Consider the following 56958-nt stretch of genomic DNA (forward strand, 5'->3'; position numbering starts at 1 on the left):
CATAGGCGCCGATGCGCAGCATCGCTCCGGCGCGTGTGTAGGCCGCCAGAGCCGCGACGGCGGGATCGGACGAGCGCGGCGCCATCAGCGCGATGCGGTCGGCGGTGATGGTCGCGAGGTCGTCGTAACCCGTCTTGTGGGTCACGGAGTTGGCGACGTACAGAAGCGTGACGACGACGTCAGTGAGCCGCGCGGCCTCGTCCTTGCTGCTGGTGGAGTGCCAGGCGGCGAGCGTCTCAAGGAAGAGCGCCGGGACCTGGGTAGCGGCCTGGGCGTTCCGGTCCGTATTCCGGAGGATCGCGACACTGTGCGCCTCGCGCTCAAGGATCTCGACGGGCCGCGGTGCGGCGTCGAGGTCCGGGACCGTATCCCAGTACGCCAGCGCGCGTCGCAGTGGCGGCATGAGGGCGTGGATCCGGTCGGGCTGGTGGCCGTCGCGGTCGTACGGCTGGCCGGTCAGGGTCGCGATGTCGACGGTCAAAGCCTTGGCGACGGCCGCCACCAGGACGGGTGTCGCGTCACGCGAGCCCTGCTCGACCTTGCGCAGCAGCGACGCGGAGACGCGAGCCCGGTCCGCTAGCGCGACTTGGGTCAGGCCCTTGGTCTTACGCGCGATAGCGATGCGATCGCCGATCGACTCGTCATGCATGGTCATCCCCCGTCCGTCCGGCACTGCCAGGCTGTCCGGTGTCGAGACTACGCGGCCGGGTACCCGGCCCGGGAGCCCGATTTTCGAGAGCACTCACCTGGCGGCCGCAATCCTGATTGCTGGCTGTCGGACGTGCCCGGCTCGTGGGTGCCGGCTACACCCCGCCAGAGTTTCCAGCACCTCACACCCAACCGGACAGGTTCGTCGCACCGCCTGCTTCAAGCGCCGTCAGCATGGTGAGGACTTCCGAAACCGCATTCTCCTGATCCTCTCGCAGATCCGGCAATGGCTCGGAGGCGCTCGATCCTGAACGGAGCGTCACGCCACCGGAGGCGTCCTGTTCGGCGAAGGTCGGCCGCGGTGTTGCACCAGTGGCGTGCGAGACCGAGAGAACGGCCGGGTCGACGGAGGAAATTCCGAGGGACTCGAGCGAAGACGCCAGTGCTGGCCAACGGCCCCGTGGATCAGATGCAAATTCGTCGTAGCGGAACACACACGTGCTCTCAGCTGGCAGCCGGGCGATGTTGCGGTAGAAGCGAAGCCATAATTCGACACGCTCTGAAATGTCACTCCCAGCCCATTTGAAGCCTTGGTCATACGATCTTTTCAAGCTCGCGGATACTCCAGATATACCTCGAAAACATAGAAGAAATTGCGCCTCCGGGAGGGCTTCTCGAATCTCTTCGACTACGAGGAGGTTTAACGGGGAAGAATCACAACTGAATAGGGCATCATGTGCTGTTCTGTAGTAATTCCCGGTAGCTTGAGCAAGAAAATGTTGGTAATCCCTCTTGTGTGACGCGAGCGCGCGGCCCCAACGCAAATCTCTCCATACCAGGTAGAAGCCGGCTAGTTCGTCGAGGTGGTGAACTTCAGGCGAGCTCCCGAGCACGGCGCCCATCATCGAAGTGCCAGATCGCGGGCTTCCTAGGACGAATATCGGTTTCGACGGCCGCATTGCGCTCCTCCTGGATAGGCCTACCGGGAAATTGCAGAAATTGGCAGCATCTGTGTCAGGAGAATCGGCCGCGACTCTCACGCAGCACCTCTGCGATCAGATCGTGCCCAAGCTGCTCGTACTCCTCATGCTGGATCTGAAATCCCCAGGCCGCCGGGCCGATCGCCTCACGGACGCGGGCGCTGAACCAACCTGCTTCCTGCCGCGGGTCGGAGCCGTATCCGTCGAGAAAGGCTTCTTCGAGCCGTCGGTCACGGCTGAAGTACTTGGTGTGGAGGAACCAGAAGTCGGTCCAGGCTGGGCGGAGCATGGCTCGTCCGAAGTCGATCCCGGCGACCCGGCCCTCCCGAAGGATCCAGTTGCGCGGCTGCCAGTCGCCGTGGGTCGGGACGACCGTCACTGGTGGGGTCTCCAAGGCCTCCAGGAGCTCGCGGAGGCGGTCGACGACGTCAGGCGCGATCCGGTGGGGGTGATCGAGGCGCTCGGCGACCAGCGCGTTCTCCGTGGCTTCCCAGCCTGGATCGACGGAGGCGTACTGAGCGTGAAGCTCGCGGAGCATCGCGCCGGCCTGCTGGTGTATCGCCGGATCGTCCTCGTGGGGTGTGTCGAGGATCGATTCACCGTCGAGGTATCGGGTGACCAGGAGTTTCGCTCCGGCGTCGGCATGCTTGAGCTGTGGCGCGAGGCCCTTGGCCGTCCACGGTGAGGTCCACTCCTGGTGGGCGCGGATCTCGCGACGGACGCTGCGGTCGGCGTCGTTCCCGGCCTTGACCACGAAGGCGCCTTCTTCAGTCACGGCTTCGTAGACGACCGAGGCCTTCAGACCCTCGCTGCGGTCGTGCGTGACGATCGCTCCGGGCAGCCACTGGTCGAGCAACTCCCGTTGATCGACGCTGAGGCCAGCGGCGGTTCGGAGCGCAGCGTCAGATGGGCGCACGAGATCCATCGGCTTCCCCTCGATCGGTGCGGGCGACGATGTGTTCGTCGCCGCTCACACAAGACCGTATGGACCGGGGATCCGTTGCACGACGTCCTGGCTCCGAACCGGGACCGAACCTGTCCCGAACTTCGACGGTTTGGTACCCGAGCGGTGGTGGCTCCCGACGGCGCCTACTCGTCGTAGGCGACGGAGAGCACCTCGATGGACGAGTCGGCGAGCAGCGTGCGGAAACCGTCGATCGCCGCGTCGATACGTGCCGTGACGTCTTCGAGGTTGGCGCCGCGCGTCGAGATCGTTGCCTGCATTCGCACGTCAGGTCCGAAGCGCTTGGCGCGGGACTTGAGATAGACGTCAAGACCCGAGTGTGCGGCGTCGAACGCGGCCAGGGTCGAGGAGAGCTCGGACTCGTCATTCGTCGAGGTCACTATCGTCGCCGAGCGGAAGTAACCAGTTCCCAGCACGCGCTGAAGGTGCTCGCCCGCGGCGTTCGTCACGATCCACTTCAGCTCCGAGGGCACACCGGGGAGGTTCAGCACGGAGAGGCCGGCGCCGTCAGGCAGGGTGTGGTCGAGCCAGACGCCGGGTGCCGCGCCCACCTGGTTGTCCAGGGCATGCGCTCCGACGGGCAGCCGTGCCATCTTCGCGCGGGCCTCTTGTGCTGCGGGGCTGGTCGTGTCCGAGACACGGCCCTGCGCGGCCAAGGTCGCGTACCGGTCGGCCACGATCGCAGCGCCGGCCGCGTTCTCCTCGATCGGCAGCCCGAGCTGGGCGGCGACGGCCTCGACGGTCAGGTCGTCACGGGTCGGCCCGAGCCCGCCGAGCGTCACGACGAGTCGCGGCCGGGCGGCGAGGAGGAAGTCGAGACCGGCGGCGATCTCCGCGCGGTCGTCGGGGACGACGGCGGTGCGGACAACCCGGGAACCGCGGCCCTGGATCTGACGGGCAACCCACCCGCTGTTGGTGTCGGTGGTGGAGCCGTCGAGGATCTCGTTGCCGACGACGAGCAGGGCGACATTCACGTGTCATCTCTCCTGACGAGAAGGTAGGTGGAGGGCTGGTCGGTGTCCTCGCGCAACGCGTTCTGCGCGCCGAGTAGGAGTGCGTCCAAGCCGCTGGTGGCGACGATCGCCTCACGTAGCATCCGGACCTGGACCCACTCGTTGGGGCGAGCCGTAGTCATGCGGGTCCGAGCGGCTCGGAGGAAGCGCCACCCGTAGGCGTCAGTGATGCCGGGGTCGCGCCCCTCCTCGATGGCTTCCTGGATGTGACGGGCATAGCACCACATGATCTGCAGGGAAACCTCGAGCTCAACGAAACTCCCGACGGTCAGGCTTCGGGCAGGGTCCAGAGGGTGGTAAGCCACTCCCGACCACGACGAGCATCCCGTCGCGATGCCCGCCATGCCGATCGAGATCGCGCCGTGACGTTCGAACCCGGATGCCAACATGTCGTACTCGACCTCGGGACTCACCGGTCGGATCTCGGTTCCCGTCCGGTCGAGCAGCATCGAGAGATGCGCGGTGAGCCGAACTCCCGTGTCCCGGTGGCGCTCCTCCCAGGGGACCTGGTGCAACCAGTAGCCGGAGAAGACGTAGCCAGGGCGCAGGTTGGCCGGGTCGGACTCGCCAAGGAGCTCCGAGAGGGTACCCGCGACCCAGTCGGGATCGTTGCGGTGCGAACGGTGCCGCCAGTGCGCCAGCTCGCCAAGGGAAGAGACTTCGGGCGTCTGGACGAGGTGGACCAGGGCGACACCGCATGCCGACAGGTAGAGCGAGCACGCATCGGCGTTCTCGTGCCAGACCGGGGCGACCGACAGGTCCAGCCATGAGTCGGTCGCCGGCGCGCCGACCAGGTCGGCGAGGCGAGCAACTCGTTCGGCTCCGAGGAACACGGGCAGGAACTTGTGCGACTCCACCTCGAGACCGGGCGTCGGCTCCGGCGCTGTGCCATCCGCCGGGCGCTCGGTCCCGAGCGCTGCGACGAAGCGGGCTCGGGCATCGTCGTCGGCCCGCGCCAGCGCCGTGTCGAGCAGCCCCTGGGTCAGCGGCCGTTGCTCGTACTCGCGCCCACCGCGCTCCCACTTGGCTATGGCGCGCTCGCTGACGTCCAGCAGCTCTGCGAACTGCCGTTGCGTCAGTCGCATCGCTGTTCGGAGCAGCCGTGCCTCGTGGCCTGTCCACCGTTGGACGGTATCGCCCACCGTTCCCCCTGCCTGCGATGTCGGGTCGATCCGAGTCCGGAGTTCAGCACCAGTTCGGTGCGAGTACGGCGATCGTTCCGCATGCCGTGCCTCCAAGACGGGAGCGACACGAACGGTCCGAGATTCGCCATCTGTTCAGTCCTCGCGGGGTGCGGATGAAGTGCGGTCCCGGTTCGTCGTCAGGACATTCCGCGAAGCGGCTGCCGACGAGACGGTTGAGGGCATCAGTACGGTCCGCCTCGACACCAAGGAGAAGCCCGTGACCGCAGACCTCGATCTCCGCCCGCCCGACGCCGGTTCCGTGCCGGCACTGGACGTTGACGGCGATCTCCGCTCGGTGCTCAACGCGATCGCCGTCGGACGTCCCGTGGAGCCTGCCACGGTCGCGGCTTCTTTCCGCGCGGTCTTCACCATGCCCTCCCCCGCGCGGGACGTCGCGCTGGGCACCCTCATGGCCGAGGCGATGGCCACCGGCCCCACGGTGGAAGTCGCAGCCGAAGCGATCGCCGTCGCTCTCGACCTGGATGGCCGACGTCCGCCTGCGCCGGTCACCGCAGAGGGCACTCGCGTCGTCCTGCTCGCTGGGAGCGGCAAGAAGGGCGTGCGAACCCTCAACATCTCGACGCCGGCGGCCCTGGTCGCCGCGGCGGCCGGTGCGACGATCGTCAAGATCGGGTCGAGGGCGACAACGTCGGCCCTGGGCTCACGCGACCTCGCGCAGGCTCTCGGACTGCGCGAGCGCACCACGGTGGACGAGGTGCGCGAAGACGTCGCCGCCCGCGGCTTCTCCTTCCTCGCCGTCGAGTCGCACATCCCGACCCTCGACCGGCTCTACGGCGGACGTTTTCACGCCCCCAACCTCTTCTCGTTCGGCCTGGCGGCTCTTGCCAGCCCAGTCCGCGGCGACGTCACGCTCTTCGGCCTCGCACACCCGCGGGTCGACGTCGCCGCTCGTGTCCTCGCGAGGCTCGGCGAGAGCTTCGTCGAGGTCATCGGGACCCGACTCCCCGGCGGCCTCTACCTCGACGAGATCGGGCTGGATGGCGACCTCCTACGTGCCCGCGCGGAACCAGGGACCGATGGGAGTGTCGAGTCGATTCCGCTCGCGCCGACACCGGACATGTCCCTGCCGGTGCCCACCGGTGCCAACGAGGCGGTCCAGCGGACCCTTGACCTCCTGGCTGGCGCCGGTTTGCCCTCGCACCGCGCCCTCGTCGTGCGCAACGCCGCTCACCTACTCCTGACCAGCGGGGTCACGCCGTCGCGCCGCCGCGCGACGGTCCTCGCCGAAGAAGTCCTCAGCAGCGGCGCAGCGATGCGCCTGACGATGGGAACCTGACCATGACCCTGGATCCGACCATCCACTTCCTGCGTTCCGGCTACGAGCAGCGCGTCTCGCCGGAGTACTTCACCGACGTCGACGACGACGGCGTCACCTGGCAGCCCGACGTCTACCCCGAGGCACTCGCCCTCGCTCGGGCCCACGGCCGGGACACCGTCATCGACCTGGGCTGCGGCCGAGCTGCGAAGCTCGTCGCCCTCACCGCGGCAGATCCCACGATCGAGGTCGTCGGGGTGGACTACGGCTCCAACATCGCCTGGTGCCGCGACAACTACGAAACAGGCCGATGGATCGAGACAGACCTTGAGACGGCCACAAGCCTCGATCTTGCCCCGGAGACTGTGGCCCGGTCCGTGATCGTGTGCTGCGACGTCCTGGAGCACCTTGTCGACCCACGCCCCGCGATGCGGCTCATCTACAGACTCCTGAGCCAGGGCGCCGCCTGCGCCGTCCTGTCGACCCCCGCCAGGGACCGTCGTTCGGGCACCGGCAACCTCGCGCAGCCGAGGAACACCGCGCACGTGCGGGAGTGGGCGCAGGACGAGTTCCGGACGTTCGTCGAGAGTTTCCCCCTGAACATCGAGCGCGCCGAACTGACCCGCAGTGACGACGCGGGCGGCGGGCTGACCACCCAGCTCGTCGTCGTTCGGGACGCCGGGGCAACACGATGAGCATCCGGGTCGTGCACCTCCCCGCGAGCACCCCTTACGCGCGCAAGCTCGATGGCGGAGGTATCGAAGCCGTCAACGGACAGATGCTGCCCGGTGGCGCCACAGTGCCCACCGCGGTGTCGGCACGCTGGCTCCTGGAGCACCGGCCGCTGACCTGGGTCGACGTCGTCCACCTGCACCACGTGGAATTTGAGGCGATCGACGACATCGAACGACTCCTCTCCGAATGCCACGACGCCGGAGTTCGCGTGGTCCACACGGTGCACGACCTGCGTGCGATGTTCGGGTCGCAGGAGGCACTGGAGGAGCGATTCAGGATGCTCGCGAAGGCCGATGCGATGTGGGTGACGCTGACTCCCGGGGCTGCATTTGAGACGGACCGCGTCGTCGGCAGTTCCTGTCGTGCAACCGTGATCCCGCACGGCTTCGTCGTGCACCCCGACGACGTCATTCCGGCTGCCCGCCCCAGCGACGCACGGACGCGATACCTCCTTTTCGGGGCCATGCGGCCCAATCGCGAGCAGCTTGCGACCGTCGTGAACTGGTCCCTGGCGGCCCGGCCAGAGGACACCTTGCACCTGGTGATGCGCGGGATCAGCCCGGCCCACCTCGCCAACCGCGACGACGTGTATCGACTCGTCGACACGGTGCGTAGCGACTCCCGGATCGACGTCACCATGCGCGGCTACCCGACGGACGCGGAGATCACCACGGCGGCCCACGCCGCCGATGCGCTCCTGCTGCCCTACCTGTGGGGAACGCACTCCGGTCAGCTTGAGCTGGCCTTCGACCTCGGGCTCCTGCCCGTGGTCTCGCGCGTCGGATACCTGCACCAGCAGCACGAGCGGGTGCGACACGTCGTCGAGGAGCCAATCTGGTTCAACTGGACCGACGGCAACCCCTACGCCTTCGGCGAGCGCTTCGTGGAGGCGCTCCAGGCCGTCCCCGATCGGGCCGCGCAAGCGTCCCGGTGGGACCGCGAGGACTTCGCCGAATTCCGGCGCACCGAGCACGAGGAGATCCTCGCGGCGCACGTCGCGGTCTACGAGGTGCCGGCATGAGCGTCCCGAGCGTGACGATCGTCGTCATCAACCACAACTACGAGCGCTACGTCGGTGAGGCAATCCAGTCTGCCGTTACGCAGGAACCGGGCGGATACCGGCTCACCGACGTCGTGGTCGTTGACGACGGCTCGACCGATGGCAGCGAGAACGTCTACGCGATGTTCCCCGATGTGCGGATGGTCCGGCAGCAGCATCTCGGCTTTCCGACCGCGCTGACCCGGGCCGTCACGGAGGCCTCCGGCGAGTGGGTGGCACTGTGCGACGCCGACGACGCCTTCGAGCCGCACAAGCTCCGCACCCTCGCGCCCGTCCTGGCCCGTCAGGAGATCTCCTTCATCCAGCACGCTGAGCATGTCGTCGACTTCGGCGGCCGGCCCTTCGCCGAGGGTGTGCACCCTGGCGGTGCCACGAGCACGCTCGTCGTACGCACCGCGCATGCCCGTGACCTGCTGCCCGCGACAAACGAGCTCTTCTTCCACGTCCTTGCCGATGTCGGGCGCGGTGTCGTCCTGGGCGACCCGCTGACCCGGTATCGCGTCCACGCGGGGAGCATGACCGACCGCATCACGCCCGGCGTCTTCGCCGAGTACGTGGCGCATGTCTGTGATGACGTTGCCGCGCGGCTCGATGCACTCACGAGCAGCCCACCGTCCTGGGCGCAGGCGGCAGAGCTCGACCGGCTCCGGGGCGTCTACCGCGATCGAGCCGCCACGTACCGAGCCGATGCCATCAAGCAGATCGAAAGAGGGGTCCTGCGATGACGAACGCCGTCCTCTTCTCCGAGCCGTACTACCGCGACGTGGTCGCCGAGCACGGCTACACGACGCTCGACCTCGACCAGTTCGGCTTCGCCCTGGCCGGGCTCGATCCTGCCACGCTGAATGCGCGCTACCTGTGCCACCATCAGGGCGAGCGGTTCGCCGCGACGCCCGTCGAGCGCCGGGCCGTGACCACCGGCTTCGGTATGTCCGGCGCCCCGCACATGGCGACGGTCTCGCACATCCTGAAGATGATCGAGCTCCAGCGCGGCGGCGAGACCTGCCAGATCGTTCTGGGCGACCTCGATGCCTACAACGGCAAGGCCCGCACCTTTGCCCAGGTCACCGAGCTGGCCGCGCAGTTTCGCGAGTACGCCGTGCGCCTCGGCTTCGATCCGCGGCGCGGCATCCTCCGGACCCAGGTCGGGCACCTGCCGACACTCGAGTCCATGTACCTCCTCGCCCGGTACGTCGATCAGCCTGACTTCGACGCCGCCGAAGAGGCCAACCACGCCTACTACGCGTCGCGCGGCCTCGTGGACGACACGATGACGTTCCGCCGCAGCATGTCACTCGCGCTCATGGCCGCCGACTTCGTCGTGCTCGGCCAGGAGCACGACGCCGTGCTGGTGCTGCTCGGGCTTGACGAGCACAAGTACGTGCGCTTCGCACAGGAGGCCCGGCGACGTATCGACCCGGACGCGCCGCTACGTGCGGACTTTTCTCTGAGCGCCGTCTACACGCGCATGGTTGACGGGTTCGGCGGACACCCGAAGTTCTCCAAGTCCATCGCGGGCTCGTCGATCGACGTGGGCACCCCGCCCAGCCAGGTCCGCAGACTGCTGCAGGACGAGCCGCCCGTCCCCGAGACCAGCGTGACCTATCAGCTCATGTGCCAGATGCCCCGCTACGACGCCGACCGGCTCGCGGTGTTGCACGGACACTGCCTTGAAGGCGGCCTGCAGTGGCGGCGCGAGGTCGACGACCTGGCCGACTACCTCACGTCCCTCATCGACCTGTGGCCACGGTGACAAGGCCCTTCATGACGGATCTCGAACCGCAGCCGAGCGGCCCCACCGATAGGCTCTGCCAGCACGAACTCACCCACAAACTTCAGGAGCAGACGACCATGACCCGCCTCGCCCAGTCCGTCCAGACCGCCACCACGCTGCTGCGCGGAGCGGACCTGGCCGACTATCAGGCGGTCACGGACCTGCTCACCGAGACAACGGCCCGCCGCACGATGGACCTGTCGGACCTCTCGCCGACCGAGCAGGCCGAGCTGATCGCAGCCCGCACCCAGCAGCTCCAGCCGTCCACCGCTGCGCTCGCCGAGCGCGTCGCCAAGGCTGCTGCCGAGGATCGGAGGTTCATCGCGAAATTCGGCATCGACCCGACCGGCTCCGAGGTCCACCTCGGCCACTCCGTGCCGATGATGCTGCTGTCCCGGTTCCAGCGGATGGGCCACCAGGTCGTCTTCATCGTCGGCGACGTCACCGCGAAGATCGGTGACCCCTCGGGGCGGTCCGACGAGCGCCCGGCGCTGACCGACGAGGACATCGCCCGGAACCTGGCGACCTACAAGGACCAGGTCACCCCGTTCTTCGACTTCTCGCACGCCCAGTTCCGCTACAACGGCGACTGGCTGCGCGACGTGAAGCTTCCGCAGATCATCGAGATCCTCGCGAAGATCCCGGTCTCTATGCCGTTGCAGCGCGAGGACTTCCGCAAGCGGCTTGAGGCTGGCCATGGGCTGTCGATGGCCGAGCTGATCTACTCCGTCGTCATGGCCTTGGACTCGGTCGAGATCGACTGCGACCTGGAGATCGGCGGGATCGACCAGTTCCTCAACATGCAGATGTGCCGCAAGGTCATGGAGATCAGCGGCCAGACCCCCGAGATCGTCGTGGCGACCTCGCTCATCGAGGGCACCGACGGCACGGGCGCGAAGATGTCCAAGTCGCTGGGCAATTACGTGCCTGTCGCGGCTCCGGCCGGCGAGATCTTCGGCAAGCTCATGTCTGTGCCGGACCGGCTGGTCGAGCCGTACTTCCGCGCACTGTCCGAGTGGACCGACGCTGAGCTCACGGTCGTCACCGAGCGACTCGGGGCGGGAACCCTGCACCCGATGGACCTGAAGAAGATCCTTGCGGGCGAGGTCACCGCTGCGATCCACGGCGTCGGCGCCGCGATGAAGGCCCGTGAGGAGTTCACCGCCCAGTTCTCGAAGCGCACCTTCGGCGATGTCTCTGGCCTCCCGGTCGTGGTGGACCTCCAGGTACCGGTCACCGAGATCGTGAAGAGCCTCGGATTCGCGAAGTCGAACGGCGACGTGCGTCGTGTCGCAGAGCAGAACGGACTGCGTATCGTCGTCGAGACCGATGGTGGGCAGGAGCAGACGACGCTGACGCCAGAGGACGCCCGCGAGAACCTGGCGACGGTGCTCGCGGGGATCGACACGGCTGCGAGCGAGGTCTTCCTCAAGGTCGGCCGCAAGCTGGCCAAGGTCGCCGGCTGAGTCGATGGTCGACGGTGCCGAGGGGAAGTTCCGGGCCGTCATCTTCGATCTCTTCGGAACTCTGGTCGCGGCGCCGACCGCAGTCGAACGCTCCTCGGCGGCAGCCGTTCTCGCGGCTGCCGCCGAGCGACCAGCGGCGGATGTCGTGGACTACCTCCGAGAGTCCTGGCAGATCCGTCACGACGGCACCTTGACGACGGTCGAGCAGCTCAGTGCCCACCTGCTGGTTGAGGTCGGTGGCGAAGCACCGAAACTGGACGCGGTCATGGAGGCCTGGAGACACCTTGCCCCTCGACGGCTGCGTGCCGATCAGGCTGTGCTTACTGTCCTCGACGCGCTGTCGGGCGCTGGCCTCGCAGTGGGGCTGCTCAGCGATGCGAGCCCGGAGATCGTCGATGCGTGGGCTCCGAGTGACCTCGCACCGCGCTTCGGCAGTGCCGTCTTCTCGTGTGCTGCCGCTGCGATCAAGCCCGACGAGTCTCTTTACCGGCGGACGCTGAGCGAGCTCGATGTCGCCGCCACCGACACCCTGTATGTCGGCGACGGCGGCGGTGACGAGCTCCGGGGCGCAGAACGTCTCGGGATGACGGCAGTGCGCGTTCGACGCCGGGGAGGCGAAGCCGCTCTGTCCTTCGGCGAGCATGACCGGTGGAACGGCAAGACCCTCCCGGATGTCGAGGCCGTCCCCGCCTGGATCGGAGTGCAGCGATGAGAGCGTGGGAAGTCCACGACGGCGTTCTTGCAGTTCGGGAAGCGCCTGACGTAGCCGCGAGACCAGGAGAGAGTGTCGTCACAGTAAGTCAGGCCGGAGTGTGTGGTTCTGACCTGCCGAAGCTGCGTGCCCCGCGCTCGTTCGACCTTCCGTCGCAGTGGCGGCCTGGCCACGAGATCGTCGGAACGACCGCCGAGGGAACTCTCGTCGCGGTTGACCCGCTCGTGCCGTGTGGGATGTGCGAGGTCTGTCTCGATGGCCGCACTCACCTGTGCTCGGGCCTCCGACGGATCGGATGGGATCTCCCCGGTGGGCTCGCCGAACAGGTCGTGGCCCCGGTGGGGAACCTCCACTCGATCGTTCCCGAGAATGCGTCAGTGGCTGTGCTCGCCGACCCAATGGCCGTCGCGATCCACGGACTGCGTTGTTCCAGCCTGGGGCGACCAGGTCGGCTCGCAGTCGTGGGTGCTGGGACGGTCGGGTTGCTGACGGCAGCGTACGGCGCGTTGATCGGTTGGGACGTCACCGTCGTTCACCGAGGCGCCAACCTCGATGAACGCGCCGCCGGCATCAAAGCCCGGCTCGTCTCTCTCGACGAGGCCACAGCGTCGACTCCTTGCGACGTCGTCGTGGATGCCGCTTCCGGATCGTCGCCCGCCCCGCTGGCCCTCGCACTGGAACTGGTACGTGATGGCGGCACCGTCGTTGTCCAGAACGCCTACCATCCGGGCATTCGTCTCGGGACACCGCTGCGTGACATCTTCCGCCGATCCGTTCGCATGGTCGGCTCGTTCTCGTTCTGCCGCCACGACGGGAACGACTTCAGTCTTGCCCTTGCCGCCCTCGCGAGCTCCCGCGCAGTCCTTGCACCGCTGCTCATGGACGTCGGGGGTCTCGAAGCCCTCACATTAACCATGGATCGTGCCGAGGAACGTCGTCGGCTCGTGGTTCACCCGCGCAGGGGTGGGACTACAGGCGGATGATCTCGACGGTCGCTCCCACCCGAGCGACGAAGACCCTCTGCATGCCGTGCCAGGCGAGAGCGCCGATCGTGGTGTCGCCGCCCACACCCAGGAGCACCCTCGCGGCGCCGTGCTCCTGGACCGTACGCAGGAGCGGCCCGATGGCCAGGACGCGGCCGGTGTCGACGACGTCGTCGACCGGGTCGATCCCCCGCGCCTGAGCCGCCGCGCGCAGCGACTCCGCCGAGCGTTCGACCGTCGCGGAGGAGCCGGACGGGACCCATGCCACGACGACCGTCAGGACGGTGTCGGTTGCGGATCCGTTCGTCAGCGTAGCCATGTCGTCTTTCCGTCGTCGGCCAATGCGGGGTCTCCTTGCTGCGCGGGCCGAGACCGTGGGGCGCGGTCCCGGCCCGCTCCCGCCTCTAGGTGGCGGGGCCTCGCGGCAAGCCAGGTCCGGGCTGGCCCACCGCGAGTCTGAGCCGGTCAGGGACCCATGACCGGCAGCTCGTAGAGTGCTGGACTTTGCGCTTGTCCGGCTTGGCCTTGCAGGACGCGGTCGGCGGTGCCGGCACGCGCCGCGCCGACGACGACGCACACGGCCCCATGAAGTGCGAGCTGCTGGCCAAGTCCCTGGCTGGCAGTGGCGAGCGTCGCGTCGGCAGGCACGAGGACGACGTTTGCGCCGTGGTAGCGGGCAGCCTCGACGACCTGGGCGATGGTGAGGGCGTCCCGATCATCGGGTAGGAGGTGCGCGAGTGTGTAGCCCTCGACCCGTGCGTAGTTCGCGACGGCCTCCTCCTGGCGGACGCGGGCCTCGTCGTCAGAGGCCGCGAGGTAACCAACAGCGATCGGAGCTGGCGCGGTCACGAACCTGCTCCGTCGCGGTTCGAGTGGTGCTAGTTCATCGCTTCCCCCTCGATGCCTGGGCGGCGACGCCGTCCGTCCGGTCCCGGCCATCGAAGTCGAAGGCCCACGTTCTACGGTGGCCCCTGGGCAAGGGGCCGGAGTGACACGTCCGTGTGTCAGACCTTCGACGAGGTGGCCACACCGGGACTGTCGGGGGTAGTCGAGGACCGGTTATGCGACGCATGCTCCCTAGACTTGCCCTCGCCCCTCCATTCAGGGCGGGGCCTCTCACGAGCCCCTACGGGAAGGTTCACGCGTGTCCGACGTCGTGGCGATCAAGGACCAGGTGGAGGCGGCCGTGCAGGCCGCCCTGTCCCGGGTGCTCCCAGCCGAGCTGGCCGGCACCGACCCGGTGGTCCGACGATCCGACCGCGCCGACTTCCAGGCCAACGGACCACTCGCGGTAGCCAAGCGCGCAGGTAGGGCGCCCAGAGACCTCGCCGCCGCCGTCGCCGAGCAGCTCCCGGCGCATGGCATCGATGCCGAGGTCTCCGGGCCGGGGTTCCTCAACCTGACCGTTGCCGACCGACCGGTCTGGCAACAGGTCTCCGATCGACTGGCCGCCGACGACCTCGGCCTCAAGCAATCCCGGCAGGCCGAGCGGGTAGTGGTCGACTACTCCGCGCCGAACGTGGCCAAGGAGATGCATGTCGGCCATCTGCGCTCCACGATCATCGGCGACACCCTGGCCCGGGTATTCGCACGCCTCGGTGCCACCGTGATCAGGCAGAACCACGTGGGCGACTGGGGCACCCAGTTCGGGATGCTGATCCAGTTCATCGACGAGCACCCCGAGCAGACCTGGCAGGGCGAGGCGTCCATGTCGGCCCTGGATGCCCTCTACCGTGCCGCGCGGGCGGAGTTCAACGCGGACCCGCAGTTCGCCGACCGGTCCCGGGCCCGCGTCGTGCAGCTCCAGGCTGGTGATGAGGCAACTCTGGCGACGTGGCGTGATCTGGTCGCGGAGTCCGAGGCCGCGTTCCAGGCCGTCTACGACCGGCTCGGCGTCCTGCTCACCCTCGACGACGCCGACGGCGAGTCCCGCTACAACGCCGACCTGCCCGGCGTCGTCGAGGCACTGGTGGCGCAGGGCATCGCCATCGACTCCGGTGGTGCCCTGTGTGCGTTCACGGACGGCGTCGTCGGCCCGGACGGCGATCCCGTGCCGTTGATCGTGCGCAAGAAGGACGGCGGGTTCGGCTACGCCGCCACCGACCTGGCCACCATGCGGCTGCGCGTCGACGAGTACAAGGCCACCCGCATCCTCTACGTCGTCGACGCCCGCCAGGCTCTCCACTTCAAGATGGTCTTCGACGTCGCCCGCCGGGCAGGCTGGCTGCCCGACGACATCGATGCCGTCCACGTCCCGTTCGGGACCGTGCTCGGTGCGGACGGCAAACCGTTCAAGACACGCGACGGCGGCACCGTCCGGTTGAACGACCTCTTGGACCAGGCCGTGCAGCGCGCGCGTGTGGAGATCTCCGAGAAGGACCACGCGCTGAGCCCGGACGAGTTCGAGCACGTCGCGCAAGCGGCAGGAATCGGCGCCGTGAAGTACGCCGACCTGTCCAACACTCGCACCAAGGACTACACCTTCGACATCGACCGGATGGTCGCGCTCAACGGCAACACCGGCGTCTACCTGCAGTACGCGCACGCCCGCGTCCGGTCCATCCAGCGCAAGGCGGCTGAGAACGGAATACCGACGGGGCAGCCGATCGACGCAGAACTGCCGCTACATCCCGCCGAGCGAGCACTGGCCCTGACCCTCGACGAGCTCGGATCAACGCTCAACAGCGTCGCCGAAAGCCTCGAACCCCACCGCCTGTGCGGCTACCTGTTCGACCTGGCCCGCACGTACACGGAGTTCTACGACCAGTGCCCCGTGCTCCGTGCAGAAGACCCTGCCGTGCGCGCCAACCGCTTGGCACTGTGCGAGCTCACCGGCCGCACCCTTGCGGCCGGACTCGACCTGCTCGGCATCGCTGCACCCGAACGGATGTGACACCCGGCATCGCACCCCAACGATTCGCCCCACCCACGCGTGACCAGTCATAGGCAGCGCGGGTGAACGCTCCCGATGACCTTCGGGCCTGCGCGAATGAGGTGAGCTCCGGCCCCCGGCCGGGTCACACTGCCTGAGTGTCTCCTGGATCGGAGACGGGAGGAGCGTGAGCCGGATGAACTTCGGGGTGCTGGGTGAGCTGGGCGTGGTCGCCGACGGCGGTCCGATCACCATCGGCTCTCCCAAGTCGCGGATCGCCCTCGCCCTGCTCGTCCTGCGGCGCGGCGCCGTCGTCCCGGGGGCCGACATCGCCGAGGCACTCTGGGGCGCCGCCACGCCGTCGAACGCGCGGAAGTCGACGCACGTGGTGATCAACCGGCTGCGCAAGACGCTGGGGTCGCTGGGCGACGTCGTCCGGACCCGGCCGGACGGCTACCTGCTCGACGTGCCCGGCGACAGCACCGACGTCGGCCGGTTCACGCGCTGGCTGAACGTCGCGTCGAGCGCCCGGGACAAGAGGGACGACGACGAGCTCGCCGCGCTCGGCCATGCTCTGGACCAGTGGCGCGGCGACGCGCTGTCCGACGTGTCGAGCGAGTTCCTGGACGCCGAGCGCGCCCGCCTGACCGAGCAGCGCCTCATGGCGATCGAGCGGCACCACGACCTGCTGATCACGGCGGGCCGGCCCGCGGACATCGCGGCGCTCCAGGACCTGTGCGAACGCAACCCCCTGCGGGAGGGCATCTGGTTCCAGCTCATCCGCGGCCTGAGCGAGTCCGGCCGGCGCTCGGAGGCGCTGAGCGCCTTCGACCGGCTGCGCGGCCATCTCGCCGCCGAGCTGGGCGTGGAGCCCGGCGCGGCGCTGCGCGAGCTGCACGCGCGGGTCCTCGCCGGCGAGGACCCGGCGGCGGGCGCGATGAGCCTCGGCGTCGTCGTGCCGCGGGCCTCGCCCGTGGTGCCCCGCCAGGTGCCGCACGTGGCCGGCTTCGTGGGGCGCGGCCGGGAGCTGGAGCGGCTCGACGCCCTGGTGCCGGAGAACGCGGGCACCGGAGCGTTCGACACCGCCGGCACCGGAGCGTTCGACACCGCCGGCACCGGAGCGTTCGACACCGGCACCGGCCCGTTCGACACCGCGGTCGTCGCCATCTCCGGCCAGCCCGGCGTCGGCAAGACGGCGCTCACCGCGCGCTGGGCCCGCCACGCGGCCGACCGGTTCGCCGACGGCCAGATCTGGCTCGACCTGCGCGGGAGCCGCCCGGGCGCGGCCATGTCCGCCGACGAGGCGCTGCAGCACCTCCTGGCCTCCCTCGGGGAGCCGGCGTCGGAGACGCCCGACACGACCGAGGAGCGCGCCGCCCGCTACCACTCGCTCACAGACGGCCGCCGTCTGCTCGTAGTGCTGGACGACGCCGCGAACAGCGAGCAGGTGCGCCCCCTCCTGCCGGGCTCACCGGGCTCGATGGTCGTGGTGACCAGCCGCTACCGCCTCGACGGCCTGGTGGTGCACGAGGCGGCGACGGGTATGGAGCTCGACGTGCTGCCGGCGACCGACGCCCGCCAGTTCCTGAGCCGCCGCCTCGGCACCAGCCGCCGTCTTGGCACCGTGCAGTCGGGGGACGAGGCGACGCTGCTCGACGAGATCGCCGGCCACTGCGGGCGGCTCCCGCTCGCGCTGGCCCTCGTCGCGGCCCGGGCCGCGCGCCGCCGTCAGGTCGACCTGGGCTCGGTGGCGGCCCAGCTCCGGTCCGGCCATCCGAAGCTGGACCAGTTCACGGTGGGCGCGGACGCGCCCAACCTGCGCACCGTCTACTCCTGGTCGTACGACTCCCTGTCGGCGCCCGCGGCCCGGCTGTTCCGCCTGCTCGGCCTGCACCCGACGGCGGAGCTGTCGATCGAGGCGGCGGCGAGCCTCGCTGGACTGCCGGTCGAGCACACGAGCCGGCGGGTGTCCGAGCTGGAGTCGGCGCACCTGGTCGCGGTCGTGGACGGCGGCCGGATCGAGCTGCACGACCTGCTGCACGCCTACGCCAGGGAGCTCAGCGCGGGCCTGGACAACCGGCAGGCCATCCGGCGGCTCTTCGACCACTACGCCCGCGCGGCCCGCGCGGCCGTCGAGCGGCTGGGCGTCCAGCCCGCGACGGAGGCAGCGGCGCTCGACAGCCCGCGCGACCTGCGGGGCGTCACCGTACCGGCCATCGGCTCCGGCCCCGAGACCCAGCGGTGGTTCTCCGCGGAGCACGTGAACCTCGTCGCCGTCGTGCAGCTCGCGGGGGACCTGCGGCACGACGCCGAGTGCGTGCGGGTCGGCGTCCTGGCCACGGAGCTCCAGGAGTGGAACGGGCAGTGGGGCGAGGCGATCCGCACGCAGGCCGCCGTCCTGACCTCTGCCGTGCGCGGCGGCCTGGACGAGGTGGCGGCCCGGGCCGAGTTCCACCTGGGCAAGGCCGCCCAGCGCCGGGGCGAGCACGTGCGGGCGCGCGGCCACTTCCTGCGCGCGGGCGCGCGGAACCGCGAGCTCGGACGCCTCGCGGGCATGCCGGAGGTGCTCCTCGGGCTCGGCGCCGTGGCGGAGTCCCAGGGCAGGTGGGACGAGGCGCTCGAGCACGACCGCCAGGCGCTGGAGCACGCCAGGACCCTCGGCGACCGCAAGGGCGAGGCGCGCGCGCTGAACGCCGTCGGCTGGGACCTCGCGCACCTCGGAGACCTCGACCTGGCCGTGACCTGCTGCGAGAAGGCGCTCCGGCTGGCCGAGCAGCTCGACGACCAGCGTGCCGCGGCCGCGGCCTCGGACAGCCTCGGCTACTGCGCGGCGCAGGCGGACGATCCGAGGGGAGCCCTGCGCGCCTACCAGCGCGCGGCGCGGATCCGGAACGAGATCGGCTACCGCAACGGCGTCGCCAAGGTGTACCGGGCGATGGGCGACCTGCACGCGCGGCTCGGCGAGGAGGCCGCCGCCCGGCGCGCGTGGCGCGCGTCCCTGGAGATCCTCGACCGGTCCGCCCCGCTCGCGGCCGACGCCGAGCGCGAGCGGCTGGCGGACCGGTACGGCGTCACCGACCTGTGAGGGCGGTGGCCAGCCCGGCGAGCGACTGCCCGGCCACGGCCGGGATGGTGACGCCCTGCAGCACGTCGAGGTCACCGGCCGCCGGCGCGCTGCCCATGGCCCCGCACAGCGCGCCGACGAGGGCAGGCAGGCTGTCCTGGTGCCGCGCGATGGTGAGGGACAGCGGCAGCGCCTTCTCGTGGTCGCCCTGCGTGACGGCGGTGAGGGCGATCGCGAGGGGCAGCGTCTCGGCGACCGTGCCGGGGTGGCTGTAGGTGCGCGGGGCGAACCGGGCCACGAGCCCCGGCACCGCGGCGAACGGGGTCGGTGCATCGTCCGCGATCCGGAGGGCGTCGCGCACGCCGTCGGCCAGCCAGTCGTCGACGGCGAGGTCCGCGGCCACGGCGTCGAGGGCCTCCCGGACCGACGAGCCGTCCAGCAGGTAGCGGACGAGCCCGGCGAACACGGCGGCCGCGTGCACGCCGATGCCGTCGTGGGTGATCTCGGCGTACCGGCGCGCGAGGTCGGCGGCGTCGGCCGGGTCGTCGGTGGCGATCGCCGCGGCGAGGGCACCCGGGAGGGCCGTGTCGTCGTAGAAGGCGGGGTTGTCGGCGCCGGTGTGCGGCGGCCGGAGCCCGGCGGCCGCGTTGAGCAGCGCGGACCGCTGTGCCGCGCCGGTCCAGGTGTCCGGGGTGTCCACGAGCGCGCGCCACGCCTCGAAGAGATCGGCGGCCTCCCGCGTGGAGGAGTCGAGCAGCACGCGGGCGGCCACCGCGAACGTCTCGGCGTCGTCCGTGGGCACGAGCGGCGGCGAGTCGACGGCGGAGAGCACGAAGGGCACGACCGGCCGCAGCACGCGGGACTCGTCGAGGTCCTGCGGCCCCTTGCGCAGCATCTGCCGCACCCAGGGGTCGCGGATGGTGCGGTGCTCGCTGGCCGGCGCGCCGAGGGCGTCGCCGAGCGCGAGGCCGTGGACGGCGCCGATGGCGCGCGCGAGACGGTCGTCGGTCACGCTGTCGGTCATGCTGGGGCCTCCTTGCCGAGGGGTGACTCGGAGCTCATGACCCCGGCCGCGCGGTCGCGGGCCGCGCGCTCGACGAGCGCGTCGGCCAGGTCGATGAGGTCGGTGCCTGCCGTGGCCTGGATGCACTGGCCGGTCACGGACCGCACCTGGTCGACGTGGGCCGGGTCGAACGCGCTCGCGCCGTGCAGGGCGCCCGCGACGGCGCCGGCCATCGCGGCGATGGTGTCGGAGTCGCGCCCGATGTTGACGCCCGACTCGATGGCGCTCGTCCGCCCGTCGTTGGCCCGCAGCAGGCCCATGCACAGGGCCACCGCCTCCGGCGCGACGTCGGCCCACATGTAGTGCCGCAGCGGGATCGCCTCGAACAGGTCCTCCTCGGCCTGCTCCGGGGAGCCGGCGCGCGCCGCGAGGTCGAGGGCGCGGTGGGCGGTGCGGTAGGACCAGGAGTCGGTGGGCAGGGCCGCGAGCATGGCGTCGAGCACGGGGTCGATGGTGTCCTCGACCATTGCGGCGGCGACGCCCGCTGCGATCGCCTGGGCGCAGTAGACGCCGTCGCGCGAGTGGCTGACCTGGGCGTCGGCGAGGGCCATCCGCCGGGCGAGCACCGGGTCCCCCGCCGCGTAGACGCCGATCGGCGCCACCCGCATCGCGGCGCCGTCGCTCCAGGTCTCGGCGTTGCGCTGCCCGCTGGTGGGCGGGTGCATGCCGGCGTCGAGGTTGGCGATGGCGATCATCTCGCTGAACCCCGCCCGGTTGAACCCCTCGCGCTGCGTGCTCAGGGCGTCCAGCCACGTGTCGGCGACCACCTGCGAGGTCAGCCCGGCGCCCGCCGCGAGCACACCGCGGGCGCACAGCACGGCGTACTCGGTGTCGTCGGTACCCGCTGCGTCCGGGTCGACGAAGCCGCGCACCCGGCCCCACTTCTCGCGGATGGCGGGAAGGGTCATCCCCTCGGTCGGCGCACCCATCGCGTCGCCGATCGCGAGGCCGAGCAGCGCTCCGCGCGCACGATCGTTGGTCATGGTTGTCTGCTCCTTGGCACCCGTCCTCCGGCGTGTGCCTCGGAACGTTACGTTTTGCATGGATCCAGCACCTGAGCATCGTCGACATCTCGGTGTTTGCGCAGGTGTTTGCGCTTGTGTCTTGCATCACAGGCTGCTGTTGGAGGATGATACTGCAAAACCTTTTGTGCGCATCTGAGAAGCATGCGAGACCTGCGAGGAGAGCAAGCGATGGTCGGAATCCGCGACGTGGCCGAAGCCGCTGGCGTGAGTGTGTCGACCGTCTCGCAGGTCGTCACCGGCAAGCGGCCGGTCTCCGCGGCGACCCGGGCCCGGGTCGAGGCCGCCATCACCCGCCTCGGCTACCGCGCCCACCCCGGCGCCGCGCAGCTTCGCGGCGGGCGCACCGGCACCATCGCGCTGATCGTGCCCACGCTGGAGAACCCGTTCTACCCGCTGGTCGCCGTCGGGATGCAGGACGTGCTCGTGCCCCGCGACATCCTGCTGACCGTCACCGACGCCAGCGGCCTCGACCGCTCGGCGAGCGCCATCCACCGGCTCCTGTCCCGCCGGGTGGACGCGATCGTCGCCGCGCCGTTCGGCCTGAAGGCCTCCAGCCTCGACGAGCTGCACGACGCCGGCATCCCGTTCCTCACGCTCGGGCAGGCGCCGCCGGGCGGCGGCGACTTCGTGCACACCGACGACATCAGCGGTGCGCGGACCGTGACGGAGCACCTGATCGAGCGGGGCCGCCGTCGGATCGCCTTCCTGGGCGGTGAGGAGGCGGTGGTGCCCACCCAGCAGCGGCTGGAGGGGTACCAGACGGCGCTGCGCGCGGCCGGCATGCCGCTGCTCCAGGACGACATCGTGTTCGAGGAGTACACGCGCGAGGGCGGCCAGCGCGGCGCCGCCACCCTGCTCGACCGCGACGACCGCCCCGACGCGATCGTCGCGGCCAACGACCTGATCGCGATCGGCGTCCTGGACACGACCAGGGAGCTCGGCCTGCGGGTTCCCGAGGACGTCGCCCTGACCGGTTACGACGACATCGACGCGGCGTCGCTGGTCAGCCCGCCGCTCACGACCATAGACAACCCCGCGCGGGAGATCGGGCGCGCCTGCGCGCGTCTCCTGCTGGACCGGCTCGACGGAACGGTCACCGACGTGGCTCGCGCCGTGGCCCTGTCGACCCGGCTCATCGTCCGCGACTCGAGCTGAACTGCCCTGACCCCAACCCCATCTCACCCGAGAGAGACATCATCTTGAGACTCACCAAGCGCGCACTGGTCCCCGTCAGCGTCGTCGCCGCAGTATCGGTCGCCCTGGCGGGCTGCGTTGGTGGTGGTGACAGCGACGGCGGTCGGGTCACCTACTGGGGGGCGTTCTACGCGCCCACCACCGAGGAGGCGTTCCAGGAGATCTTCGTCGACGGGTTCAACGCCGAGGGCGGTGCCACTGTCGACATGGAGGTCAAGGAGCTGACCACCATCGGCCAGCTCACCGAGACCGCGGTCTCGGCCGGCGAGGCCCCCGACATCGTGTACTCGGACGGCCCGACGAAGGCCTCCGACTTCGCCCGGGCGGACCGGACCCTCGGGCTGGACGAGTACGCGGAGGAGTACGGCTGGCAGGACAAGTTCCTGCCCTGGGCCTACGAGCTGAGCGTCGTGGACGGTCAGGTCTCGTCGGTGCCCGCCAGCTACGGGTCGATGGCCCTGTTCTACAACACCGAGGTGTTCGAGGAGCACGGCTGGACCCCGCCGACCACCCTCGGCGAGCTCGAGCAGATCGCCGAGGAGGCGGACGAGGCCGGCATGGTGCCGCTCGGTGGCGGCAACGCCGGGTACCAGGGCATGAGCGAGTGGTGGATCACCGCCGTGTTCAACGCCTACGTGGGCCCCGAGAAGCTCTACGACGTGCTGACGGGCGAGGCGTCGTTCACCGACCCGGAGTTCGTCGAGGCGATCGAGCTCATCCAGAGCTGGATCGACAAGGGCTGGATGGCCGGGGGCTCCGAGTCGTACTTCACCACCGACGACACGGCCAACGTGACGGGCCTGGCCAACGGCACCACCGCCATGTACCTCAGCGGGACCTGGACGTTCAACTCGCTCTCCGAGGTCTTCGAGGACCCCGAGCAGTGGGCGTGGGCTCCGCTGCCGTCGCTGAGCGACGCCGTCGAGCCGGGGGTGTTCCCGCTGGCGATCGGCACGGCGCTGTCGGTCAGCGCGGAGTCGGCCGACCCCGACGCCGCGGCGTCGTTCATCGACTACGTCGCGGGCGACGTGGACAGGGCACTGTCCTACACGGCGCGCACGGGTGAGAACCCGCCGCCGCTGGAGATGAGCGCCGACCAGTTCCCCGACGACGTCGACGAGCGGACCGTGGAGCTGTACACCCAGATCCCCGAGACGACCAACGTCGGCTACGCGACATGGACGTTCTTCCCCCCCAAGACGAACTCGTACCTCATCACCGAGTTCGACAAGGTTGTCACCGGCGACATCACGGCCCAGGAGTACCTGGCCGGGATGCAGGACCAGTTCGACGAGGAGTTCGACGCCGGTAACACGCTGGTCCCCTTCACCCCCCTGAACCGAGGCTGACCAGTGGCCACCGAAACAGCGATCGCCGGGGCCGCGCTGGCGGCGGCCCCGGCGCGTCGTGGAGCTCCGCCGGGCCTGCGGGCCCGGCCGCTGGGGGCCAAGGCACAGCGCCGGCTCCTGGCCTGGGTCTTCGTGGCGCCGCTGTTGGTGGTGAATCTTCTTGTCATCACAGGACCGGGCCTGGCCTCGGTGCTCTACTCGTTCACCGACTGGGACGGGCTCAGCGACCCCCAGTTCGTCGGCCTGGCCAACTACGCGGAGATGCTCGGGTCGGACGCCGTGTGGGGCGCGCTGGTCCACAACGTGCTGTGGACCGTCTTCTTCCTCGTCGTCCCGATGGCGATGGGGCTGATCGGCGCGTTCCTGCTGTCGCGGCTGCGCCGGGGCCAGGCGTTCTTCCGTGTCCTGTACTTCATCCCGTACGTGCTGGCCACCGTGGTCTCCGCGGTGATCTGGCGGCAGATCCTCGACCCGTCGGGCGGGATCGGCGTGGCCCTGGCGAACCTGGGGATCCCCTTCCTCGCCGACGTGAACTTCCTGGGCAACCCGTCGCTCGCCCTCGGCTCGGTGGCCTTCATCAACACCTGGCAGTGGTGGGGCTTCCTGCTGGTGATCTTCCTGGCCTCGATGCAGACCGTGGACCCAGCGCTCTACGAGGCCGTCCGGCTCGACGGCGCCGGGCCGGTCCGCGAGTTCTGGCACATCACGCTGCCGATGATCCGCCCGACGCTGGTCTTCCTCGCCCTGATGACCGTGATCTGGTCGTTCCTCGTCTTCGACTACATCTACGTGCTCACCCAGGGCGGCCCGGCCGGCTCCACCGACGTCCTGAGCACCGTGCTGTACCGCGAGGCCTTCCAGAACCAGCGCCACGGGTACGCCTCCGCGGTCGCGATGCTGCTGTCGGCCATCAGCGCCGCGACGGTGCTCGGCTACCTGGTGCTGCGCCGGCGGCTGCGGTGGGAGGTCTAGTGAGCACCGCACAGCCGACCCTGCCCGTGCCCACCACGGAGAACGTCGTGGCGGAGCGGCGGCGTGGCCCGCGCCCCCAGCGGGTCACCTGGCTGATCCTCGGCCTGCTCGGCCTGTACGCCCTCGGGCCGCTGCTCGTCTTCGCGTCCAGCTCGCTCAAGTCGGCGCGCGAGATCGACGAGAACCCGCTCGGCCCGCCGCGGTCGTGGAACTGGTCGAACTTCGCCGTCGCCTGGGAGCAGGCGCACATGGGCGGCGCCCTGCTGAACAGCCTCGTGATCGCCGTCGCCACGGCTCTCGGCGTCGCGGTCATCGCCACGACCGCCGCCTACGCCATGACCCGGCTCGGCCTGCCGGGGGAGGGCGGCTGGATCCTGTGGCTGCTGGTGTCGTCGTCGCTGCCCATCCAGCTCTTCCTGGTGCCGCTGGTGAGCTGGTGGTCCCTCCTGGGCCTCTACAACCAGCCCATCGGCCTCATCATCATCTACTGGGCCGTGTACAGCCCGTTCGCCACCCTGCTCGTCCGGTCGTTCCTGGTCGGGATGCCGCGCGAGTACGAGGAGGCGGCGCGCCTGGACGGCGCGGGCGAGCTGCGCGTCTTCGGGCGCATCGTCCTGCCCATGATCGTGCCGGGCGTCGTGACCGCCGCCCTGGTCTCCGGGCTGCAGGCCTACAACGAGTTCATGCTCGCGGTCACGTTCATCCAGGACCGCGACTTCCAGCCCGTCGCCCTGTCGCTCTACTCGTTCCAGCAGGGCTTCACCACCGACTGGTCGCTGGTCAGCGCGGCCGGTCTGATCATGGCGCTGCCCGTCGTCGTGCTGTTCCTGGCGATGCAGCGCACGTTCATCGACGGCTACGTCTCCCGCGGGGTCGCCGTATGAACCGCCACGGACCGCCGGCACCGATCCACCGCCACGAGCCCCACCACCGCGAGTCCCACCACCGCGAGCCCCAAGGAGTGTGTCGATGACTTCCGCCAAGGAGATCCTGAGCACCACCGCGGCCGAACAGATCGTCTCCGGTGCCGTGGAGCTGGTCACCGTACGCCACTACGACCGGTTCGTCGGGGCGATGCTCGCCACCGACGACGGCCACCGCCTCATGATGGAGGACCTGCACGCCGACGTGACCCACCTGTGGTCGTGGACGTCGTGGGTGGACGGCACGATCGGCGAGACCGAGGTGACGGCGGACGAGCGGACGGCGCGGGCGGCCGTGACCGAGTGGCTCGCCGAGGCCCCGCACGACCGGCGCGACCGCGGGCGCGACATCTTCGCCGTCATCCTGGCCGAGGAAGACTGGCGCTGAGCTCCTGGTGAGCCGGCCCCAGGCACCGTCTACGCTGGGCGCCATGGACGACAGGCCAGTCATCCTGCTGGTCGTCGGCGAGCACGCCGACGTCGTCGAGCAGGAGTTCCGCGCCCGCTACGACCGCGACTACCGGATCGAGCTGGCGGCCGGCTTCGAGGCCGGCCTGGAGCGGGCGCGCCAGCTCGTGGCCGACGGCGCGCAGATCGCCATGATCGGCGCGGAGCACCATCTGGACGACGGCACGTCCGTCGAGTTCCTGCACCACGTGCCCGCCATCGTCGCGACGGCGCGGCGCGTGTCCCTCGTCGCGTTCGAGGACTTCGGCGAGGCCGTCGACGACCTGCGGGCCGCCAACCTGCGGCGCGACATGGACACGTTCCTCATCATCCCGCGGGGCGCCAGGGACGAGGAGTTCCACACCGCGATGGCCGAGCTGCTGTCGGAGTGGGGCTGGTCGGTCGGCAGGCCCCTGGTCACGGTGACGGACCTGGTGGCGGAGCCGGGCGACCGCGCTGCGGCCGCGGTCCGGGACCTCCTGGAGCGCCTCGGCTTCCCCTACCGCGCCCTCACCCCGGCCGACGACGAGGCGCAGGAGATCGTCGAGGCCGCAGGGGCGGGCGCCGACCTGCCCCTGGTCCGCACCTTCACCGGCCGGGTGCTGTCCGCGGCGACGCCGTCCGCGGTCACGGAGGCGATCTACGGCGGCTTCGACTCGATCCCCGACGGCGTCATCGCGGACATCGCCATCGTCGGCGCCGGCCCGGCCGGCCTGGCCGCCGCGGTCTACGCGGCGTCCGAGGGGCTGGCCACCGTGGTGCTGGAACGGGATGCGATCGGCGGGCAGGCCGGGTCCAGCTCCATGATCCGCAACTACCTCGGCTTCCCGCGCGGCATCTCGGGCATGCGGCTCGCGCAGCGGTCGCGCATCCAGGCCGGCCGGTTCGGCGCGCGGTTCTTCACCGGGCGCTCGGCGATCAAGGTCGAGCCGGGGCCCGCCCACGAGCCCGAGCACCAGCACGTGCACGTCGACGGCGCCTGGCTGTGCGCGCGCACGGTGGTGCTCGCGACGGGCGTGAAGTACCGTCGCCTCGGCGTGCCGGGGGTCGACGACCTCGTGGGTGCCGGCGTCTACTACGGGGCCGCGACGTCGATGGCGCGCGAGATGCAGGACCGCGACGTCTACGTGGTCGGGGGCGGCAATTCGGCAGGTCAGGCCGCCGTCCACCTCGCCAAGTTCGCGGGTGCCGTGACCATCCTCGCCCGGCGCGCGAGCCTCGCCGAGACGATGTCCAAGTACCTGGTGCGCGAGATCGATGCGACGCCCAACATCCAGGTGCGGACCCGGACCGTGGTCGTCGACGGCGGCGGGGACGGGCGGCTCCAGTGGCTGCGGCTCGAGGACCTCGACACGGGCGAGCCGACCAAGACGCTGGCCGACGGCCTGTTCTGCCTGCTCGGCGCCGAGCCGGACTGCACGTGGCTGCCCGACGGCGTGGCGCGCGACGAGCGCGGGTTCGTCCTGACCGGCCGGGACGTGCCGCGCGAGGCCTGGCTCGACGGCCAGCCGCCGGCGAGTCTCGAGACCACGGTGCCGGGCATCTTCGCGGTCGGCGACGTGCGCGCCGGGTCCATGAAGCGGGTCGCGTCGGCCAGCGGCGAGGGCGCGTCGGTGCTCCCGCTGGTCCACGCCCACCTCGCGCGCATCCGCGCCCGCGAGTTCGGCGACTGACTCCCGGCTCCGACCCTCCCCTCCGAGCCTCCCCTTTGAGACCGAGGTTCCTTGGCTTTCAGCGGTCTCAAAGCCAAGGAACCTCCGTCTCGAAGGCAAGCTCCCGGCCGTGGTACTGAGCACCCCCTGACATGCGGAAAGATGCCGCACATGAGGTTCGAGTACTTCGCGGTCCCTGACGACGAGACCGCTGCCCTGACCATCGACGGCGGCGAGATCGAAGCGAGCGTGGCATCCCACGTCGTCGACCCCGCTTCGGTGCTGGGTCAGCTTGAGCGCCTGCTCGGCGGCCCCATCGGCGACGACGGCCTGCGCAGCGCGCAGCTCGTCGCCGAGAGTCCCGACGGCGCGCGGCTGGTGATCCGGCTGTCCAACCACCTGGTGAGCCTGTTCGGGATGGTCCGGCCGGGCACGCTCGACGACGTCGTCAAGCACTGGTCGCTGTCGCGGCGGTTCCGCCGGGCGGCGCCCGAGGACCTGAACGCCTTCGCCGCCGGCCTGCACGAGCTGTGCCAGGGGACCGGCAAGCGCGTCTACTGCCGCGCGACCGCCGACGAGAGCGAGCTGGCCGCCGCCATGGTCTCGGGCGGCGCGGGTGAGGCGGAGTCGGACTCCGACGAGCCGAAGCCCTTGCCGCGGCGGCGCTGACGAGGGGTCGTCGGCGGGCTGTCGCGCGGCGCTGAGGACGCGCGCGGCGGCTGCGTCGGCGGCCGCCGCGAGGCGCCGACACCCGCCGCTTCCGCCTAGGTGTTTCCCACAACTGACAGGCCAGTAAGTTTCTCCTTAGGGTGAGGTGCCGCCGCACCGATGCGGCGCGGAACCCTTGCCGGAGGCTGTCATGTCACCTGTTCGGAAGCTGGTCGGCGCCCTCAGCGCCGTCGTGCTGGCTGGGCTCATCGGCGTCACCGCGTCGCCGGGCGCGGTCGCCGCCTCGACCGGCACGATCGTCGGTGCGGCGAGCGGCAGGTGCCTCGACGTGACCGACGGCTCGACCGCCAACGGCAACCGGCCCCAGATCTGGGACTGCACGTCGGGCAACGCCAACCAGTCCTGGACGCTCGCCGACGACGGTTCGGTCCGCGCCCTCGGCAAATGCCTCGACGTCGCGAACGGCTCCACGGCGGACGGCGCCGTCGTGCACCTGTGGGACTGCTACGACTCCGTGGCGAGCCAGAAGTGGACCCTCACCGCGGCCGGCGACCTGGTGAACCGGCCGGCGAACAAGTGCCTCGACGTGACCGGCGGTGCGACGGCCAACGGTACAAGGGTCCAGCTCTGGAGCTGCACCGGCGCCGCCCACCAGAAGTGGACCCACAACGGAGTCAGCGTGCCAGAGCCCGATCCCGTCCTGCCCGACCCAGCCAACCCGGACCTCGGCCCCAACGTCTCGGTCTTCGACACGTCCATGTCCGACGCCGCGATCCAGGCCGAACTCAACCGGGCCTTCGACGCCCAGGAGACCAACCAGTTCGGCGTCCAGCGCGAGGCGATGCTGTTCTTCCCCGGCTCCTACGACGTCGACGCGAACGTCGGCTTCTTCACCCAGGTAGCGGGCCTCGGCCTGGTGCCGGACGACGTGAACATCAACGGCCACGTGCACGTGGAGGCCGACTGGTGGCCGGACGGCTCCCAGAACGCCACGCAGAACTTCTGGCGCTCCGCGGAGGGCCTGTCCGTGACGCCCGCCGACCGCAACGACCGCTGGTCCGTCTCCCAGGCCGCGCCGTACCGCCGCATGCACCTGCGCGGCAACCTCGCCCTGTCCGACGGCGGATGGTCGTCGGGCGGCTTCATCGCCGACAGCAAGATCGACGGCCAGATCAACTCCGGCACCCAGCAGCAGTTCCTCACCCGGAACTCCGCGATGGGGAGCTGGACCGGCTCCAACTGGAACCAGGTGTTCGTGGGCAGCACAGGGGCGCCGTCGAACAGCTTCCCGTCGCCGCCGTACACCACCATCGCCACGACGCCGAAGATCGCCGAGAAGCCGTACCTCTACGTGGACGACAACGGCTCCTACCGGGTCTTCGTGCCCGCCCTTCGCAGCGGTTCCAGCGGCACCACCTGGGCGAACGGCGCTCCGGCGGGCACGTCCCTCCCGATCAGCGCGTTCCACGTGGTGCGCCCCGGCGACACCGCGGCGAGCATGAACGCCGCCCTGGCCGCCGGCAAGCACCTGCTGGTCACCCCGGGCACCTACCAGATCAACCAGACCCTCCAGATCAACCGCGCGAACACGGTGGTCCTCGGGCTGGGCCTCGCCACCTTCGTGCCGCAGGGTGGGATCAACGCCATGAACGTGGCCGACGTCGACGGCGTGCGCCTGGCCGGGATCATGTTCGACGCCGGCACCACCAGCTCGAACGTGCTGCTCCAGGTGGGGCCGCCCGGCTCGTCGGCGGACCATTCGGCCAACCCGACGGTGCTGTCCGACGTGTTCATCCGGGTGGGCGGCTCGATCGCGGGCAAGGCCGCGGTGAGCATGGAGGTCAACAGCGACGACGTGATCGGCGACCACGCCTGGATCTGGCGGGCCGACCACGGCAACGACGGCACGGTGGGCTGGAACACCAACACCGGCCGCAACGGCCTGATCGTGAACGGCGACGACGTGACCATGTACGGCCTGTTCGTGGAGCACTACCAGCAGTACCAGACCATCTGGAACGGCGAGCGCGGGCGCACGTACTTCTACCAGAACGAGATGCCGTACGACCCGCCGAACCAGGCCGCCTACATGAACGGCTCCACCCAGGGCTGGGCGGCGTACAAGGTGGGCGACGCCGTGACCGACCACCAGGCATGGGGGCTCGGCAGCTACGCGTTCTTCAACGTCAACCCGTCGATCGTGAACGCCCGGGCGTTCGAGGTCCCGGTCCGGCCGGGGGTGCGGTTCCACAACATGGTGACGGTGTCGCTGGGCGGTGTGGGGACTATCCGGAACGTCATCAACACCACGGGCGAGGCGGTGAACAGCGGCCACCAGGTGACGTTCCTGACGACGGGGCCGTGACCGGTCGAGAGACTACCCGGCCGCGGTGAGGCGGTCGAGCCACTCTCCGAGCAGGTCGCGCTCCGCGCTGCTCAGGGCCGACTGCTCGGGGAGTGCGCCGCGCAGCGCCCGGGCAGCCCCGGCTGGACCGGCGTCCCGCACGGTGGGCTTCTCGTTGGTGACCGCAGTGACCATCGCCTCCCGCATGGCGCTCAGCAGCGCGGGGTCGCGCTGGTCCTCGGGCTGGGACAGCCACGTGAGCACCGCACCGCGGGCGGTGGCCTGGATCAGCGTCACGGCGAGCGGCTCGTCGACGCGCAGCAGGCCGGCCGCCGCGAGGCGGCGGATGCGGCCCCGCAGGATCTCCATGCCCGCCTCGAACGCGGGCGACGCCCTGCCCCGGCGTGGCTCGCCGTACATGAGGGCGTACAGCGCCGGATGGGCCAGGCCGAACTCGACGGCGAGGTCCCAGCCGGCGCGCAGGTCTGCCAGGGGGTCCTCCGGGGTGACGGCAGCGTGCTTGGCCGCGAGGAACGCCGCGTAGGTGTGCTCGGCGACCGCCTCCAGCAGCCCGTCCATGTCGTCGAAGTGCCGGTAGATCGCCGGAGGCTGTACCCCGGCCGCCGCCGCGACCGCGCGGGTGGTGACGCCGCCCCGGCCCTCGCGTGCGAGCAGGTCGGCGGCGGCCTCGAGCACTCGCCGTCGGATGAGCTCACGTCCGCCGGCCGTCGCCTCGGCCGAGGTATCGGGGACGACGTCGGGCGAAGTGCCGGGCGAGGCGGCGTCGGCTGGGGTTCTTCGAGGCATGTATCAACGATACCGCCGATTGTGGAACAGTGTGAGTATCACTGATACCGTTCAGAGCGTTCCAGTGAAACCAACGATCGGAAGAACCATGACCGAGCACGAGACTTCAGCGAGAACCCGGATCGTCGCCCTCGAGGAGCATGTGGTCCTGCCGGTGCTGCTCGACGCCTGGGCGCTGGTGGGGGAGCCGCAGATCCCGCAGCGCGGCTTCGGCGACGAGCTGCTGGCCCGGCGCCTGCGCGACGTCGGGGAGCTGCGCCTGGCCGACATGGACGACCAGGGCATCGACGTCGCCGTGCTGTCCCTGGCGTCGCCGGGCGTGCAGAACCTGACGGCGTCCGACGCCGTGCGCGTGGCGCGCGAGGCGAACGACACGCTCGCCGAGGTGGTGGCGGGCAATCCGGCGCGGTTCCAGGCCTTCGCGGCGATCCCGACGCCGGACCCGGGAGCTGCCGCGGCGGAGCTCGAACGGGCGGTGACCCAGCTCGGGTTCCGCGGCGCGATGCTCTACGGGCGCACGGGCGACCTCCTGGCCGACGCGCCCGAGTTCGACGACCTCTACGCGACCGCCGAACGGCTCCGCGTACCCCTGCACTTCCACCCGCAGACGCCGCCCCAGCCGGTGCTGGACACGTACTACTCCGGGCTCGGCGGTGTAGGCATGGGGCTGGCGACGGCAGGGCTGGGCTGGTACTACGACCTGGGCGTCCAGTACCTGCGCATGATCCTCTCCGGGGTGTTCGACCGGCACCCCGAGCTGCAGGTGATCGCGGGGCACTGGGGCGAGGTGGTCCTCTTCTACCTCGACCACGTCGGCATCATGGCGTCCAACGCTCACCTGGAGCGGCCGCTGGCCGACTACTTCCGCCAGAACTTCTGGGTGGCGGGCAGTGGAACGGTCAGCGAGCGCTACCTGCGGTGGACGGCGGAGGTTGTCGGCACCGAGCGGATGCTGTACTCGACCGACTACCCCTACACGTTCGGTACCCGGCCCGATGGTTTCCCGTACCTCGACACGAGCGGCGGCGTCGCGCGGACGTTCCTGGAGCAGGCGCCGTTCACCGACGAGGAGAAGACGGCGATCGGGTCCGGCAACTGGGAGCGCCTCACCGGTCACCGCCCCGCTGTAGCTCGCCACTGACGGCGCTTCAGCAGGCTCAGGAGGGCCGGAAAGGGCCGGGTTATGGTCCTCCTGAGCCTGCTGAATACTCGTCAGGCCGCGCCTTGGGCCGGTCAGCCGTGGGACAGGCGGGACAGTTCCGCGCCGTCCTGCCAGGTCTGGAGGCGGCGCTCGTAGATCCCGGTGACGATCTGGTGGGCCTGGGCGCCGAACAAGGCGCGCAGCGGCGGGCGGTCGCTGTCCACGATCTTGAGCAGTGCGGCGGCGGCCGCGGCGGGGGAGCCGGGTGCCTGCCCGCCCCGCCGTCGGGCAGCGGCCTCGCGGACGAAGTCGTAGGTCGCTGAGTGCGCGGAGGTGCGGGCGGACGACCCGGCCCAGTCGGTGTCGAAGCCGCCGGGCTCCACGAGGGTCACGTGGATGCCCAGTGGCTCGACCTCGACCGCGAGCGACTCGCTCATGGCCTCCAGGGCCCACTTCGAGGCGTGGTACGTGCCGAGGTTGGCGAAGGCGCCGACGCCGCCGATGCTCGACATCTGCACCACATGCCCGCTGCCCTGCCCGCGCAGGATGGGCAGGGCCGCCTGCGTCACCCACATCGCGCCGAAGAAGTTGGTCTCCAGCTGGGCGCGCAGCTCCGCCTCGGTGACCTCCTCGACCGCACCGAAGTGCCCGTACCCGGCGTTGTTCACGACGACGTCGATCCGGCCGAACCGTTCGTACGCCTGCCGGACGGCGGCGCCGTCGGCCGCGCGGTCGGTGACGTCGAGCTGGAGCGGCAGGAGCCGGTCGCCGTACCGGGCCACGAGATCGTCGAGTGTGGTGAGATCGCGGGCCGTGGCCGCGACCCGGTCGCCGCGGCGCAGGGCCGCGAGGGCGAACTCGCGGCCGAAGCCCCGGGACGTGCCCGTGATGAACCAGACCTTGGGCCCGCGGGTGCTCCCGGTGCTCGCGGCTGCGCGGTTCGCGGCTGCGCGGTTCGCGACCGGGCTGTTCGCGGCTGGGCCGCTCATCGCTGCGCCGCTCATCGCTGGGCCGCCGGGCGCACGATGATCTCGTTCACGTCGACGTCGGCCGGCTGGTCGATGGCGAACGAGATGGCACGGGCGATCGAGTCCGCCGGGATGAGGTTGCGCCGGAAGCCGACCATGTAGGCCTGCGCCTCGGGGTCGGAGATGTGCTCGGCGAGCTCGCTCTCGACCGTGCCGGGTGTGATCGTGGTGGTGCGGATGCTCGGGTCCGACTCCATGCGCAGGCCCTCGGTGATCGCCCACGCCGCAAACTTGGTGGCGGAGTACACCGCCGACGTCCGATACACCTCGTGCGCGCCGACCGAGGCGACCGTCACGACATGCCCGCCGCCCTGCCGCCCGAAGTGCGGCAGGACCGCCGCGATGCCGTTCAGCAGTCCCTTCACGTTGACGTCGATCATCTGGTCCCACTCGTTGACCAGGAGGGCGTCGAGCCGGGACAGCGGCATGATCCCGGCGTTGTTCACGATGACGTCGATGCGCCCGTGCTCCGCGACGACCTGGCCGACGACGGCGCGGACGGCGTCGCGGTCGGTCACGTCGAGGCGGTGGGCGCTCGCCGCGCCTCCGTCGGCCTGGATCTTCTCGACCAGGGCCTCGAGGCGGTCGGTGCGGCGGGCACCGAGGGCTACCCGATGGCCCTCCGAAGCGAGGCGGAGCGCCGTGGCCTCGCCGATGCCGCTGCTCGCGCCGGTGACGAGGACGACCTTGGCGGGGGCGGGCTTCTGAGCCGATCCTCGGGCCGTTTCCCGGGTCGTTTCGTAGGCAGGTCCTTGGGCTGGTGTGGTTTCCGTGGTCATGGCCCCAGGCTCCGGCGCTCGTCGTCGCCCCGGAAGGACGCCGTCTTCCTGGGTGCGGCACACCCTGGATACGTCGGGCGGGGCGAGTACCGTCGAAGGCATGACCTCATCACCGCTCGGCGACTACCTGCGCGGCAGGCGGGCTCAGCTCACGCCGGAGGCGCTCGGCCTGCCCGTGTACGGGAGGCGCCGCGTCGTCGGCCTGCGGCGTGAGGAGGTGGCGATGCTGACCGGCGTCAGCGTGGACTACTACGTACGGCTGGAGCAGGGGCGCGAGGTGAGCCCGTCGCCGCAGGTGCTCGACTCGCTCGGCGAGGTGCTGCGCCTGGACCACGACGGGCGGGCGCACCTGTACCGCTTGGCCGGTCTGAGCCCCCGGCCGGAGCCGCCAGCGCCGGTCGAGGAGGTCGATCCGTCACTGCTGGAGCTCATGCTCTCGTGGCGGGACAGCCCGGCGATCGTGCTCGGCCGGGCGTTCGACGTGCTGGCGACCAACCCGCTGGGCGAGGCGCTGTTCGGCGGGTTCGCGTTCTCCCGGAACCTGACGCGCGCGACCTTCCTCGACCCGGGCGCGCGCACCTTCTACCCGGACTGGCACCTGGTCGCGGAGAACACCGTGGCCGGTCTCCGGCTCGCCGACGGGCTGACCCCGGGCGACCCGCGCATCCGGGCCGTGGTGGACGAGCTGCGCGTGAAGAGCCCGGACTTCGTGACGATGTGGGACCAGCACGACGCGCGGGGGAAGCGGCTGACCTCGAAACGGTTCCTGCACCCGGAGGTGGGGCACCTGGAGCTGCGGGTGCATGCGTTCGACGTGCGCGGGGCGCCCGGGCAGGAGCTCGTGGTCTATCACGCGACGCCGGGTTCGCCGGCGGCGGAGGCGCTGTCGCTGCTGGGGGCGATCGCGGCTACTCGGGCGGTGGGCTGAGGCGGTCGGGTCGCTCGCGGTGACGGTCAACAACCCGGAGGGGGGTGAACATAGCGGGCGACGTGCGTCGAACACCATAGAGCGGCCGAACAGTCGCTGGCGACCGGCGACGTTCACGACCCGACCGTCATGGGTGATCGACTATCAACGTAGATCATCAGGGTCAATAGTTCCAACGGGTGTAGTCACCCGGTTTGGCACTAGTGCGAACTATGTGCGGTCTGGTTCGATCCTTGCCAGGTAGGTAATACGTACTTGGCAAGGGGTTGACCGTGAGTGCTGGTGGAGTGAATCGCCGTGTGATCCGTACGCGGACCGGCACCGCGATAGCCGTCTCGATCACCCTGGTGGCAACGCTCGGTGTGGGTAACGTGGCCCGCGCAGATCGAGTCCTGCCGGTGGATGGGCCTGTCGAGTGCGTGGACGTGCTCACCGAGGACGGTGTTGACCCGGTACAGGTCGCGAGCTACTGCGGGCACGACGTCGAGGTCGCCACGGCCCGGACGCCGTGGGACACCTACATCGTCCAGCCGAACGGGCAGATCCGGTGGGAGTCCAGCACCAAGGCGACACGTACCAAGGTCCACGGGGAGTGGGAGCCCGTCTCCGGCGCGGTCGTCACGGACCCGAATGGCGGCCTGACGGTCGCCTCGGGTGTGTACGACATCGATTTCCGCGCAGCCGCGCCGGGCGAGCCGTTCGCTTCACTCGCGGACCCGTCGGGCACTGCCGGGGACGTCGGCTGGGACAACCTGGTGGGTGAGGGGCCTGGTCAGCCTGTGGGCGACCGCCGCATGGGCTTGACGGTTCCGTTCGGGCTCGGGGAGCCGGCCGTCGATCCTGTGGTCGCTTCGCGGGTCGTCTTCCCGGTCCTCCGCGCTGCCGGTTCTCCGATCGCGGGTGCGTCGGTGGTCGTGACGGTCGAGGACGACGGCACGGGCCTGCTCCCGATCCTCAGGCTGGACTCTGTCGAGGCCGTGAACGCGGTGACGGCGGCGTCCCAGACGGGGGAGATCGGCTTCGGGATCGAGGCGTCCGGGGATATGGCGATCCAGCCCGCGGACGCGATCGACACGGGGGACGGGAACGTCGTGTCGGATGGCATCTTCAAGGTGGTCGATCCGACCGTCGACTCCGCCGAGGGTGGTGCGGGCGTGGCGGTGTGGTCCGGTGCCCGCAGCCTGCAGTGGGACTCGTCGGCGGGCACACCTGCCGAGGTGACGTCTGCCGGGTCCGGCGCACTTGACGCGTCCGCCACCGCATCAGATACCTCCGTCTCCTCGGAGGGGGCTGACGATCGTCTGCTGGCACCGGTCGACGGCGACATGGTGGCGCCGATGGACGTGGAGATCGCTCCGGACGGCGGTTCGGCGACGGTAACCGCGGACGAGTCGATGTTCACTGCACCGGGAGCGACCGGACCGTTCTACATTGACCCGCAGATCAAGGGCTCACTGCACGAGTGGACGGCGATCAAGAGCGGCTGGCCATCGAGTGCGTCGTCGTACAAGTTCTCAGATGACGAGGGCGTCGGCTTGTGCCCGACGTCGATCAGCTGGCCGGTGTGCGACCGGACGAGCGTCCACCGGCTGATGTTCGAGTTCTCGATGACTGGGCTGCCCCATGGTGTCGACGCTGCCGAGGTATCGAGCGCGAAGTTCAGCGCCTTTGGCAGCCACGCCTACGACTGTGTGAACCGGTCGATCGATCTGTACAAGATCGGTGCGAACGTGTTGACGTCCTCGACGAGCTGGGATACCCGGGGCACGTGGACGGAGTTCCAGTCACGGCAGATCGTGACGCACCGGGCAGCGTGCCCGGACTCCTCGGACAAGCCGCGGCGGATCTACTGGACGGCGACGAGCGCTGCCAAGGATGCGGCGATGGCCAATGTCGACTATCTGACCCTGGGCTTGCGGGCCCTGGACGAGACGGATGAGGCTGCGTGGAAGCGGTACGTGGCATCGACGCTGGACGGTGTGGAGCATCGGGCGATGCTCGTGGTGACGTTCAACCGGCCGCCGTTCACACCCACGACGGCATCGATGAGGACGAAGGCCTCGGCGACGGCTGATGAGCTGGCGTGCGTCACCGTGGCGTCGGATGCGACACCGATCCGGACTCAGAGGCCCTACTTGCAGGCGCAGGGGAGCGACCCGGACGGCGCGGACCCGTGGAACCAGACGGTGTCCATGAAGTTCATCGTCGTGGACAACGCGACGAATGACGTGCGGTGGGAGTCGGGGTGGACGAGCACTGCCGCGAGCGGATCGACTCACCAGGTACAAGTCGGCAGGTTGCTTTCGTCGCAGCGCATCTACCGGTGGCGGGTGAAGGCACGCGACTCGACCGGCCACGAGACCGGCTGGTCGGATGACGCTTGTATGGTCCGTCCCGATACCACGGCCCCGAACGAGCCGATCGTCAGCTCCGACCTGTACAAGGAGTATCCGGCCGGAGTCTTCGGCGGAATCAGGCAGAACGGAACCTTCACCTTCCGGCCTGACGGGTCAACTGATGTCGTCGCCTACAAGTACTTGTTCACTCACGGTCAGAAGTCAGGCACCGTGCCGGCTTCAGCAATTGGGTGGGCAGAGGTGGACTTTGCCCCGCTCACTCCAGGGCCCAATTTCGTGGAGGTCCAGTCGAAGGACGCCGCGGGGATCTGGTCTCCGGAGGCGAGGTACGTGTTCTGGGTGGGCTACCCGGCACGTGACGGGCTATGGCACCTCGATGAGGCGACGGGCCTGACCTCGAGCAATGACGTGACGACGGGTGAGACGGCCGGCGACCTAACGCTGAGCTCGACGGGTCTGTGGCAGAACGCCGACGGAAGTCTTGCACGTGGAGCGATACGCGAGCTCTATCCTTCCAACCCTGAGCTGGCTGGCGACCACGCGCTGGTCTTCGATCAGAACACGGACGTCGCGCGGTCGGAGGGACCAGCGGTAGCGATCGACAAGTCGTACACGATCTCCGCGTTCATGAAGGTCCCCGCCCCGGGCGCCGTCACCAGCGCGGGTGCCGCAGTCTCCCAGGAAGGCGACAACCGGGGGTCTTTCCACCTGGGTTACTCGACAGACGGGGACTGCCCGGACGGTGAACCGTGCTGGGCGTTCTGGGTGAAGGACGCCGACACCACCGATGCGGGGCACATCGCCGTCCGGTCGGACGTCAACGTGGAGCCGAACACGTGGGTCAACGTCGCGGCCCAGTATGACGCCGCAGCCGACACGCTGAGCCTTCGTGTATGCAACCCGAACGCCCCATTTGATGCGCCGGAGCCACAGGTGCTCGACGGCCTCGAGCCGTTCGCGTACACGGCTACCGGTCCTCTCCGGCTGGGCTCGGGGATGCGTGCTGGAGCCGTGGAGTACCCATTCCGCGGAACCGTCGACGACGTTCGCGTCTACAAGGAGCCATTGTTCAGCGACGTCGAGCGCATGGCCGCAATCTGCAGGGGATCGCAGGTCTCGTGAGCCTCGACCGCATCTACCGCCGTGCCATCCGATCGACTGTCGACCATGCGGACCTTCCAGGGGAGACCATGAACCGAGACGCAACTCGCGCGCGCCGCCAGGCCCGTGCAGGCAGTGCTGTGGGGGCAGCGCTTGCCCTTGTCCTCCTGATGCCGGTGACAGCGCCGGCGGCCGAGCTGCCTGGTCCGAGCGTCGAGGAGCGGCAGTCCTGGAGCCTTGAAGAGGCTGCTGAGCACGATCGTGAGTTCGCGGGCGAGGTCGAGCTGTCTGACCCGTTGCCGGCCGAAGAACAGGCCGGTACCGGTGATGGTTCCGATGCGCTCGAGGTCGACATTCCGGCCTCGCACCCGGATGACGCCCCTGTGCCTGTCAGTGCGGGGGAGGCGAGGTTGGACATCCCGACGCAGGCCGGTGGTCAGACCCGTGCGGACGTGGGCGGGCTGCCGATACACCTTGAGCCCGCCTCGACGGACAACGCCGCGACCGGGGCCCTGCAGGTGCGCACGCTTGAGCAGGCGGCGGCGACGGCGGTGGGCGTGTCGGCGCTGTTTACTGTGGAGCAGGCCGAGCAGCCCGCGGCGTCGGGAGCGGTCAGCCTTGGCGTGGACTATGAGGGCCTGACAGGTGGCAACAGTGATCTTGGTTCACGTCTTCGGCTCGTGGAGCTGCCTGGTTGTGCTGTGACGACGCCGGAGATCGCAGAGTGTCAGAGCCAGGTGCCGTTGGCGGGCCAGGAGAACGACCCTGCCACTGGTGAGCTTGCCGGTGTTGTCGACGTGGCGGCTGAGCAGGTCCTGCGGTCGCCTGACGCCGCCGAGCGTGCCGCGACTACGGCAGAGGCAACGGTGCTCGCGGTTGCGGCGGGTAACAGCGGCTCGGAGGGTGACTGGGGTGCGACAAAGTTGTCGAGCGCGGCGTCGTGGGAAACATCCGGCTCTTCTGGGTCGTTCACGTGGTCCTACCCGTTCCGGATGCCGGGGACCGCTGGCGGCCTGACGCCGGAGATCTCACTGGCTTACGACTCGGGGAGCGTGGACGGACGGGTCGCCTCGACCAATGCGCAGACATCGGAGATCGGTGAGGGTTGGGAACTCGACGCGGGCGGCTATGTGGAGCGCAAGTTCGTGCCGTGCATCGACGACCAGGCAAACGTGGACGGCAGCGCGCCGAACAACGCGTCCCATGACACGGGAGACCTGTGCTGGAAGAACGACAACGCGACCCTCGTGCTCGGTGGCAAGGCCACCGATCTGATCAAGGACGAGACCAGCGGTAAGTGGCGCCTGGAGGCGGACGACAACACCAAGGTCGAGCACCTCACCGGCGGGTGGAACACCGACAACAACAAGGAGTACTGGAAGGTCACCACGACCGACGGGACGCAGTACTGGTTCGGCAGGGACAAGCGCAGCGCGGAAGATACAGCGAACCTGGAGTCGTCGTGGACGGTGCCGGTGTACGGCAACCACCCCGGTGAGCCGTGCCACTCGAGCGCGTACTCGGCTTCCCAGTGTGATCAGACCTGGCGGTGGAATCTGGACCATGTGGTCGATACGTCGGGTAATACGATGTCGTACTTCTGGACCCACGAACGCAACGCGTACAGCCGGAACAACACCGGTGCCGCCACGGTGTACATGCGGGGCGGGTTTCTGGACAAGATCGAGTACGGCAAGCGTGCGGGGGACCTGACCGCCACGGCGCCCGTGGTGGTCAACTTCACCTATGCCGAGCGGTGCATCGCCACCAGCTCGTTCGACTGCGCGACGCTGAACGCTGATACCCGCACGCACTGGCCGGACGTGCCACAGGACCGGTTGTGCGCGATCACCGCGGAGACGTGTGAGGGCCGATCCTCGCCGTCGTTCTTCACCCGCAAGCGGCTGATCACCGTCGACACGAAGATCCTGCGTGCTGATGGCACGTACCGGCCTGTGGACGAGTGGACGCTGTCACACTCGTTCCCCGACGCGGGCGACGGGATGGATGCCCTGTGGCTGGGGGAGGTCACTCACAAGGGCGTCGGGGGAGGAACGGACGTCACACTGCCTGCCACGCAGTTCGGGACGGTGCAGAAGCCCAACCGGATCGCAACCCCGACGGGTGGGGCGACGGCGATGAACCGGATGCGGATCGGGGAGATCCGCACCGAGTCCGGAGCGATGATCACCGTGTCCTACACGGGGGCCGACTGCACCGCGGGAGGGACGTTCCCGACCCCGGAGACGAACACGCGCCGGTGCATGCCGGTGTGGTGGACCCCGGAGGGCGCCGAAGACCCGGTCATGGAGTGGTTCCACAAGTACGTGGTGACCAGGGTGTCGGAGGACCCGAGGGACGGCACCTCGAACCCGAAGATCACCTCCTACGCCTACGCCAACGCCGCCTGGCGGTACAACGACGACGAGCTGACCCTCAAGAAGCATCGGACCTGGTCGACCTGGCGGGGGTACGGACTCGTCAGCGTGTACACGGGTGACACGGCGCGCAACCCCGGCATCACCCAGACCCGGACCCGATACCACTACTTCCAGGGCATGGACGGCGACCGGCTCAATGCCACGGGCGGCGCAAAAGACATCAAGGTCGATGGGATCGATGACCTGCCCCAGTGGGCGGGCCAGGTGCGCGAAGAGACCGTCTACAACGACGCCGCTGTGGTGTCCTCGACCAAGACCCTGCCCTGGCGTTCGGACTCCACGGCGGAAGACGCCGACGGGGACAAGGCGTTCCACACCGGTGTCGCGGAGGTCGAGACCACCACCACCGCACCCGAGCGCACGGGCGGAGACCTCGTGACCCGAGTGGTGACGACGAACGACCCCGACTACGGTGTGCCAACGACGGTCAGCGACTTCGGTGACACGGACGACCCGACGGACAACACCTGCACCACCACGACCTACACCCGCAATCTCACCGACCACATCCTGGAGACCGTGCGCCGGGTCGAGACCTTGGACGTCCTGTGCTCGGCCGTCTCGAATCTCCCGCCTGATGCCGTAGTCGATCATGTGGTGTCTGACCAGAAGTACGCCTACGACGGCGGCACGATGGCCACCGCGCCGACTGCTGGGTTGGTGACTCTGTCGCAGGAGGTCCGTGCCTACAACGAGAACAACGAACCAGCCTATGTCGACGTCGAACGCACCACGTACGATGAGTTCGGGCGACCCGACACGTCGAAGGATGCTGCCGACAACCTGACGCGGACGTTCTACTCGACGAGCCAGAACCTCACGACAGGTACAAGGGTGGAGTCTCCTGACCCGGACGGCACCGGACCGTTGACGGTGCACGAGACGCATACGGTGATCGACCCGGCGTGGGGCACCCCGACCAAGGTCACCGCTCCGGACGGGCGGGTCACCTCGGGTGCGTACGATGCGCTGGGCCGGCTCACCAGCGTGTGGGAGCCTGGCCGGGTGCAGGGCACCAACACCGCGACGCGGACCTACACCTACACGGTGCGGTCCACGGGCGTGAACGCCGTGACCACCGGCACCTTGAAGTGGGACGGCAGCGGGTACATCACCTCGACCGCCTTGTACGACGGCCTGCTGCGAGAGCGGCAGACCCAGGCCACCAGCGCCTCAGACCTGGTCACCGGCCGGGTGATCACCGACACCGTGTACGACACGCGCGGGCTGGTGGTGGTGAACAACCATGAATGGCACGCTAGCGGTGTGCCCTCGACGGGCGTTCTGTCGACGACCGCAGCGGTGCCCGGCCGAACCCTGACGTCCTACGACGGCGCGGGCCGGGTCACCTCAGAGCTGTTCCAGGTGGACGAGGACGCCGAGTCCACGGACAACGGGACCTACATCCCGCGGTGGACCACGACCACGCAGCACCTGGGTGACCGGGTCAAGGTCGACCCACCGACGGGCGGGACACCGACCACCACGATCACCGACGGGCGTGGTCGAACGGCAGAGCTGCGTCAGCACCTCGGGGCCGGTCCCTCCAGCTCCTTCCAGGCCACGAAATACACCTACGACGGTGGGGACCGCCTCCTTGGCGCGACCGACTCTGCGGGTAACGCATGGTCGTACAAGTACGACCTGCGCGGGCGTCAGATCGAGGCTTCCGACCCGGACAAGGGCGTGACCACGACCACGTACGACGTGCTCGGGAACGTCTCCACGACCACGGACGGGCGCGGGCAGGTCCTCGGGTACACCTACGACAAGCTGAACCGGAAGACTGCTCTCCTTGCCGGTGCCACCAGCGGCACCGAGCGGGCCACGTGGACGTACGACCGCCTCGCGGACGGCGCAGTCCACAAGGGACGGCTCGCTTCCTCCACCCGTGTGCAAGGCACTGCGGAGATCACCACAACGGTGAACGGGTACGAGGTCCATGGGCAGCCGACCGGGACCACGGTCACGATCCCCAACCAGGTGGGCGGCCAGGACCTGACCGGGGTTGCCGGAACGTGGACGACCTCATACACCTACACGGTCGATGGCCGGTTGGACACCACGACTGTGCCTGCCGGGGGCGGTCTGCCTGGGGAGACGTTGAATCTTACCTATGACAACGCGAACCAGGTATCGAACCTCGAGTCCGGTGCTGTCGGCCTGTATGTGCGCTCGGCCGACTACGCGCCCACGGGCGAGATGGTGCGGTTGTCGCTGGGGAGCACGTACGCGAATGTGGAAGACCGGGACTACGAGTTCGGCACGCGGCGGTTGATCGGGTCGACCGTGGTGGCCGAACAGGCCGACCTGACCGCGCACGATGTGCGGACCGCGGCGTTCACGTGGGACGACGCCGGGAACCTGACCAGCGCGTTCGATACCCCGAGGGCGAACGTCGGCGGAACGGGCAAGGACCGGCAGTGCTACACGTACGACGGGCTACGGCGGCTGACGACCGCCTGGACCCCGGCGACCGCCGGCTGCTCGACCGCGCCCACCGTAGACGGGCTCGGCGGAGCGGCACCCTACTGGCAGGACTACACCTACGACGCCGTGGGGAACCGGACGAGGAAGGTGGAGCACTCGCTGCCGGACGGCACAGCCGCACGTACCAGCACCTACACCTACCCCACCGCGCCCGCAGGGACGCCCGTCGTGCGGCCACACGCCGTGTCCCAAGTGACTGCCACGGGCCGACAGGCCGGCACATCCCAGTTCTCCTACGATGACGCCGGCAACATGACCGGCCGGGAAGTCGTCGGCAGTCCCGACCAGGAACTGGTCTGGGACCCGGAAGGCGAACTGGCCACGGCCGCCGAGGACACCAGCGGCGACGGGACCGTGTCCGATGCCGAAACCGCGGCGGGGGACAAGTACGTGTACACCGCCGACGGTGACCGACTGCTGCGAACCCAGGACGGCAAGACCACCCTCTACCTCGGCACCACGGAGCTGACGGTCAACCACTCCACCGGGACGGTGACCGGGCTGCGGTACTACACGTTCGCCGGCCAGACAGTGGCGGTACGCACGGGGCAGGGCGACTCCGCCGTCTCGAGCATCTTCTCCGACCGGCACGGCACCGGCGAGGTCCAGATTCCGAACGTCACCGGCACGAGGACGCACCGGTACACCGACCCGTTCGGCGCACCCCGTGGACCTGAGGCCGCCGGTTGGACCGGCGACCACGGCTTCTTGGACAAGCCCAAGGACACCACCGGGCTGACTGCGATCGGCGCACGAATGTATGACCCGATGCTGGGCAAGTTCATCAGTGTGGATCCCATTATGGATCTTGCTGATCCCCAGCAATGGGCTCCTTACTCCTATGCCAATAACACTCCGACCACACAGTCAGACCCAGACGGTCTCGATCCGCGCCCAATACATGAGCGTGGCGAGGGTGGCGAAAGTTGTGCGGGATTCGGTTACAACGACTGCGACAAGAGCGGTGGCAAGGGCGGTGGAAAGGGCGACGACCCAGGAAATGGAACACCGTCTATTCCTGACGTCGATGATGGGCCCAACGATGTCGTAGAGGACGCGCTGGATACCGTTGTGGACACTGGGAAGGAGGCTCTTGAAGCGATCGACCCCAGGGAAGCCTACAAATGGGTTCTTGATAACGCTGCCGAGGGAGCCCTTGATGACATAAAGTACATTCGCGGGGGTCTTGGTCTCTTCGGTGATGTTATGACCTTTGCCGGATACTGCGGCGCTGCCGTCGAGGGCTCGGGGAACTGTCTGAGCAACTGGCGGGAGGGAGAATTCCTCTCCGACGGTGCCTTCTGGCTCGCCACGACACAGACTGGAGTTGAACTCGGCTCTCAGTTCCTTTACGGGTTGGCCGGAGCTGCCGGTGGGGCTGCAATGATGGGCGCGATCGGCGCCGTCGCCGGTGCTGGCGTGGCATCGTGGGCGACGGGGCCTATCGGCATGGCTATTGGTACCGGTGCCGGCTCGTTCGTCGGCGGCTGGGCGGGTGCGGCGGCAGCCCAGGGCCCGAACCAGGGAGTCAGGGAATTCTGGCGCCGACAGGGATGGCTGGACTGAGGAGTATATGAGATGCGGTTGATTGAAAGCCCCATATTTCAACTAGGGTCGATAGTGTTCGGCGCAATACTGAGCATTCTTGGTCTGTATTTAATTTCATTGGTGTTGCGCCGGCTCATTGGGCGCGGAGAGCCCTATGACCTGGAAGAGCGTGCGAAGCGTCACTGGAATGATCTGGCGGAAGCGGCCGCGCCTGTCCGGACGATAGTTCAACTGGGTCTGGGGGTGCTCATTACAGGCTTGTTCCTGATCGGTGCCGCGTTTCTTGGAGCCGATTTCTTGGAGAGCGGCCTCATGATTTGGTGGGCTTCGTCGATCGCCTTCTTGTGCGTATGGGCTTGGGTGGAGCGATGGTTCGCCTGGCCGGGCCTGTTCGTGGTGCCAGAGGCGAGGGGTACCCAGGGCGTCTTCTTCGCACGGCGCGCGGAGCGACGTAGGGCGCGTTTGGAGCAGGAGGACGACGGGTCGCGCGGCGGATCCGATGGCCACGGCGGAACGCCGAACGTCGACGTCTGACAAACTTGACCCGTGACAGACCGGATCCCCACCGGCGTACCTACCCGGCCGGGACCCCGGCCTCGGGTGGACATCCCGTACCCGCGCTTGTCCCCTGGGCTGCGCAGCTACTTCGCGACCGAGGGCGGGGGCGCGACGCTCCTGCTCGCGGCGTCGGCCATCGCGCTGATCTGGGCGAACATGGCGGGCGGCTCGTACCACGCGCTGTGGGAGACGCCGGTCAACCTCACGGTCGGCACCTGGGAGCTGCACCTCAGCCTGCACCACTGGGTCAACGACTTCCTCATGGCCGTGTTCTTCCTGGTGGTCGGCGTGGAGGTGAACCGGGAGCTCACGGTGGGCGAGCTGCGGAGCTTCCGCGCCGCGTCGGTGCCGCTCTTCGGGGCGATCGGCGGGCTGGCCGTACCCATCGGGATCTACCTGCTGCTCAACCCGTCCGGCCCTGAGGCGTCCGGCTGGGGCCTGCCGATGTCCACGGACACGGCGTTCGTCATCGGCGTGCTCGCACTGATCGGGCCGCGCTGCCCCGACCAGCTCCGCATCTTCCTGCTGACGCTCGCGATCTTCGACGACATCGGGGCCATCGCCCTGCTCGGCATCTTCTACTCTGACGCGCTCATGATGGGTGCGCTCGTCATCGCCGCGGTGCTGGCGGCCGTCCTGTTCGCCATGCGGTGGATCGGCATCTGGCAGATCGCGCCGTACCTGATCGTAGGCGGTGTGCTGTGGGTGGCGGTGCTCGAGTCGGGGCTGCACCCCACCCTCGCGGGCGTCGTGGTGGGCCTCGCCGTCCCGACCGCCCGCCGCGGGAACGACGACGAGGCGCGCCTCCACTTCAGCTTCTATGGCCGCGCGCTCATGGAGGAGCTCGACCCGGCCCGCTCCCGCCTCGCCGTCCGGGCCGCGCAGTCCGCCGTCCCCACGAGCGACCGCCTGCTCGACGCGCTGCACCCGCTGAGCTCCTACGTCGTCGTGCCGGTGTTCGGGCTGGCCAACGCGGGGGTCGCGCTGTCCGGCGAGTCGATCAGCGCAGCCGTGTCCAGTCCCGTCACCCTCGGTGTGCTGGTCGGGCTGGTGCTCGGCAAGGGGGTCGGCGTCTTCGTCGGGGCGATGATCGCTCTGGTGACCGGCCTGGGCACCCTGCCGGGCCGCGTGCGGTACGGGCACCTCGCCGGTGGCGCTTTCCTGTGCGGGATCGGGTTCACCATCGCGCTGTTCATCAGCGAGCTCGCCTTCGACGACGAGGCGCTGATCAACGAGGCCAAGGTCGGCATCCTCGTCGGGTCGATCCTGTCGGGCGTCGTCGGCGCGGTGATCCTGCGGTACTTCGGCGACCGCCTGCCGCTGTGCTCCCCGCACGAGGCCTCGGGCCCGCCGCCGCTCCCGGAGGGAGCGTGGCGCCCACCGGCATGATCTTCGAGTTCGGTCCTTTGCACGGCCGGGCTTCTTGAGATCGGTCGGATGACCTGAGATCGGTCGGTTAATTGACCGATCTCAGGTCATCGGACCGAAGTCGATGAGTTCGGTCCAACGTCCGACCGAAGTCACTGACAGACGCCGCTCGCCCACCTGGTCGCTCCCGACGCAGTGGTCGAGCCGGTGGCGACGACGCCGTCGGCCGAGCCGTTACCTGCCGAAGCGGAACGTCTTCTTCTTGCGCGACAGCCCGATCGTGTCCCGCAGGTCCGTCACCGTGACGTCGCCCTTGTACGGCTCGCCGTTGATGAACAGCGTGGGCGTGCCGTGCACACCGGCGTCGATGCCGTCCTGGTAGTCCGTGCGGACGGCGTCGGCGAACCGTTGTGCCGGGTCGCCGACCAGTGCGGTGGTGTCGAGGTCGAGCTGCTCCCCGTAGCGGACGATCGACGCGTCGTCGAGCTGGGCCTGGTTCTTGAAGAGCAGGCCCGCCATCGGCCAGAACGCGCCCTGATGGCCCGCCGCCTCCGCCGCGAGCGCAGCCGTCAGCGCGTACGGGTGCGGCTCGAACAGAGGGAAGTGGCGCCACACCAGGCGGATCTGGCCGTCCGAGCCGTTGATCAGCTCGTGCAGCACCGGCTTGGCCGCGCCGCAGTACGGGCACTCGAAGTCGCCGAACTCCACGATCGTGAACGGCGCCTCGGGGTTGCCGTAGGCCCAGCGGAACGCGAAGTCAGGGGCCGGCGCGGCGCTCGGGGTCGCCTCCCGCAGGCTGTCGGGGGACTCGTCGGTCGTCATGTCACCCATCGTCGCACCCCGGACATCGCCGCCGCGCAGCCGGCCGCCGTCCGCGGTTGACGGTGTTCCTGCGGGCGGCCACGACGACGCCGGTTCCACCGGCGGGAGCCTGGTCACCCGCGGACGGCGGCGTCGAGCAGCGTCTCGGCCGCGGCCCGGGCCTGGTGGGCGGCGTCTGGGGTGCCCGCGATGGCGGCCGTCGTCTGCGCGCCCTCGGCGAGGATGGCGAGCTGCGGGGCCAGGGCCGGCGGCGCGCCGGCGTCGGCCACGAGGTGGGCGACGTACTCCTGGAAGGTGCGCTTCTGCTCGCGGACGGCGCTGACGACCGCGGGCGACGACGCGCCCAGCTCGCCGTGGGTGTTGATGAACGCGCACCCGCGGAAGTCCGGCTCCCGGAACCAGGCGTCGAGGAAGTCGAAGATCGCCAGGATGCGCTCGCGGGCCGTCGTCGCCCGTTCCGAGGCGGACGCGAGCCCGGCGTCCCAGATGGCGGTGCGGTGGCGCAGGACGGCGACGATCAGCTCGTCCTTCGACGCGAACAGCGAGTAGATCCGCTTGAGCGACACGCCGGCTGCCGTCCGCACGGCGTCCATGCCGACGGCCTGCACCCCGCGCGCGTAGAACAGCTCGTCCGCGGCCCGGACCACGCTCTCCCGAGCGGTCTTCTCGTCGATCATCCGATCTCACCCCATCTTCTGGCCCGCACGACTTGCGCGGAGAACGTTCGTTCTCTACTGTAGCTCATGACGGCGAGAACGATCGTTCTCCGCCGAGGCGAAGGATCGAGAAGGGAACAGATCATGGGTTTCATCACGGTCGGTACCGAGAACAGCACCACCACGGAGCTCTACTACGAGGACCACGGCTCGGGGCAGCCGGTCGTCTTCATCCACGGCTATCCGCTCGACGGCAACAGCTGGGAGCGCCAGTCCCGCGAGCTGATCGCGGCGGGCTACCGCGTCATCACCTACGACCGCCGCGGGTTCGGCAAGTCGAGCAAGGTCGGCACCGGCTACGACTACGACACGTTCGCCGCCGACCTGAACGCGGTGCTCACCACCCTCGACCTGCGCGACGTGATCCTCGTCGGCTTCTCGATGGGCACCGGCGAGCTGGCCCGCTACGTGAAGAGCTACGGCCACGAGCGTGTCGCCAAGCTCGCGTTCCTCGCCTCGCTCGAGCCGTTCCTGGTGGCGGCCGACGACAACCCGACCGGCGTGCCGCAGTCCGTCTTCGACGGGATCGAGCAGGCGGCCCGTGCGGACCGCTTCGCCTGGTTCACGCAGTTCTACCAGGACTTCTACAACCTGGACGAGACCCTCGGCTCGCGGATCAGCCAGGAGGCGGTCACCGCGAGCTGGAACACGGCGACGGGCAGCGCCCCGGTCGCGGCGTACGCCGTCGTCTCGGCCTGGATCGAGGACTTCCGGGCCGACATCGAGGCGGTGCGGGCCGCCGGCAAGCCGTCCCTGATCCTGCACGGGACCAAGGACAACATCCTGCCGATCGACGCGACCGCCCGCCCGTTCCACGCGGCCTTCCCCGAGGCCGAGTACGTCGAGATCGAGGGCGCGCCCCACGGCCTGCTCTGGACCCACGCGGACGAGGTCAACGAGGCCCTGCTGGCCTTCGTGAGGGCCTGACGGCCGGGCGGGCGGGTGCCTGGGCCTGACTGGTTCAGGTTCGGCAGTCTCTCGTGAGGTCGGCAGTTGGCATCGAGATCGGTACAGGCCTGAGCCGATCTCGATGCCAACTGCCGAGTTCGCGGGGCAAAGTGCCGACTGCGCTGGGCCAACTGCCGACTTCGCTGGGCCAACTGCCGACCTTGTGGGGCGGACCGCCGACCACAGGGAGGGTGACCAGATCCGCCCGCCCTACGACCTGATTTGGCCTCCCGGCCGGGCGTCGGGCGGCACAGGATGGGGGCTATGAACCGAGCCCTGATCGTCATCGATGTCCAGGAGTCCTTCCGGGTGCGGCCCGAGTGGGCCGACACGCTCAACCCGGGGATCGCCGAGCCCGTCAACCGGCTGGTCGCCCTGGCTCGCGCGGCCGGCGACCTGGTCGTGTGGGTGCTGCACACCGAGCCCGGGTCGGGCGGCCCGTTCGATCCCGAGTCCGGCCACGTCCGGCTGTTCGAGGAGCTGAGCGAGCCCCGGGCGGGCGAGCCCGTGCTGCGTAAGACCTCGCACAACGCCTTCACCACGACCAACCTGCAGCAGATCCTCACCACGCACGGCGTGGGCGAGCTGCGCATCTGCGGTATCCGGGCCGAGCAGTGCGTGGAGACCACCACCCGGGTGGGCTCCGACCTGGGCTACGGCGTGACGTTCGTCAGCGACGCGACCAGCACCGACCCGTTGGGCCGGTTCAGCGCCGTCGACATCCTCGAACGCACCGAGGCGGTGCTCCGCGGCCGCTTCGCCCGCATCGCGACGGTCGCCGAGCTGGAGTCCGAGGCCGACGGCGCCGCCACGGCCAGCGCCGACGCCGAAGCCAGGTCCGGCGCTACCGACCAAGCCCCGGCGGCCACCGCTGTATCCTCCGGCACCGGATCCCCCGCGGCCGTGGCAGCATCGGCCGGGTGACCACTGTCGCCTTCCTGCTCCTGCCCGGGGTCCACCTGCTCGATCTGGCGGGCCCCGCGCAGGCGTTCTTCACGGCCGGGGACTTCGGGCACTCCTACGACCTGCGCTACGTGTCCGGCGTCCCGGCGGCCGACGCCGGAGCGGTCGCCTCGGCGCAGGGCCTCCCGCTGGTCGCGGGTACGGACTGGCCGGCGCTGGGCCCGGACGATCTCGTCGTCGTCCCCGGGTGGCGGGTGGGGGACAGCCCGCGTGCCTGGCCACGCCTGGGTGCCGCGGCGCGGGACCGGCTGCGTGAGCACCACGCGGCGGGCGGCACGGTCGCCAGCGTGTGCGCGGGCTCGGACGCGCTCGGCCAGGCCGGGCTCCTCGACGGCCGGCGCTGCACCACGCACCACGCCGTCCAGGACGAGCTCGCCGCCCGCTACCCGCTGGCGCACGTGGTCCGCGACGTCCTGTTCACCGCCGACGACGGCGTGGTCACCTCGGCGGGCATCGCCAGTGGCATCGACCTCTCGCTGCACCTGCTCGCCCTGCGCCACGGGCCGGCGCTCGCCGCCCGGGTGGCCAGGGAGATGGTGGTGTACGCCCGCCGGAACGGGACGGAGCCGCAGGCCAGCGCGATGCTGCGGCACCGGTCGCACGTCGACGACACGGTGCACCGCGTGCAGGACCACATCGACGAACACTTCGCGAGCACTCTGCCGCTCGCGGAGCTGGCCACGCGTGCCGGCGTCGCCGAGCGGACGCTGACCAGGGCGTTCACCCGGGCCACCGGGCTGACGCCGCTGCGCTACCAGCAGCTCCTGCGACGCGAGCGTGCCGAGCACCTCATCGGCCACGGCGCCACCGTGGAGGCGGCGGCCCGCACGGTCGGCTTCCAGGACCCACGCACCCTCCGCCGCCTCCGCAACCAGCCGCCCCAACCCTGACGGCGGCCCGGGCCTCGGCACCCGGCGCGAAGCCCCTAGCGCCCGGCGCGAACCTGCCCGGCGTGAACCCCTGTAGTGCCGGGCCCGGCTCTCGTGGTCGGCAAAATGTGTGGTCGGCAAAATGTCATGTGGTCGGCACCCCGGAATGCCGATCACCTGACAGTTTGCCGACCACCCAACAGGTTGCCGATCATCTCCCGCGCACCGCGCACCGCGCACCGCGCACCGCGCACCGCGCACCGCGCACCGCGCACCGCGCACCGCGCCCCGCGCCCCGCGCCCTGGGGCCCGCCGGGTCAGGCGCCCGCGCCGCCATCGACCTTGAGGATCGCGCCAGTGACGAACGAGGCGCGGTCGCTGAGCAGCCAGGCCGCCGCCTCGGCGATCTCCTCGGGCTGGGCCCCGCGGCGCAGCGGCGTGCCGGCCGCGACTCGGTCCGACAGCCCGGGCGTGTACTCCTCCCAGGTCCGGATCATCTCGGTGGCCGTGTTGCCGGGCGAGACCGCGTTGACCCGGATCCCCTCCGGTCCGTAGGTGACGGCCGCCGACTCGGTGAGGCTGTTCACGCCCCGCTTCATCGCGCCGTAGGCCGGCAGCACGGGGTTGGCCCGCAGGCTGCCGATGCTCGTGTTGTTGACGATCGCGCCCGTGCCGGCCGTGGCGCGGATGGCGTTGACCTCCGCGACCATGGCCAGCCACGGACCGCGCAGGTTCACGGCGTAGACGCGGTCGAAGTCGGCCTCGGACACCTCGTCCAGCGGCTGCGGCGGGGTGAACATGGCGCCGTTGTTGAACGCGACGTCCAGGCGCCCGTGCAGGTCCACCACCCGGTCGACGGCGGCGCGCACGCTGTCGGCGTCGGACAGGTCGGCCAGCGCGTAGTCGGCGGTGCCGCCCGCCGCGCGTACCTCCTCTGTCACGGTCTTGAGCTCCGACTCCGTGCGGGCCGAGAGGAACACCGTGGCGCCCTCGCGGGCGAACAGGCGGGCCGACGCCGCGCCGATGCCGCGGCCGGCGCCGGTGATGAAGGCGACCTTGCCGGCCAGGAGACCGGTGCCGGTCGGTGTCGTGCTGGGTTCGATGGTTGATGTGTTCATGTCTCCGAGCCTGCGCCCGCGCCCAGCCACTCACCAGGCATCGCGAGTACCTGGCTAGCGGCAGCGGGTCCGCCCATACTCGAAGGTATGGACAGAACCGAGCTCGCGACGTTCCTGCGCGGCAGGCGGGAGCGGATCAGCCCCGCCGACGTCGGCCTGCCCGCCGGGTTGCGCCGTCGCACGCCGGGCCTGCGCCGCGAGGAGGTGGCGCAGCTCGCGTACATCTCCACGGAGTACTACACGCGGCTGGAGCAGGCCCGCGGCCCGCACCCGTCGCGCGAGGTCCTGGGCGGGCTCACCCGGGCGCTGCGCCTGTCCGACGCCGAGCGGGACTACCTGCACCGGCTCGCCGACGTGCCGCCGGGCCCACCGCCCGGCCCGTCGCGCGAGGTGCGGCCGAGCGTCCAGCTCATGCTCGACCGGCTGCCACAGTCCGCGGCGTTCGTGACCTCCGCGACGATGGAGGTGCTCGCCTGGAACGGCCTCGCGGCGGCGCTCATGGAGGACTGGTCGGCCGTGCCCCGGCGCGAGCGCAACCTCGCGCGGCGGGCGTTCCTCGGGCAGGAACCTCCAGGGGAGCGGCTGTACGGGGTGTCGGACGTCGACGAGTTCGCCCGGTCCGCCGCCGTCAGGCTGCGCCTCACGGCGGCCCGCTACCCCGGCGATCCCGAGGTGACCGCCCTGATCGACGAGCTCGCCGCGGGCAGCCCGGAGTTCGCCGAGCTCTGGGCGTCCGGCGACGTGCAGCCCGTCCATATGCTGCGCAAGACGTTCCGGCACCCGCTGGTCGGACCCGTCACGGTGAACTGCGACGCGCTCGACCTCACCGACCAGGACCAGCAGGTGGTGATCTACACGGCCGACCCCGGGTCGCCGTCCGAGGAGGCGCTGCGCCTCCTGGCGGTCGTCGGGACCCAGCGCATGGACGTCGCGACCTGAGGGCTCACCGTCCCGGGGACCGCAGGGGCGGGCGTGCCGCGCGTTCCGCCAGCAGCCCGCCGACGGCGGGGACCAGGGCCAGCAGCCACACCCGGTGCCGGCCCCGCGCCACCGCCAGTGCGGTGACGACGACGGCGAGATAGACCATCCCGTGCAGCGGACCGACCGCGCTCGCGACTGCCTCGTCGTGGACGGTGGCGAGGTTGCCGAACAGGACGAGCACGCTGACGAGCTCGACCGCGCCGAGCACCCGGAGCGTGCCGGCGCCGTTCACAGCCCGGCCCCGGTCGTCGAGCCGGGGCGGTAGATCATGAGCACCACGACGACCGCCCAGAGCAGGTTGAAGACGCCGGCGTGCATCGCCAGCCCGCGGGTGGCATCCGACCCTGTGGGACCGTCCGGCCCTGCGGGATTGTCCGGCCCCGCGGGACGCGGGGCGTCCAGCGCCTCGACGACCCGCCGCTGACCGGGCAGCACGAGCAGGACCAGGACGGCGGCGGCCGCTGCGGTCAGCACCATCGAGGTGATGAGCCACGCGTCGGACAGGACGCCGAGGCTCGCGCCCGTGGCGTACCCGAGCACGGGCACGGCAACGCCGATGACCGCGTAGACCCGGGTGATGCGGTGCAGGATCCGGGCGGCCGCTGCCGCGTTCGTGTCGTCGGGCGCCGCCAGCGCCCGGCGGGCGACCCGCGGGAACATGCTCGCGGTGATCGCCACCGGCCCGACGGTGAGGATGGCGGCCAGGACATGGAGGGAGAGGAGCAGTGCGGTCATGCCGCAGTGCCTGGAGACGTTCGCATGCCGTCATCGTCCGCGAGCGGCGTCGCCGTCGACAGTGGCCTGGTTGCCAACAACCTCCGGGATCTGGCCACGGCCTCGTGGTCGACGGCTCGCGGTGCCCGACGGCGCCTGCCGCAGCGAGCGGGTCAGACCGCCAGGCCGATGCCCAGGGCGATGATGCCCAGCAGCGGGGCGAGGCCCTGCCTGAGGGCCGCGCCGCGCTTGGTCGGGTCCGAGACGACGAGGACGAGCGCGGCCGCGGCCATCGAGCCCGCGCCGGCGAAGACCAGCGCCGCGCCCACCGCCGTCGACCCGGTCGCGGCCAGGACGATGCCCACGACCGTCACGATCGCGAGGAAGAGGTTGGGCTCGGGGCGCCGGCTCAGCGGTCCAGCGGCGCCGCGCCGTCCAGATGTGCCTTCAGCGCCGCGAGCGGGGAGTCCCAGTCCCGCGCGAGCGCGGCCAGGAACTGCTGCGCGACCCGCATCGGCGCCGAGTGCAGGCGGTAGCGCACGCGGCGGCGCTCGCCCGGTTCGGGGATCACCAGCCCGGCGTCGGTGAGCAGAGCCAGATGCTTGGCGATCGCCTGCCGCGTGATCGGCAGGCGGCCGGACAGGTCGGTCGCCGTCGCGGGGCCGCGGGCCGCGAGCTCACCGAGGATCGCGCGCCGGGTCGGGTCGGCGAGGGCCGCGAAGACCTGCTCGGCGGTCTCCTCGGGAGTCGGCGCTTCGGGGGGCATGATCCGCGTGCGCCTGCTCAGGCGGCGTCGAGATAGGTGGCCAGCTCGCCGAGCTCTCGCCCCCAGCCCGTGACGTGGTCCGGGTACGCGGCGGCGTGCCGGTCGTCGGAGAACTGGGCGAAGCCCGACTCCACCACGGTCAGGCGGGTGCCCGTGCCGAGGGGGTCGCCCGCCGGCTCCAGCGTGAACTCGACGTAGGTGCGGCGGGGGTCGTCGTCCGGCATGCCGTGGATCTGCCACGTGAAGGCGAAGACCGACGGCCTCTCCACACGCTCGACGCGCAGGTTGTGGTGGGCACCGTCGTCCCAGGACAGGTGGGCCGCGCCCCCGGGGCGCAGGTCGATGCCGGCGTGGTGCCCGAACCAGGACGCGAGCCCGTCCGCCGTGGTCACGGCGGTCCAGACGCGCTCGGGCGGGTGGGCCAGGTCGATCGTGCGCTCGATGCGGTCGGGGAACGCCATGTCCCGGAGCCTATGCCCGGCCCTCGTCTTGACGCAACCGATCGGTTGCCATACTGTCGCAATCGATTGGTTGCGACATAGCGCGGCCGAACCGGATCGGGGAGGAACGATGGACGTAAGGACGGAAGCGGTCCCCGCCGCACCCCCGTCGGCTCGCCGTACGCTCGCGACGCTGTTCGCGGCGAACTTCGTGCTGGGCACCGCCGAGACCCTGGTGATCGGCCTGCTGGTCGTGATCTCGGGCGACCTCGGCGTCTCGGTCCCGGCCGCCGGGGGACTGGTGACCGCCTACGCCGTCGGCCTGGCCGCGGGCGGCCCGCTGCTGACCATGGCGACCATGCGGCTCGACCGGCGGACCGTCGTCCTCGGCTCAATCGCCGTGTTCGTGGCCGGCAACCTGCTCGCGGTCGTCACGGCCGACTACCTGACGTTCCTCGTGGCCCGCGGGATCACGGGCGCGCTCCACGGTCTGTTCCTGGCGACGGCGTTCACGGTGGCTACGTCCGTCGTCCCCCGCGAGGCGGCGGGCCGGGCGATGGCCGCCATCCTCCTCGGCAACACGCTCGCCGGGGCGTTCGGCGCCCCGCTGGGCACGGCGCTCGGGCAGGTCGCCGGCTGGCGTGGCGCGTTCGTCGCCGTGGCGGCGCTCGGCGCGCTCGTCCTGGTGGCCTCCTGGTTCCTGGTCCCGCCGCTGGCCGGCGCGAGCGCGGACGACGACGGCGCCGGCCGCGTGCGGAACGCGTTCTCCCCGCGGGTGCTCGCGCTGCTCGTCGTCTGCTTCCTCGTGTTCGCGGCGTCGTGCACCGCCTGGAGCTACGTGGTGCCGTTCCTCGAGGAGGTCACCGGGGTGTCCGGGGCCATGGTCGGGGCGTACCTGATGATCTACGGCGCGGCGACCGCCGCCGGGGCCTACGTGGGTGGGCGGCTGGCGGACTGGAACGCCGCGCGCGCCCTGGTGCTCGGGATGGCGGGCCTGACGCTGTCGCTGATCGCGCTCTGGCTCCTGGGCTCCTCACCGGTTGCGGTGGCCGTGGTCCTGGCGCTGCTCGGCCTGTGCACCATGAGCATGGCGCCGTCGCTGCAGCACCGGGTCGTCAGCCTGGCGGGGCCGGGGGCGCCGCTCGCGCAGTCGCTGCCGGCGTCGGCGGCCAACGTGGGGGTCGCGGCGGGGGCCGCGATCGGCGGGCTGGCGATCAGCGGGTTCGGCGTGCCCGCCGTCGTCGTGGTGGCCGCGCTGATCGGCGCCGTCGCGATCCCGGTCACCGCGGCCACCGGGCGGCTGCGGGTACCGGCCGCCTGATGGGGCGGTCCGAGAGGGCGGTCCGACGAGGCCGCCTGACGAGGCGGGCCGATGGGGCGGGCTGGCGGGGCTGCCTGACGGGCGGCCGGGCCGCCGGCCGCTGCTCGTCGGGAATAGGCAGCGTGTCCAGATGGCTCCGTCTCGTATGGAGTGGGAGATGACGACGCTGCTGCGCGAGCAGTTGCCCGCCGGCTCGGCAGTGGCCCGGCCCGGCGCGCTCTGGGCGCTGGTCGTGTCCGGGGCCGCGACCCTGGAGACGGCGGGCGGCCGCTGGACGGTCCTGCCGGGCGACGCCGTGCTCGTCGACGCCCGGACGGCGCACCGGCTCGCGACCGACGTCGAGACCGACCTCGTGCACGGAGACCTGTGGCAGACCGACCCGGCC

At 70.1% G+C, this 56958-nt stretch carries 50 protein-coding genes and 2 pseudogenes (2 of these 52 running past the window's edge); 31 read left to right on the forward strand and 21 right to left on the reverse strand.

The genetic code is table 11. From position 1 onward, the window contains the following. From AC0QU1_RS05940 to AC0QU1_RS05965, 6 genes and pseudogenes are all read right to left on the reverse strand, one after another. Positions 1 to 655, reverse strand: partial view of a helix-turn-helix domain-containing protein gene (locus AC0QU1_RS05940; RefSeq protein ID WP_483575126.1) — the 5' portion only. The gene continues 551 nt to the left of window position 1, outside the view; the window shows 655 of its 1206 coding nt (coding positions 1-655); it begins with the start codon at positions 653 to 655; the stop codon falls past the left edge of the window. Between the two features lie 175 nt (positions 656 to 830). Then, positions 831 to 1142 (reverse strand): hypothetical protein, encoded by a 312-nt coding sequence (locus AC0QU1_RS05945; protein ID WP_483616576.1) that lies wholly within the window; start codon positions 1140 to 1142, stop codon positions 831 to 833. Positions 1143 to 1148: 6 nt separating this feature from the next. After that, positions 1149 to 1607: pseudogene (locus AC0QU1_RS05950) on the reverse strand (sulfotransferase family protein); the annotation flags it as partial. Positions 1608 to 1662: 55 nt separating this feature from the next. Beyond that, positions 1663 to 2553 (reverse strand): aminoglycoside phosphotransferase family protein, encoded by an 891-nt coding sequence (locus AC0QU1_RS05955; RefSeq protein ID WP_483575130.1) that lies wholly within the window; start codon positions 2551 to 2553, stop codon positions 1663 to 1665. A gap of 164 nt (positions 2554 to 2717) precedes the next feature. Continuing rightward, positions 2718 to 3566 carry a competence/damage-inducible protein A gene (locus tag AC0QU1_RS05960; protein WP_483575131.1) on the reverse strand — a complete coding sequence of 283 codons (849 nt, stop codon included), beginning with the start codon at positions 3564 to 3566 and terminating at the stop codon, positions 2718 to 2720. After that, positions 3563 to 4747 carry a helix-turn-helix domain-containing protein gene (locus AC0QU1_RS05965; protein ID WP_483575133.1) on the reverse strand — a complete coding sequence of 395 codons (1185 nt, stop codon included), beginning with the start codon at positions 4745 to 4747 and terminating at the stop codon, positions 3563 to 3565. The genes AC0QU1_RS05960 and AC0QU1_RS05965 overlap by 4 nt, the downstream gene beginning before the upstream one ends. A 259-nt stretch (positions 4748 to 5006) precedes the next feature. Between AC0QU1_RS05965 and AC0QU1_RS05970 the strand changes: the two genes are divergently transcribed. The 9 genes and pseudogenes from AC0QU1_RS05970 to AC0QU1_RS06010 all read left to right on the forward strand — a co-directional run bounded on the left by AC0QU1_RS05970 (position 5007) and on the right by AC0QU1_RS06010 (position 12795). Further along, complete coding sequence (locus tag AC0QU1_RS05970) at positions 5007 to 6086, forward strand: hypothetical protein (protein WP_483575135.1); 1080 nt, start codon at positions 5007 to 5009, stop codon at positions 6084 to 6086. A gap of 2 nt (positions 6087 to 6088) precedes the next feature. After that, positions 6089 to 6760 carry a class I SAM-dependent methyltransferase gene (locus AC0QU1_RS05975; RefSeq protein ID WP_483575137.1) on the forward strand — a complete coding sequence of 224 codons (672 nt, stop codon included), beginning with the start codon at positions 6089 to 6091 and terminating at the stop codon, positions 6758 to 6760. Then, on the forward strand, positions 6757 to 7821 hold the full coding sequence (locus tag AC0QU1_RS05980) for a glycosyltransferase family protein (protein WP_483616409.1): 1065 nt from the start codon (positions 6757 to 6759) through the stop codon (positions 7819 to 7821). Before AC0QU1_RS05975 ends, AC0QU1_RS05980 begins: the two co-directional genes overlap by 4 nt. 11 nt (positions 7822 to 7832) lie before the next feature. After that, positions 7833 to 8585, forward strand: coding sequence for a glycosyltransferase family 2 protein (locus AC0QU1_RS05985; RefSeq protein WP_483575141.1), 753 nt, complete (start codon positions 7833 to 7835; stop codon positions 8583 to 8585). Continuing rightward, complete coding sequence (locus tag AC0QU1_RS05990; protein ID WP_483575143.1) at positions 8582 to 9613, forward strand: nucleotidyl transferase family protein; 1032 nt, start codon at positions 8582 to 8584, stop codon at positions 9611 to 9613. Before AC0QU1_RS05985 ends, AC0QU1_RS05990 begins: the two co-directional genes overlap by 4 nt. Positions 9614 to 9711: 98 nt before the next feature. Next, complete coding sequence (tyrS, locus tag AC0QU1_RS05995) at positions 9712 to 11100, forward strand: tyrosine--tRNA ligase (protein ID WP_483575144.1); 1389 nt, start codon at positions 9712 to 9714, stop codon at positions 11098 to 11100. 4 nt (positions 11101 to 11104) lie between these two features. Further along, entirely contained in the window at positions 11105 to 11812 is a 708-nt protein-coding gene (locus tag AC0QU1_RS06000; RefSeq protein WP_483575145.1) for an HAD family hydrolase, read from the forward strand. Continuing rightward, positions 11809 to 12111, forward strand: a pseudogene (locus AC0QU1_RS06005) (alcohol dehydrogenase catalytic domain-containing protein); the annotation flags it as partial. The gene AC0QU1_RS06000 and the pseudogene AC0QU1_RS06005, both read left to right, overlap by 4 nt. Before the next feature lie 78 nt (positions 12112 to 12189). Then, entirely contained in the window at positions 12190 to 12795 is a 606-nt protein-coding gene (locus AC0QU1_RS06010) for a hypothetical protein (RefSeq protein ID WP_483576814.1), read from the forward strand. Here AC0QU1_RS06010 and AC0QU1_RS06015 read toward each other — a convergent pair. Both AC0QU1_RS06015 and AC0QU1_RS06020 read right to left on the reverse strand, forming a co-directional pair. Beyond that, complete coding sequence (locus AC0QU1_RS06015) at positions 12782 to 13114, reverse strand: hypothetical protein (RefSeq protein ID WP_483575147.1); 333 nt, start codon at positions 13112 to 13114, stop codon at positions 12782 to 12784. The genes AC0QU1_RS06010 and AC0QU1_RS06015 overlap by 14 nt on opposite strands. Before the next feature lie 146 nt (positions 13115 to 13260). Further along, positions 13261 to 13644: a hypothetical protein gene (locus AC0QU1_RS06020; protein ID WP_483575149.1), complete on the reverse strand. Its 384-nt coding sequence runs from the start codon at positions 13642 to 13644 to the stop codon at positions 13261 to 13263. Positions 13645 to 13939: 295 nt separating this feature from the next. Between AC0QU1_RS06020 and argS the strand changes: the two genes are divergently transcribed. Next, on the forward strand, positions 13940 to 15688 hold the full coding sequence (gene argS, locus AC0QU1_RS06025) for an arginine--tRNA ligase (RefSeq protein WP_483575150.1): 1749 nt from the start codon (positions 13940 to 13942) through the stop codon (positions 15686 to 15688). A 175-nt stretch (positions 15689 to 15863) separates the two neighbouring features. Beyond that, positions 15864 to 18752, forward strand: coding sequence for an AfsR/SARP family transcriptional regulator (locus AC0QU1_RS06030; protein WP_483576639.1), 2889 nt, complete (start codon positions 15864 to 15866; stop codon positions 18750 to 18752). Here AC0QU1_RS06030 and AC0QU1_RS06035 read toward each other — a convergent pair. Further along, positions 18739 to 19755 (reverse strand): ADP-ribosylglycohydrolase family protein, encoded by a 1017-nt coding sequence (locus AC0QU1_RS06035; RefSeq protein WP_483575151.1) that lies wholly within the window; start codon positions 19753 to 19755, stop codon positions 18739 to 18741. The two genes, AC0QU1_RS06030 and AC0QU1_RS06035, sit on opposite strands and share 14 nt — an antisense overlap. Continuing rightward, positions 19752 to 20777 carry an ADP-ribosylglycohydrolase family protein gene (locus AC0QU1_RS06040; protein WP_483575152.1) on the reverse strand — a complete coding sequence of 342 codons (1026 nt, stop codon included), beginning with the start codon at positions 20775 to 20777 and terminating at the stop codon, positions 19752 to 19754. Before AC0QU1_RS06040 ends, AC0QU1_RS06035 begins: the two co-directional genes overlap by 4 nt. A 210-nt stretch (positions 20778 to 20987) precedes the next feature. Here AC0QU1_RS06040 and AC0QU1_RS06045 point away from each other — a divergent pair, with 210 nt between their 5' ends. From AC0QU1_RS06045 to AC0QU1_RS06080, 8 genes are all read left to right on the forward strand, one after another. Then, on the forward strand, positions 20988 to 21974 hold the full coding sequence (locus tag AC0QU1_RS06045) for a LacI family DNA-binding transcriptional regulator (RefSeq protein WP_483575153.1): 987 nt from the start codon (positions 20988 to 20990) through the stop codon (positions 21972 to 21974). A gap of 44 nt (positions 21975 to 22018) precedes the next feature. Continuing rightward, positions 22019 to 23362, forward strand: a complete 1344-nt coding sequence (locus tag AC0QU1_RS06050) for an ABC transporter substrate-binding protein (protein WP_483575155.1) — start codon at positions 22019 to 22021, stop codon at positions 23360 to 23362. Positions 23363 to 23365: 3 nt separating this feature from the next. Further along, on the forward strand, positions 23366 to 24334 hold the full coding sequence (locus AC0QU1_RS06055; protein ID WP_483575157.1) for a carbohydrate ABC transporter permease: 969 nt from the start codon (positions 23366 to 23368) through the stop codon (positions 24332 to 24334). Further along, on the forward strand, positions 24334 to 25218 hold the full coding sequence (locus AC0QU1_RS06060; RefSeq protein ID WP_483575159.1) for a carbohydrate ABC transporter permease: 885 nt from the start codon (positions 24334 to 24336) through the stop codon (positions 25216 to 25218). Before AC0QU1_RS06055 ends, AC0QU1_RS06060 begins: the two co-directional genes overlap by 1 nt. Before the next feature lie 85 nt (positions 25219 to 25303). Next, positions 25304 to 25645, forward strand: coding sequence for a hypothetical protein (locus tag AC0QU1_RS06065; RefSeq protein WP_483575160.1), 342 nt, complete (start codon positions 25304 to 25306; stop codon positions 25643 to 25645). A 43-nt stretch (positions 25646 to 25688) separates the two neighbouring features. After that, positions 25689 to 27377, forward strand: coding sequence for an NAD(P)/FAD-dependent oxidoreductase (locus AC0QU1_RS06070; protein WP_483575162.1), 1689 nt, complete (start codon positions 25689 to 25691; stop codon positions 27375 to 27377). A 150-nt stretch (positions 27378 to 27527) separates the two neighbouring features. Continuing rightward, positions 27528 to 28025 carry a hypothetical protein gene (locus AC0QU1_RS06075; protein WP_483575163.1) on the forward strand — a complete coding sequence of 166 codons (498 nt, stop codon included), beginning with the start codon at positions 27528 to 27530 and terminating at the stop codon, positions 28023 to 28025. Between the two features lie 190 nt (positions 28026 to 28215). Beyond that, positions 28216 to 30390 (forward strand): pectate lyase-like domain-containing protein, encoded by a 2175-nt coding sequence (locus AC0QU1_RS06080; protein ID WP_483575164.1) that lies wholly within the window; start codon positions 28216 to 28218, stop codon positions 30388 to 30390. 12 nt (positions 30391 to 30402) lie between these two features. Here the strand turns inward: AC0QU1_RS06080 and AC0QU1_RS06085 are convergent, their stop codons facing one another. Next, positions 30403 to 31176, reverse strand: a complete 774-nt coding sequence (locus tag AC0QU1_RS06085) for a TetR/AcrR family transcriptional regulator (RefSeq protein WP_483575165.1) — start codon at positions 31174 to 31176, stop codon at positions 30403 to 30405. 88 nt (positions 31177 to 31264) lie between these two features. Here AC0QU1_RS06085 and AC0QU1_RS06090 point away from each other — a divergent pair, with 88 nt between their 5' ends. Next, complete coding sequence (locus AC0QU1_RS06090; RefSeq protein WP_483575167.1) at positions 31265 to 32317, forward strand: amidohydrolase family protein; 1053 nt, start codon at positions 31265 to 31267, stop codon at positions 32315 to 32317. Positions 32318 to 32409: 92 nt separating this feature from the next. On the opposite strand, the gene AC0QU1_RS06095 is transcribed toward AC0QU1_RS06090, so the two are convergent. Further along, positions 32410 to 33306 (reverse strand): SDR family NAD(P)-dependent oxidoreductase, encoded by an 897-nt coding sequence (locus tag AC0QU1_RS06095; RefSeq protein WP_483575168.1) that lies wholly within the window; start codon positions 33304 to 33306, stop codon positions 32410 to 32412. An 11-nt stretch (positions 33307 to 33317) separates the two neighbouring features. After that, positions 33318 to 34124, reverse strand: a complete 807-nt coding sequence (locus AC0QU1_RS06100) for an SDR family oxidoreductase (protein WP_483575170.1) — start codon at positions 34122 to 34124, stop codon at positions 33318 to 33320. 100 nt (positions 34125 to 34224) lie between these two features. Here AC0QU1_RS06100 and AC0QU1_RS06105 point away from each other — a divergent pair, with 100 nt between their 5' ends. The 5 genes from AC0QU1_RS06105 to nhaA all read left to right on the forward strand — a co-directional run bounded on the left by AC0QU1_RS06105 (position 34225) and on the right by nhaA (position 46936). Next, complete coding sequence (locus tag AC0QU1_RS06105) at positions 34225 to 35052, forward strand: helix-turn-helix transcriptional regulator (protein WP_483575172.1); 828 nt, start codon at positions 34225 to 34227, stop codon at positions 35050 to 35052. A 299-nt stretch (positions 35053 to 35351) separates the two neighbouring features. Beyond that, positions 35352 to 38531 carry a LamG-like jellyroll fold domain-containing protein gene (locus AC0QU1_RS06110; protein ID WP_483575173.1) on the forward strand — a complete coding sequence of 1060 codons (3180 nt, stop codon included), beginning with the start codon at positions 35352 to 35354 and terminating at the stop codon, positions 38529 to 38531. Further along, positions 38528 to 45007, forward strand: a complete 6480-nt coding sequence (locus AC0QU1_RS06115; RefSeq protein ID WP_483575174.1) for an RHS repeat domain-containing protein — start codon at positions 38528 to 38530, stop codon at positions 45005 to 45007. Before AC0QU1_RS06110 ends, AC0QU1_RS06115 begins: the two co-directional genes overlap by 4 nt. Before the next feature lie 12 nt (positions 45008 to 45019). After that, positions 45020 to 45523 (forward strand): hypothetical protein, encoded by a 504-nt coding sequence (locus tag AC0QU1_RS06120; RefSeq protein WP_483575175.1) that lies wholly within the window; start codon positions 45020 to 45022, stop codon positions 45521 to 45523. 12 nt (positions 45524 to 45535) lie between these two features. Then, the gene (gene nhaA, locus AC0QU1_RS06125) at positions 45536 to 46936 is read left to right on the forward strand and encodes a Na+/H+ antiporter NhaA (protein WP_483575177.1); all 1401 of its coding nucleotides are present in this window, start codon (positions 45536 to 45538) and stop codon (positions 46934 to 46936) included. A 213-nt stretch (positions 46937 to 47149) separates the two neighbouring features. On the opposite strand, the gene AC0QU1_RS06130 is transcribed toward nhaA, so the two are convergent. Then, complete coding sequence (locus AC0QU1_RS06130; RefSeq protein ID WP_483575179.1) at positions 47150 to 47737, reverse strand: DsbA family protein; 588 nt, start codon at positions 47735 to 47737, stop codon at positions 47150 to 47152. Between the two features lie 113 nt (positions 47738 to 47850). Continuing rightward, on the reverse strand, positions 47851 to 48414 hold the full coding sequence (locus AC0QU1_RS06135) for a TetR/AcrR family transcriptional regulator (protein WP_483575181.1): 564 nt from the start codon (positions 48412 to 48414) through the stop codon (positions 47851 to 47853). Positions 48415 to 48537: 123 nt separating this feature from the next. Between AC0QU1_RS06135 and AC0QU1_RS06140 the strand changes: the two genes are divergently transcribed. The 3 genes from AC0QU1_RS06140 to AC0QU1_RS06150 all read left to right on the forward strand — a co-directional run bounded on the left by AC0QU1_RS06140 (position 48538) and on the right by AC0QU1_RS06150 (position 51254). After that, complete coding sequence (locus AC0QU1_RS06140; RefSeq protein ID WP_483575183.1) at positions 48538 to 49380, forward strand: alpha/beta fold hydrolase; 843 nt, start codon at positions 48538 to 48540, stop codon at positions 49378 to 49380. Positions 49381 to 49665: 285 nt separating this feature from the next. Beyond that, positions 49666 to 50325 (forward strand): isochorismatase family protein, encoded by a 660-nt coding sequence (locus AC0QU1_RS06145; protein WP_483575184.1) that lies wholly within the window; start codon positions 49666 to 49668, stop codon positions 50323 to 50325. Next, entirely contained in the window at positions 50322 to 51254 is a 933-nt protein-coding gene (locus AC0QU1_RS06150) for a GlxA family transcriptional regulator (protein ID WP_483575185.1), read from the forward strand. Before AC0QU1_RS06145 ends, AC0QU1_RS06150 begins: the two co-directional genes overlap by 4 nt. Positions 51255 to 51550: 296 nt before the next feature. Here the strand turns inward: AC0QU1_RS06150 and AC0QU1_RS06155 are convergent, their stop codons facing one another. Then, positions 51551 to 52351 (reverse strand): SDR family NAD(P)-dependent oxidoreductase, encoded by an 801-nt coding sequence (locus tag AC0QU1_RS06155; RefSeq protein WP_483575186.1) that lies wholly within the window; start codon positions 52349 to 52351, stop codon positions 51551 to 51553. Positions 52352 to 52438: 87 nt separating this feature from the next. Here AC0QU1_RS06155 and AC0QU1_RS06160 point away from each other — a divergent pair, with 87 nt between their 5' ends. Continuing rightward, on the forward strand, positions 52439 to 53290 hold the full coding sequence (locus AC0QU1_RS06160) for a helix-turn-helix transcriptional regulator (RefSeq protein ID WP_483575188.1): 852 nt from the start codon (positions 52439 to 52441) through the stop codon (positions 53288 to 53290). Positions 53291 to 53294: 4 nt separating this feature from the next. Here the strand turns inward: AC0QU1_RS06160 and AC0QU1_RS06165 are convergent, their stop codons facing one another. The 5 genes from AC0QU1_RS06165 to AC0QU1_RS06185 form a co-directional block, all read right to left on the reverse strand. Next, complete coding sequence (locus AC0QU1_RS06165) at positions 53295 to 53564, reverse strand: hypothetical protein (protein ID WP_483575189.1); 270 nt, start codon at positions 53562 to 53564, stop codon at positions 53295 to 53297. Continuing rightward, positions 53561 to 54067, reverse strand: a complete 507-nt coding sequence (locus tag AC0QU1_RS06170) for a hypothetical protein (protein ID WP_483575191.1) — start codon at positions 54065 to 54067, stop codon at positions 53561 to 53563. Before AC0QU1_RS06170 ends, AC0QU1_RS06165 begins: the two co-directional genes overlap by 4 nt. Before the next feature lie 152 nt (positions 54068 to 54219). Next, positions 54220 to 54411: a hypothetical protein gene (locus AC0QU1_RS06175; protein ID WP_483616411.1), complete on the reverse strand. Its 192-nt coding sequence runs from the start codon at positions 54409 to 54411 to the stop codon at positions 54220 to 54222. Positions 54412 to 54455: 44 nt separating this feature from the next. Then, on the reverse strand, positions 54456 to 54812 hold the full coding sequence (locus tag AC0QU1_RS06180; protein ID WP_483575193.1) for an ArsR/SmtB family transcription factor: 357 nt from the start codon (positions 54810 to 54812) through the stop codon (positions 54456 to 54458). A gap of 17 nt (positions 54813 to 54829) precedes the next feature. Further along, positions 54830 to 55273 (reverse strand): SRPBCC domain-containing protein, encoded by a 444-nt coding sequence (locus tag AC0QU1_RS06185; RefSeq protein ID WP_483575195.1) that lies wholly within the window; start codon positions 55271 to 55273, stop codon positions 54830 to 54832. A gap of 109 nt (positions 55274 to 55382) precedes the next feature. Here AC0QU1_RS06185 and AC0QU1_RS06190 point away from each other — a divergent pair, with 109 nt between their 5' ends. Both AC0QU1_RS06190 and AC0QU1_RS06195 read left to right on the forward strand, forming a co-directional pair. Further along, complete coding sequence (locus AC0QU1_RS06190; RefSeq protein WP_483575197.1) at positions 55383 to 56573, forward strand: MFS transporter; 1191 nt, start codon at positions 55383 to 55385, stop codon at positions 56571 to 56573. A 130-nt stretch (positions 56574 to 56703) separates the two neighbouring features. Next, positions 56704 to 56958: the 5' end (the start) of a helix-turn-helix transcriptional regulator gene (locus AC0QU1_RS06195; RefSeq protein ID WP_483575198.1), read on the forward strand. The gene runs 675 nt beyond the window's last position; the window shows 255 of its 930 coding nt (coding positions 1-255); its start codon is at positions 56704 to 56706; its stop codon lies off the right edge, out of view.

It is taken from the genome of Promicromonospora noduliphila (genome assembly GCF_056951025.1).

What these genes read in the sequence shown, in the direction of transcription:
- AC0QU1_RS05955 (WP_483575130.1), bottom strand. Translation starts at nt 2,553, where the DNA reads ATGGATCTCGTGCGCCCATCTGACGCTGCGCTCCGAACCGCCGCTGGC.
- AC0QU1_RS05975 (WP_483575137.1), top strand. Translation starts at nt 6,089, where the DNA reads ATGACCCTGGATCCGACCATCCACTTCCTGCGTTCCGGCTACGAGCAG.
- AC0QU1_RS05980 (WP_483616409.1), top strand. Translation starts at nt 6,757, where the DNA reads ATGAGCATCCGGGTCGTGCACCTCCCCGCGAGCACCCCTTACGCGCGC.
- AC0QU1_RS05990 (WP_483575143.1), top strand. Translation starts at nt 8,582, where the DNA reads ATGACGAACGCCGTCCTCTTCTCCGAGCCGTACTACCGCGACGTGGTC.
- tyrS (WP_483575144.1), top strand. Translation starts at nt 9,712, where the DNA reads ATGACCCGCCTCGCCCAGTCCGTCCAGACCGCCACCACGCTGCTGCGC.
- AC0QU1_RS06000 (WP_483575145.1), top strand. Translation starts at nt 11,105, where the DNA reads ATGGTCGACGGTGCCGAGGGGAAGTTCCGGGCCGTCATCTTCGATCTC.
- AC0QU1_RS06015 (WP_483575147.1), bottom strand. Translation starts at nt 13,114, where the DNA reads ATGGCTACGCTGACGAACGGATCCGCAACCGACACCGTCCTGACGGTC.
- AC0QU1_RS06030 (WP_483576639.1), top strand. Translation starts at nt 15,864, where the DNA reads ATGAACTTCGGGGTGCTGGGTGAGCTGGGCGTGGTCGCCGACGGCGGT.
- AC0QU1_RS06035 (WP_483575151.1), bottom strand. Translation starts at nt 19,755, where the DNA reads ATGACCGACAGCGTGACCGACGACCGTCTCGCGCGCGCCATCGGCGCC.
- AC0QU1_RS06040 (WP_483575152.1), bottom strand. Translation starts at nt 20,777, where the DNA reads ATGACCAACGATCGTGCGCGCGGAGCGCTGCTCGGCCTCGCGATCGGC.
- AC0QU1_RS06045 (WP_483575153.1), top strand. Translation starts at nt 20,988, where the DNA reads ATGGTCGGAATCCGCGACGTGGCCGAAGCCGCTGGCGTGAGTGTGTCG.
- AC0QU1_RS06065 (WP_483575160.1), top strand. Translation starts at nt 25,304, where the DNA reads ATGACTTCCGCCAAGGAGATCCTGAGCACCACCGCGGCCGAACAGATC.
- AC0QU1_RS06070 (WP_483575162.1), top strand. Translation starts at nt 25,689, where the DNA reads ATGGACGACAGGCCAGTCATCCTGCTGGTCGTCGGCGAGCACGCCGAC.
- AC0QU1_RS06075 (WP_483575163.1), top strand. Translation starts at nt 27,528, where the DNA reads ATGAGGTTCGAGTACTTCGCGGTCCCTGACGACGAGACCGCTGCCCTG.
- AC0QU1_RS06080 (WP_483575164.1), top strand. Translation starts at nt 28,216, where the DNA reads ATGTCACCTGTTCGGAAGCTGGTCGGCGCCCTCAGCGCCGTCGTGCTG.
- AC0QU1_RS06085 (WP_483575165.1), bottom strand. Translation starts at nt 31,176, where the DNA reads ATGCCTCGAAGAACCCCAGCCGACGCCGCCTCGCCCGGCACTTCGCCC.
- AC0QU1_RS06090 (WP_483575167.1), top strand. Translation starts at nt 31,265, where the DNA reads ATGACCGAGCACGAGACTTCAGCGAGAACCCGGATCGTCGCCCTCGAG.
- AC0QU1_RS06095 (WP_483575168.1), bottom strand. Translation starts at nt 33,306, where the DNA reads ATGAGCGGCCCAGCCGCGAACAGCCCGGTCGCGAACCGCGCAGCCGCG.
- AC0QU1_RS06100 (WP_483575170.1), bottom strand. Translation starts at nt 34,124, where the DNA reads ATGACCACGGAAACCACACCAGCCCAAGGACCTGCCTACGAAACGACC.
- AC0QU1_RS06105 (WP_483575172.1), top strand. Translation starts at nt 34,225, where the DNA reads ATGACCTCATCACCGCTCGGCGACTACCTGCGCGGCAGGCGGGCTCAG.
- AC0QU1_RS06120 (WP_483575175.1), top strand. Translation starts at nt 45,020, where the DNA reads ATGCGGTTGATTGAAAGCCCCATATTTCAACTAGGGTCGATAGTGTTC.
- AC0QU1_RS06130 (WP_483575179.1), bottom strand. Translation starts at nt 47,737, where the DNA reads ATGACGACCGACGAGTCCCCCGACAGCCTGCGGGAGGCGACCCCGAGC.
- AC0QU1_RS06135 (WP_483575181.1), bottom strand. Translation starts at nt 48,414, where the DNA reads ATGATCGACGAGAAGACCGCTCGGGAGAGCGTGGTCCGGGCCGCGGAC.
- AC0QU1_RS06140 (WP_483575183.1), top strand. Translation starts at nt 48,538, where the DNA reads ATGGGTTTCATCACGGTCGGTACCGAGAACAGCACCACCACGGAGCTC.
- AC0QU1_RS06145 (WP_483575184.1), top strand. Translation starts at nt 49,666, where the DNA reads ATGAACCGAGCCCTGATCGTCATCGATGTCCAGGAGTCCTTCCGGGTG.
- AC0QU1_RS06155 (WP_483575186.1), bottom strand. Translation starts at nt 52,351, where the DNA reads ATGAACACATCAACCATCGAACCCAGCACGACACCGACCGGCACCGGT.
- AC0QU1_RS06160 (WP_483575188.1), top strand. Translation starts at nt 52,439, where the DNA reads ATGGACAGAACCGAGCTCGCGACGTTCCTGCGCGGCAGGCGGGAGCGG.
- AC0QU1_RS06170 (WP_483575191.1), bottom strand. Translation starts at nt 54,067, where the DNA reads ATGACCGCACTGCTCCTCTCCCTCCATGTCCTGGCCGCCATCCTCACC.
- AC0QU1_RS06180 (WP_483575193.1), bottom strand. Translation starts at nt 54,812, where the DNA reads ATGCCCCCCGAAGCGCCGACTCCCGAGGAGACCGCCGAGCAGGTCTTC.
- AC0QU1_RS06185 (WP_483575195.1), bottom strand. Translation starts at nt 55,273, where the DNA reads ATGGCGTTCCCCGACCGCATCGAGCGCACGATCGACCTGGCCCACCCG.
- AC0QU1_RS06190 (WP_483575197.1), top strand. Translation starts at nt 55,383, where the DNA reads ATGGACGTAAGGACGGAAGCGGTCCCCGCCGCACCCCCGTCGGCTCGC.